The following is a 56977-nucleotide window of genomic DNA, read 5'->3' as shown; positions in this document are numbered from 1 at the left end:
GTGGCCAACGACGTGCCGATGCAGGCGTGGCTGCTGGTGCTGATCATTTTTGTCTGGACCCCGCCGCACTTCTGGGCGCTGGCCATGTACCGCCGCGACGACTACGCGCGCTCGGGCCTGCCGATGCTGCCCGTCACGCACGGCCTGAAGTTCACGCAGTTCCACGTGTGGCTGTATTCGATCGCGCTGGCTGCCACCACCCTGATGCCGTATGCCGTGCGCATGAGCGGACTGATCTATCTGGTGTCGGCCGTGGTGCTCAATGCCGGCTTCCTGTATTACTCGTGGCAGATGTACCGCAAGTACACGGACCTGATCGCGAGGAAAGCGTTTACCTATTCCATCATCTACCTGTCGCTGCTGTTCGTGGCGCTGCTGGTCGACCACTATATTCCGCTTGGCTCATGAAAAAACTCTTTTGCCTGTTGTTGACGACCTTGTTGACGACCTTGCTGCTGGCCGGCTGCGGCCAGCCCGAAGCGCCGAAACCCGCCTTTATCAATACCGATGTGACGGGCCTTGGCTATGCGCGCGAGTTTGCGCTGACCGACCACACGGGCACGCCGCGCACGCTGGCCGACTACAAGGGCAAGCTGGTGCTGATCTTTTTCGGCTACACGCAATGCCCGGATGTGTGCCCGACCACCATGGCCGACATGGCGCAGGTAATGAAAGAGATGGGCCCGCAGGCCGACCAGGTGCAAGTGCTGTTCGTCACGGTCGACCCGGAACGCGACAAGCAGGCGCTGCTGGCCGAATACGTGCCGGCCTTCGACAAGCGCTTTGTCGGCCTGTACGGCGACCTGGCCGCGACCGCCAGGGTGGCCAAGGAGTTCAAGGTGTACTACGCCAAGGTCGAGGGCGAAACGGACGATAGCTATACGGTCGACCATACGGCCGGCACCTATGTGTTCGACCGCCAGGGCAAGATCCGCCTGTTCGTGCGCCACGGCGAGAAGCCGGCCGCCATCGCGCACGACCTTAAACTTCTGCTATCCTGAGCCCGTGCCCGGCGCCGCCGGGCTTCGCTTTCAGGGATGGCAGTACATGGAAAAACGTTTCGAGCCGTATGCGCGCCTGGCAGCCGTCATCTTCCTGCTGATCGGCTGTTTTTTCGTGCTGCGTCCCTTCCTGCCGGCAATGCTGTTCGCCGTCTGCGTCAGCATCTCCAGCTGGCCGCTGTACCTGCTCATGCTCAACCGCCTCAAGGGCCGGCGCAACCTGGCGGCCGCCATCATGACCGTCTCGCTGGTACTGGTGATCGTGCTGCCGCTGGTGCTGGTCACCTACAACCTGGCCGACAATGTCGCGCGCATCTATGAACAGTTGCGCCTCGCGCTCGACGAAGGCGCGCTGCATCCGCCGGCCTGGCTGGCCAGCATTCCGCTGATCGGCGAAACCCTGGACGGCTATGTGCGCCGCATTATGGAAGACCGCGAGGAATTGCTCAATTTGGGCAAGAACATGCTGGAGCCGGCCCGCCATTTCCTGACCTCCGGCGGCATCGTGCTGGGCAGCGGCGTGGCGCAGACCAGCCTGGCCGTATTCGTCAGTTTCTTTTTGTACCGCGACGGCCAGCTGCTGCGCGACGCCTTGCTGCTGGGTAGCGCGCGCATTATCGGGCCCAGTGCACCGGGCGTGGCGCTGACCATCAGCCGCACGATACGCGGCGTGATGTATGGCCTGCTGGGTACGGCGCTGGCGCAGGCATTGGTGGCGGTGTTGGGGTTCCTGATTGCCGGCGTGCCGGCGGTGGCCTTGCTGGGGATTGCCACGTTCGTGCTGTCGCTGGTGCCGGTCGGCCCGCCGCTGGTGTGGGGCGGCGCTGCCATCTGGCTGTTCAATGGCGGCGAGACGGGCTGGGGCATCTTCATGCTGGTATGGGGCGGTCTGTTGATCAGTGGCGTCGACAATGTCGTCAAGCCGCTCCTGATCAGCCGCGGCAGCAGCCTGCCATTCCTGCTGGTGCTGCTGGGCGTGCTCGGCGGCGTGCTGGCGTTCGGCTTTGTCGGCATCTTTATCGGCCCGACCCTGCTGGCGGTACTGTACAGCCTGCTGCAAACCTGGACCCTGGGCGTGACGACCGTGCCGCAGGGTAAGGATTCCTTGTCCGATAAAAAGCCCTAGTCGCGCAGGTCGGCGTCCAGGTCGCGTTCCTGTTTCGGGATCACCTTGATCAGCACGATGCGCGGGCCGTTCATCTTCTTGACGACGATATCGAAGTCGACAAAGGTGATGCGCTGGCCCTGCTTCGGGATATCGCCCAGCTTGACCATGATCAGGCCGCCGACCGATTCCACATCGTCCAGGCCCAGCTCCTCGTTTTCGATATCGATGCCAAGGATACGTTCGAGCGAGAAGATGGGCAGGCTGGCCTTGCCGATCAGGGTGCCGTCGCTCTGCTTGAGCCAGTCGTTCTCATTGCGGCGGAATTCGTCGCGGATCTCGCCCACCATGGCGCCCAGCAAATTGTCGAGCGTGATGAAGCCGACCGGGCGCTTGCCCTTTTCGCCGATCAGCGCAAAGTGCGGCGCGCCGTCGCGAAAGCGGCGGAACAGTTCCAGTGCCGGGGTGCGCGCGGAAATGATGTCCACGGGGCGCAGGAAGGGCTTGAGCGAGCTGATGGTCTTGCCGGCCTGCTGCGCGAAAAACAGGTCTTTCAGGTGCACCACGCCCAGCACGTCGTCCTCGTTGGTATCGAAGTAGGGGTAGCGGCTGAAGCGGTTGCGCAGCACGGTTTCCAGGTTCTGTTCCAGCGTTTCCGAGGCGTACAGCGCCACCACCTCATTGAGCGGGCGCATCAGGTCCGATACCGTCATCTGTTCGAAATCGAGCGACTGGGCCAGGATATTGCGTTCGTCGCGCGTAAATTTTTCGCCGGGCTGGCTGGTGCGCAGGATCAGTTTCAGCTCTTCCGACGAATAGTGCGCGTCGTGGCCGCCCTTGCCGGCCAGGCCCGCCAGGCGCAGCACCCAGTTGGCGCTGGCGTTGAGCAGGTAGATGGCCGGATACATGGCCCAGTAAAAGCCGTACAGCGGAATCGCGCTCCACAGGCCAACCGCTTCCGGGTTGCGGATCGCCATCGACTTGGGCGCCAGTTCGCCCACCACAATATGCAGGAAAGAAATTACGCTGAAGGCCAGCACGAACGAGATGCCGTGGATCAGTTCCTGCGAACTGACGCCGATGGCGCCGAACAGCGGTTCGAGCAGGCCGGCAAAGGCCGGCTCGCCGACCCAGCCCAGGCCCAGCGAAGCGAGCGTGATGCCCAGCTGGCAGGCGGACAGGTAGGCGTCGAGCTGGCCATGCACCTTGGCCAAAATGCGGCCCCGCAGTCCCTGTGTCTTGGCGATGGCCCGGATGCGCGTGCGGCGCAAGGTGACGATGCCAAATTCGGCGGCAACAAAAAATCCATTGAGCGCGACCAGGAAAAAGGCGAGCAGGACGAGTAAAACATTGTGCATGGAGGCGCAGAAAGATGGGCTGTTAAAACGTCATCTTAAACGACGAAGGGCACAGGATGCTAATTTCCGGCAAATCGGCGCGCAGTGTTACACAATCGTTTTACACAATACTGTTGCGTCCGGCATCAACCAGCGGCGCCGCGCCCTGCCGGGCCAGCGTCTGCAGCAGGTCCTCGAAGTCATGCGCACGGCCATGGGCCAGCTCCGCTGCGGTCAGGCCGATGATCTGCAGGAAGGCAAATTTGCCCGATGCCAGCTGGTATTCGTCCGGGAAATGGGCGCTCGGCGTCATGATGATGGCGCTCAGCGCAGACTTCTCGCCATCGATGGGGCCGCCCACCGACATGCGGTCCCAGGCGTCGAGCGGCTCCTGATCGCCGAAGTGGCCTGCGGCCAACAATATTTGATAGGCAGCGAAGCGGCGCACCATGGCCAATGCCCACGGTGATTGCTGCGGGCATTCGAGCAGCAGTTCGCGGCCCAGCCCCGACCAGTCATCGTGTTCCGAGGCGTCCGCGTCCCACGGATTGGACAGGCCCGACGACACATACAGCCAGTGGGGACGCTCTGCCGTGGGCGGGCACTCGAACACGCCGATATGCAGCCAGCGCGGATCGACTTCGGTGCAGTTGAACAGCTCTTCAAACAAAGGCATGCCGAGCGGATAGATGCCCGGACCCAGGTCGCCGAACAGCGTTTTGTAGAGCGTGGTTTCGCGCTGTTCCCACGCTGTCGCCAGCAGGCTGGGCGCCGCGCCGTTGTTCACATTGTTGGTCATGTCGGTGCACTCAAGTAGTAAGGTACTTAAGTATAAAACATGCAATGTTGCAACGACGCACGCTACGTCAGCAGGGTCAGGCCTTGATGCCGGCGCGCGGCGCCTGTCCCGAGGTGCGTTCGGCGCGCATGCTCCATACCATCAGCGCCGACACCACGGCCGGGATCGCCACCACGAGAAAGATCGTGCTGTTCGGCCAGTTCAGGCGGATCAGCTCGCCACCGAGCACCGGGCCGATAATCGAGCCGATGCGGCCCACGCCCAGGCTCCAGCCGATGCCGGTCGAGCGCAGCGTGGTCGGATAGTAGCTGGCCGCCAGTGCATTGACGGCCGGCTGGCCGCCGACGATGCAGAATCCGGCGATAAAGATGGTGATGAACAGGAACGCCAGCGACACGTCCGGACGGCCGATCAGGGCAATCGCCACGGCGGCGACCAGGAAACACGGCAGCAAAATGCGGCGGAAGCTGGAGCGGTCGATCAGCTGGCCCATCACCAAGGTGCCGATGGTGCCGCCCACTTGCAGCGCGGTGCCGGCCAGCACGGCGTTGGCGGTCGACAGGCCCGCTTCTTTCGCAATCGTTGGCAGCCAGTTTGACAAAAAGTACAGATTCAGCAAATTCATGAAGTTGATGACCCACAGCAAGATCGTCATCCTGGCGCGGCCTTCGCGAAACAGCGCCAGCACGGGCGCGCCGCGCGATTCCTTCTCGTGCACCACATACTGGGTGTCGGGCGTAATCGTCACGCTCGGGTCGATGCGCTTGAGCCATTGCGCCACCTTGTGCAGGTTCTTTTTCTTCAGCACCAGGAACTGCATCGATTCGGGCAGCAGGAAGAACATCAGCACGCCAATCGCCAGCGGCACCACGCCGCCCACATAGAACACCGACTGCCAGCCGAACGCGGGAATCAAGGCGGCCGACAGCAGCCCGCCCAGCACCGCGCCCAGTGTGAAGCCGCACGAGACCAGCATCATCAGCGTCACTTTCTTGCGCAGCGGGCTGTATTCGCCGGCCAGCGCCATCGCGTTCGGCATCACCGCACCCAGGCCGAGACCGGTAATAAAGCGGATCAGCTGCAGCTGTTCGATGCTGGTGGCCAGTGGCGTGACCAGCATGCACAGCGAAAAGAAGATGGTCGAACCGATCAGCACGGGGCGGCGGCCGAATTTGTCGGCCGTGATGCTGAAGACCAGCGAACCGACCAGCATCCCCAGCAAGCCAGCGCCAAACACGGGACCCAGGTTGGCCTTGCTGACATGCCAATCGGCAATGATCGCCGGCGCCACATAGCCCATCGCCTGCACGTCGAAGCCGTCCATGATGACGCACAGTCCGCACAGGATCAGCATGCCGATCTGGAACGAGCCTATTTTGTTGTTGTTGATCAGATCGGGAATATCGATCGTTCTGCCTGCCGTGGACATGCTGTCTCCTGTATTTTTATGGTGGTCACGCGCCTGTCGTGCCGGCGTGCGCGTGCTTGTCTCAGGCTTGATTACAATCGCTTTCGATTAATTATTCAAACGTTATTTTCGAATGGATTTATCGGATTGTCTGATAAATGTGAGTGGGCGCTGCGGGGCTTTTGCACGGCAGCCAGAATGACGCCCAGCGCCGGATGCATGATCTTGCGTTCGTTCGAGATCACATAGAACTGCTCGCGCAACGATGACGCTTCGCCGACCAGCACGGCGCCGAACTGTGCCGCAATTTCATCGGCCAGCGATGCGGGCGCGAAAAACAGGCCCAGGCCTTTGCGCCCGAACGCGTTGAGCATGGCGTTGTCCTCGAATTCGCCCACCACATCGGGCCGCACGCCCTGCTGCACCATCCATTCGTCAATGCGGCCGCGCAGGGCGTTATTGCGCGTCGGCAGCAGGAACGGCGCGCCGCTCAGGCGCCTGGGAAAATCGTCACGGTATTGTCCGGCCAGCGCCGGCACGCCGAACAGTTTCATCGCGCTCTCGCCCCACAGGTGGCTGGCCACGCGCAGGCTGGCGCCGGCCGGCACGGCCCGGTCCGTCAGCACCAGGTCCAGCTTGTGCAGCGCCAGGTCGGCCAGCAGTGACTCGAACTCGTCTTCCAGGCACACCAGCTTGACGGGCTGGCCCAGGCTGCGCGTGGCGTCGAGCATGCGGTACGCCATCAGTTTCGGCAGGGAGTCCGAGATGCCGACCGTCAGGCGCATTTTTTCCGCCTCGGTGTCGCCCAGCGCATCCTGCATCCGTTCGCCCAGCAGAAAGATCTGGTCCGCATAGCCGAGTGCCAGCCGGCCCGCTTCGGTCGGCACCAGGCGCCGGCCCTGCGGCTGCAGCAGCGACTTGCCCAGTTCCTTTTCCAGCAGCGCCAGCTGGGTGCTGATGGTCTGCACGGCCAGGCCCAGCCGTTCAGCAGCGCGCGTCACGCCGCCTTCCTTGGCCACCACCCAGAAGAAGTACAGATGGCGGTAATTGAAGCCCGTGGTTTTCATGGTTAGTCCAATCTTCTGTTTTTACGAAGTAATGCTTCCATTATCTTCCATTTTTAAATCAATCGTGCGCGCCTATACTGCCTCTCATTGTTTGCAATTTAATAGGAGAATTGATGAAGCATTTCAGAGTGTCATTCATCGTGACATTTATCTGCCTGGCCATCTCGGCCTGGTGGGGTTACACGCATGGCGGGGTGTCCACCATGCTGTCGGCACTCGGGATAGCCATCATTCTGGGCATTATGGAGGTATCGCTGTCGTTCGATAACGCGGTCGTCAACGCGTCGGTGCTGAAGACCTGGGACAAATTCTGGCAGGGCCTGTTCCTCGGCGTCGGCATTATCATCGCCGTGTTCGGCATGCGCCTGCTGTTCCCGCTGGTGATCGTGGCGCAAGCGGCCGACCTCGGTTTGCTGGAAGTGTGGAACCTGGCGCTCAGCGATCCGGAACAGTATTCGATGCACCTGACGAATCACCATGCGGAAGTGGCGGCCTTCGGCGGCATCTTCCTGCTGCTGGTGTTCCTGAACTTCCTGCTGGACCATGAGAAAGAAACCCACTGGCTGGGCCGCTTCGAAGAAAAGCTGGGCGCGCTGGGCAAGGTTTCCTCGATTTCCGTGATGATCGCGCTGGGCACCCTGATGGCCAGCCTGGGCATGATCGAAGACGCACAGAAACTGGTGGTATTGACGGCAGGCCTGTGGGGCATCCTGACCTACGTCGGCGTCGACGTGATCAGCGGCCTGCTCGAAGGCGATAACGGTAATGGCAATATGGGTGACATCGTCAAGCGCGGCGGTATTGGCGGCTTCCTGTACCTGGAAGTGCTCGATGCTTCGTTCAGCTTTGACGGCGTGATCGGCGCGTTCGCCATCACCAAGGATGTGGTCATCATCATGCTGGGCCTGGCCATCGGCGCGATGTTCGTGCGTTCGATGACGGTGTTCCTGGTCCGCAAGGGTACGCTGGATGAGTTCGTTTATCTGGAGCACGGCGCGCACTATGCGATCGGTATCCTGGCCGTGATCATGTTGGTCAGCATGAAGTTCCATGTGCCGGAGATCTTCACGGGCCTGATCGGCGTGGCCTTTATCCTCGCCTCGCTGTGGTCGTCGATCCGCTACAAGCGCCGGATGGCGCTCGAAGAAGGCAAGACCGAAGCGCTGGAATCAATCAAGGCATAAGTAGTCCAAGGAATGCGCGGCAAACGACTGCACCGGTTTGCTGTGATGGGTAGCAAGCGTCGCCGCCGGCCTGGGGAGTCAGGCCGGTGGAGGGCGCCAGGTGTTCAAGTACTACATTCGCTGTATCTTTATTTCACATAGGAGAAATACATCATGGCAATCAGTCTGCAAAAAGGCGGCAACGTCAACCTGAGCAAGGAAGCTCCCGGCATCACCAAGATGACCATCGGCCTGGGCTGGGATGCCCGCGCCACCGATGGCGCCGCATTCGACATCGACGGTTCGGTCTTCCTGCTGAAGGCGGATGGCAAGGTGCGCGCCGACGTCGACATGATTTTCTACAACAACCTGAAATCGAGCGACGGTTCCGTCACCCACTCGGGCGACAACACCACCGGCGCCGGCGATGGCGACGATGAAACCGTCACCGTCGACCTGTCGACCGTGCCGCCTGAAGTCGACAAGATCGCCGTCTGCGTGACGATCCACGACGCCGAAGCGCGCAAGCAGAATTTCGGCATGGTGTCGAAAGCGTATGTGCGCTGCATCAACGCCAACGGCAACACCGAAATCGCCCGCTTCGACCTGTCCGAAGACGGCTCGGCCGAAACAGCGATGGTGTTCGGCGAAATCTACCGCAACGGCGCGGATTGGAAATTCAAGGCCATCGGCCAGGGCTACAAGGGCGGCCTGGGTCCACTCGCCGCATCGTTCGGCGTCGGCGTCTAAGTAAAAACCGCATCACCATTGCCAGGAAAGGAACAGTTTGTATGCCAGTTTTTAGTGTTACCGGGGATATCGACCCGTTTCTGCATGTATCGCTGGCCAAGGGCGAGAAGATCTATTGCGAATCCGACGCGATGGTGATGATGGAAACCAATCTTGAGCTGAAAGGCAAGATGACCGGCGGCATTGGCGCTGCGCTGATGCGCACCTTTGCCAACGGCGAGTCGTTCTTTCAGCAGCATGTCGAAGCCTTGCGCGGCGACGGCGATTGCCTGCTGTCGCCCACCTTGCCGGGCGCCATGCGCGTGCTGGAAGTCGGTAGCCAGCAGTACATGATCAGCGACGGCGCGTTTGTCGCCGCCAGTTCCGGCGTGGAACTGAAGGTGCGCACGCAAAGCATCGGCAATGCGCTGTTCGCCCAGAGCGGTGGTTTCTTTATCACCGAGACGGCGGGCAGCGGCCAGCTGGCGGTGTCCGGTTTTGGCGCGATGTCGGAACTGGAGGTGACGCCCGGCAAGGACGTGGTAATCGATAACGCCCACGTCGTGTGCTGGGACAACCGTCTTAAATACGAGATTTCCATTACCACCGGCAGCAGCGGCGGCTTTTTGGGCAACCTGATCAACAGCCAGACCAGCGGCGAAGGCATGGTGCTGAAGTTTTCCGGCACCGGCAAGATACTGATCTGCTCGCGCAACCGCGCCGCCTTCCTGGCCTGGACCCAGAGCAAGCCGGCGTAACGATAACGTCAACAAGCAATCAACCAAACAGGAGCACTGCGTATGTCTGTCAATTTGAGCAAGGGCCAGAAGATTTCTCTGGACAAGGAAGCAGGCACCAGCCTGACCCGTATCACCATGGGTTTGGGCTGGGATTCGGTCAAGACCAAGGGTTTCCTCGGTTTCGGTTCGAAAACCGAAGCGGTCGATCTCGATGCCTCGTGCGTGCTGTTTGACGACAGCAACAAGGTGTCCGATATCGTCTGGTTCCGCCAGCTGAAAAGCAAGGACGGCAGCATCGTTCACACGGGCGACAACCGTACCGGCGCCGGCGATGGCGACGACGAGCAGATCAATGTCGACCTGGCCAACGTACCGGCCGGCGTGAAAAGCCTGGTGTTTACCGTCAACAGCTTTACGGGTCAGAACTTTTCTCAGGTGGAAAACGCCTATTGCCGCATCTTGAATGCCAGCAATAACCAGGAAATCGCCCGCTTCAACTTGTCCGTACAAGGCGCCCACACGGCGCAGATCATGGCCAAGCTGTACCGCCATAACGGCGAATGGAAAATGCACGCGATCGGCGAAAACGGCAATGGCCGCACTTTTGACGACCTGATGCCGCAGATCACCGTGCATTTATAAGGAGCAGTACGCAGCGGGCAGGGGACGGACCGGATACCGGCCCTTGTCTGCTGCTTTTGATTGAAGGAGAGTATGTCGTGATGCGATTGCTGATAGCCTTGCTGCTTCCGTGTCTCACGTTTTTCATGCTGAAGCGCCCGCTTGCAGGCGGCGCCACCCTGATCATGCAGTGCACTGTGATCGGCTGGGTGCCGGCGGCCCTGTGGGCCCTGTACACGGTAAACCAGCACAAGACGGAGCAGGAACTGGAAGGCGCATTAAGCCGCAGCTACTTACGCAGGCGCAGCCGGGTGATCTGAATCCGGAGCGCTGGAAATCCTTGCGCGAATGGCCCCACGAGCAATCGTGCGGGCCATTTTCTTTAGAGTATGACCAACTGCCAGGCCAGCACCACGGCGTTATAGATTCCATGCACCAGCATCGGCACCAGCAGCGAGCCGCCGCGTTCATGCGCCCAGCCGGCGCACAGGCCCAGCACGAACACGGGCAGCATTGAAGCCGGCGGATGGACGATGGCAAAGATCGCGGCGCTGATGACGATCGCCGGCCAGGCCGGCAGCGAGCGGCGCAGGCCGCCCTGTATCAGGCCGCGGAAAATGAATTCCTCGAACAGGGGCGCGGCCAGTACCGCCAGCGCGCCCAGCCACAGCCAGCTCCACTGGCCGGCGAGCAGCGGCGAGGCGGGTGGCGCGACGCCATAGACATGCAGCAGCATGGTGTAGCCGATGCCGAACACAGCCGCCAGCGCCGCGCCGGCCAGCGCCAGGCGCCAGGCCGGGCTGTCGTTGCGTATGCGCGGCACGCCGGCCGTCTTGCTGCGCCAGTAGACCAGGCGCGTCGTGGCGTACGTCAGCGCGCCGGCGATGCCGAAGGCCAGGGCGCTGTCCTGCAGGTCCGCCGGACCTTTTTCCTTCAGTATCATCAGGGCCAGCACCTGCAGCACGAAAAACAGCATGGCGGCCATCAGGCCGTCGGCGGCCGAGACACGCGCCGGTGGCGAGGCGGCCGGGTCCAGCAGATACGGCACTTCGTCGCGCGCTTTTTGCCACAGCGCCACGGCCAGTGCGCCGGTCAGCACCACGAACACCAGCTGTTGCACCAGGCTGCCCGCTGCCAGCGCGGCGATATACAAGCCCGTCAGCAACATGTACAGGTACATATAAGTGGACCGCATCTTTGCCGCCGCTTCGGTGGCCAGCGGGTCGCTGGCAAACACGCCGAGCGCGACGGCAATCACGGCATAAAGGGGAATGCCGGCCAGCGCCAGCAGCATCAGGCCGGCCATGTCCCAGCGCCAGGCCGGCATCCATGCCAGCGCCATGCCGAACATGATCAGCGGATAGATCATCGCCAGCACGGCCCACAGCTGCGCTTTTTCGCGCAGCGCCTGTTCCACGCCGACGGGAAAGGTGTACAGCAGCCACAGCGCGCCGCCTTCCTTGTGCAGGTTCTGGAACGCCGACATCAGCAGGGTGTAGGTGCCGAGGAAAAAGCCGGTCGAGGCCAGCAGGACAGGGTTGCCCAGCAGGCCCTGCAAGTCCTGCAGGCGGCCCGTGAAGACGACCTGGCCGCCCAGTATCAACAGCGGCAGCAGCATGGTTTGTACCAGGAAATTGCGGTCGCGTTTGAGCAGGGTCAGTTCGCGCCGCTGGATTACGCTGCCGACCTGCCAGCGGCCAGCTTGGGCAGAAACTTTTCCGCTTGCCTTGCGCACGCTGGCGCGCTGGCCCGAACCGACCACGCCGTGGCGCAACTGGCGCCGCAACACCGCCATGCCCAGCATCAGCAACAATGCCGCTTGCCCCAGCAGGGCGGCGGCCGCCAGCAGGGCGCTGCCGGCGGCCTGCGCATTGAGCATGGCCACCGCCAGGCCTGGCGGGGTCCAGCCACTCCAGGCGGGCATGGCGGCGGCCCACGCAAAGGCAAAGCCCTGTGTGCCCATGCCAAACGACATGCCGGCATACATGGGCAGCAGGCAGAGGATGGAAATCATCGCCTGCAAATTGCCCAGTTTTGACGGCGCCAGCGACAGGCGCAACCCCGTATCGACCAGGGTGCGCAGCATCGCGGCCAGCATCAGCAGCACCAGGCTGGCCGCCAGTGCCGGCAGGGGCGACCACCAGCCGTAACCCGAATACCAGGCGATCATGGCGGTGGTGGGTAGCAGCGCCAGCAGGCCGGCCGGATTGGCCACGCTGCGCTCGAGCACGCGCGCCCACAGCACGGTACTCGTCGAGGCGGGCAGGGTGACCAGCCACTCCAGGTCCCAGTCCGGGCGCGCCAGCTCGCCCGTGCCCAGCGGCACCAGCACACTGACCAGCCACAGCAAGGTCAGCTGGAATGACAGGCCGGCCAGCAGCGCCGCGCTGAACGGCCCGGCCATCAGCTGCGTGCTGACGGCATCCATGCCGCCGTGGAGGCCGCAAGCGGCCACGGCGTCGAGCTGGCAATGCAGATTGAGCACGCTGTTGCGGGCGATGGAGCCGAAGGAAAACAGCATCGGCGCCAGCAGCAATACGCCGGTGATCCAGCGGCCACGGCGCTTGCCGGGCGAGGCCGCGCGGCTTTTGCCGGTCTGGTGGCGCCTGAACAGCAAGCTTGAGCAGCTCAGGTTGAGCAGGCGCTGCAGGCGCAGGCGGATCAGCAGCCAGATGGCCCGGAAGGCCGAGGGCGGGACCGTCATGCCGCAGTATCCGGCGTGTCCGCCTCATCGGTGAGCTGCAAAAAGATGTCTTCCAGGCTGGCTTCGCTGGCCAGTTGCTGGCGGATCTCGCCGAGGCTGCCGGTGGCGGCCAGCGCGCCGCGGTGGATGATGGCGACGCGGCTGCACAGCTTTTCGGCCATGTCCAGCAAATGGGTGGAGACAAAGATGGTGGTGCCGGCGGCGGCGATGCGCAGCAAGCGCTCCTGCACGTCGCGCGAGGCGCGCGGATCGAGTCCGTTGATCGGCTCGTCCAGGATCAGCACGGCCGGCTCGTGGATCAGCGCGCAGGCCAGGCCCAGCTTTTTCTTCATGCCCAGCGAATAGTTGACGGCAAAGTCGTCGCTTGCTTCGTCGAGGCCGAATTCGGTCAGCAGCCGCGCCGCGCGCTTGGCCGCTTCCGCGCGCGGATAGCCATGCATTTCGGCCACGAATTGCAGTATTTCGCGTCCGCGCAGGTAGTCGTAGAAAATCGGATTGTCGGGCAGGTAGCCCACCTTGCGCTTGACGGCTGCGCCATCGCGGTGGCAGTCGAGACCGTCGATCAGCACACGTCCGCCGGTCGGCACCAGGATACCCATCAGCATGCGGATGGTGGTGGTCTTGCCGGCGCCGTTCGGGCCCAGGAAGCCGAACACCTCGCCACGGCCTGCGTGCAGGGTGAGCGGGTGGACAGCGTCGAAGCTGCCGTAGCGTTTGGAGAGAGCCTGGAACTCGATCATCATGCGCCTTGTAAAGAAAGTCGCACGATCATAGCGCGCTGTTCAGCTGGCGCCAAACGCCGCCATCAAACGTTGTTGATTCGCCGGCGTGATGGACAGGGCGCGGCTGTCGAGTTCGCGTTCGGCCCAGCTCCGGCGCAGTGCCAGCTGCAGCACTGCCGCGCCCAGGGCGCCACCCAGATGAAAGCGACGTTCGCTCCAGTCCAGGCAGGCACAGGCAAAGCGGCGGCGCTGGCTGGCCAGCAGCGCCACGTCGATGCCGAGCGCTGCCATGCCGATCACGCCCGCCTCGGTCAGCCGATAGTTGCCGCCTTCATCGAGCAGCCACTGCTGCGCCAGCAGCTGGTCATGCAGCGCGACGGCCACCGTGCCGGCCATATGGTCGTAGCAGGTGCGCGCATGGCGCAGCCGGTCCGGCGTGGAAGGCGTAAACAGGGGACGGGAAAATCCTGCTACCACCAGCAACGCTTCAAGCGCCTGCGCCGCCTCGGCGCTGGCCAGCCGGTAATAGCGGTGCTTGCCCTGCGCCACCACCGTCAGCAAGCCATCCTTGCACAGGCGCGTCAGATGCGCGCTGGCGGTTGAGGCGCCGACCTCGGCCAGCACCGACAGCTCCGTGGCCGTGCGCGCATGGCCGTCAAGCAGGCTGCACAGCATGCGTGCGCGGGCTGGCTCGGCAATCGCGCCGGCCAATTGCGCCAGGCCGGCATCGGCCGAGGCGAGAGCGGGAGTGACATCCATGATTCGTTCTCTGGCGAAGTGTTGTGGCGACAGGGCCAGCATACTCGCGTCCATTCATCACCGCAATGGAGTTGCCATGTTCGCGCACGACCCTCATCTTCCTCATGACCCGCTGGCTGCCGTCACGCACGCCGCGCCCCATGACTACTACCGCCGCCTGGCGGACGGTCCGCCGCTGCGTTTCGACGCGGGCCTGGACTGCTGGGTAGCGGCCGGCGCCGGCGTCAAAGCCGTGCTGGACCATCCTGATTGCCACGTACGGCCCTTCGGCCAGCCAGTGCCCCTGCATCTGCTGGGCACGCCATGCGGCGCAATATTTGCCGAGCTGGTGCGCATGAATGACGGCGCCCGCCATGCCGCGCCGAAGCAGGTACTGATGCAATTGCTGGCCGGTATCGACCTGGCCCGGCTGCACGACGAGACGGCGCGCCTGGCCCGCGATCATTTGCCGGGCAGTGCCGCAGAGCTGAATCAACTGATGTTCGATGTGCCGCTGTATGCCGTGGCACAGATGCTGGGATTTGCCGCGGCAGATAGGCCGCAGATCGCACGCTGGACCCGCGATTTTGTGGCCGCCATGCCGGTGCAGGCTGACCAGGCTGTTGTTGCGCGAGCGCAGGCAGCGGCAATGGGTTTGCAAGATACCTTCAGTGCGCTGCACCCTGGCGCTCGTCCAGCCCTGCGCGACAACCTGATCGGCCTGCTGGTGCAAACCTGCGAAGCGACCGCCGGCTTGCTGGGCAATGAGGTGCTGGCGCTGCGCAAAGACAATTCCGAACCCGTGCTGGCGATCCACAATACGCGCCGCTACGCCGCCTGCGACCTTGAGCTGGACGGCATGGCGATCAGGCAGGGACAGATGATCCTGGTGCTGCTGGCCAGTGCAGGCCTGGGCTTCGGCCATGGCGCGCATCGGTGTCCTGGGCAGGCCGTGGCGCAAACGATTGTTGCGGCGATCCTGTCGGCATGGTCGGGCGCAATCGGGCGGCTGGCGCTGGACTGGCATTACCGCCTGTCGCCGAACGCCCGCATTCCGTTGTTTGCGGAAGGCGCCGCAGCGTGATCGCCGTAATCTTTGAAGTCTGGCCCAGCAAAGAGGGCCGCGCGCACTATCTGGAACTGGCCGCGCAGCTGCGCCCGCTGCTCGATGAAGTCGACGGTTTCATTTCCATCGAACGCTTCGGCAGTCTCAGCGATCCGGGCAAATTGCTGTCGCTGTCGTTTTTCCGCGATGAGGCGGCGTTGGCGCAGTGGCGGCAACTGGAAGCGCATCGTGCGGCGCAGTGCGCCGGGCGGCAGGGTGTATTTGACGATTACCGCCTGCGCATTGCCGGCGTGCTGCGCGACTATGGCATGGCTGACAGGGAGCAGGCGCCTGCGGACAGCCGCTGCCGTCACGATCTTAATGCTTGAGCGCGCCCTGCGTGATCTTGACCTTCACGCGGTAGGTCGGCATGGCCGCATCGACGGCAGGCGGGGTGGCCGGGTCGACGTCAAGCAAGGTGAAAGTCAGGTGATTGATGGTGATCGAGCTGGCGCCATTGGGCATCGAGTCGGACAGCACCAGGTCGGTGGCACCCGCGCTGTGCAGCAGGGTAAAGCTGTAGCTGACGTAACCCTTCCAGACGCACACGGCGCCGGTGCGGCAGCGGCTGTCATTGACGCGTTCTAAGCGCAAGGTGTCGGTCGCGGTGATGGCGACCTGCTGGCCGGGAGAGAGCACGTGGGTTACGCTGCGCGGGGTATTGACGGCTTCGCTGGTGCTGGTGGCGGCGCCGCAGCCGGCCAGCAGCGCCAGACATAGCCATACCGGCAGCAGCAATTGATAGAGTCGGTGAGTCGGATAATGCATGTGCTTCCTTTCAGATAGCGTCCTCGATGGTGGCTTTCATGGATGAGATTGAACGATCATAACAAGATGATATTTTTGTGGCGCGCGCCTGGCGCGGCCTTGATAACGGGCAATGACGGCCTGTCGCGGTGGCGATCGCGTAGAATGGCTGTTTTGAAAATCAGGAAACAACCATGAAAAAGACCGACCTGGCGAAAAGCGATGCCAAGAAGTTGATGGGAAAGATGAATGTTCCCGGCGCCGGCGCCTTCGGCAAGGAAGCGGTGGTCGTTGACCGCCGCGAACAGCGCAAGCGCGACCAGGCCTTGGGCCTGGTGCCGTTTGCCGTCAAACTCAACAGCGACCTGGTGCTGCAGCTGCAAACCCTGGCCAGGGAGCGCGGCGCGGACCTGAATGAGGTCGTGGCCGAAGTGCTGGTCAAAGGACTTGCCGCATAAAACTGAAAGGCGCCTCGCGGCGCCTTTTTTGTTGCGTACTGACTGCCGTTATACGTACGCAGCCAGCGCGCCTTTCATTTTTTTCAGCGCCGCCACTTCAATCTGGCGGATGCGCTCGGCCGATACGCCGAACTCTTCAGCCAGCGCATGCAGGGTCGCGCCGGAACCGTCGTCGTTGGCCAGCCAGCGTGCCTCGACGATGCGGCGCGAACGTGGGTCAAGCTTGCCCAGCGCCGTTTCCAGCCCTTCCGACTGCAGGCGCGTCACTTGTTCCGCTTCCAGCACCTTGGTCGGCTCGCTTTGCTCCGACGACAGGTAGGCGATCGGCGAAAACTTGTCGTCTTCATCGTCGGTTGGCGACTCCAGCGCAATGTCGCGACCGCTCAGGCGCGTCTCCATCTCGATCACTTCTTCGCGTTTCACGTCCAGCAGCTTGGCCAGCGCATCGATCTGCTTTGGCGTCATCGCGTCCAGGCCGGTCTTGTGGCTGCGCAGATTGAAGAACAGCTTGCGCTGCGCCTTCGTCGTTGCCACTTTCACCAGGCGCCAGTTTTTCAGGATGTACTCGTGCATCTCGGCTTTCACCCAGTGCATGGCGTACGACACCAGGCGCACGCCCTGGTCCGGATCGAAACGCTTGACGGCTTTCATCAGGCCGATATTGCCTTCCTGAATCAGGTCGGCATGCGGCAGGCCGTAGCCCAGGTAGCCACGGGCGATCGATACCACCAGGCGCAAGTGCGACAGCACCAGCTCCTGCGCGGCAGCCAGGTCATTTTTTTCGCGCAAGCGCGTCGCCAGCGACATTTCTTCAGCATGGGTCAACATGGGCAGACGGTTCACGGCCGAAATATAGGCGTCGATATTGCCCAGATTGCCGGTGAACCCAAGGTTCAGCGCATTATTTTTGGTGGGAACCAATGCGGACATCGTAGTCATGTTTACTCCTCGTAGTCTTGCTTGTTCCAGATGGCCCTGCCACGCGGCAGGGACCTGATGTGCTTGTTTTTACGGTATTCGGTCTTGCAGTTTGCAGAACGTGGCGCCATCTTCATCTGGCAGCCATAGCGCTGTTGCTAACGGTATGACATATATTAGCACTCTCTGATGGAGAGTGCCAATCGGCTCATCCAATCACTCTGATAGCCAAAATACTATGACGATTGCAGCTTCCATGCGCGTCTTCGAATACGGTATTGCTTGGGAAAGTCTAGTGTGCGCCGATAGCTGCGACAACGAAAGCGCCACACAGTTGCCTGCGTCAACTATGGCAGAACTGAACATTATTTTGTTGATCAATGTGCGTAGTGTACGGCGGCTAACTGAAGCGCGCCTTAAGAATACTTGTCATGCAGTAAGGGATTGCTGCGGCGGCGAGAAGAGGGCGGCACCGGCAGTGCCGCCCCAGAGGGACTGCTTCAGTTAACGCGCGCCAGGTGGCGCTGTACGCAGAGGAAGGCGCCGATCAGGCCCAGCCCGGCGCTGACGGCCAGCAGTCCTGCCATCGGTAGCGGCGCCAGCGGCACCAGCTGGAATTCCGATGCATACAGGCGGGCAAACTCGGCAATCGCGGTATTTAGCGGCTGCAAGGCCAGCGCCACGGCGCCCAATGCCAGCGCGCCCGCACACAGTCCCAGCAGGGCGCCCGTGTAATAGAACGGCCGGTGGATGAAGGTGTCGGTGGCGCCGATCAGTTTCGAGATGCTGATCTCGTCGCGCTGCGTCATGACCTGCAGGCGGATGGTGTTGAACACCACCGCGATCACCGCCACGCCCAGGGTAATGGCCAGCAGCAGCAGTACTAGGCGCAGCACGCCCAACAGGGCCGCCAGCCGCTTGACCCAGGCCGAATCGACCTGGGCCGACTCCACGCCGGGCAACTGGCGCAACTGTTCCGCCACCGCATCGACATCCTGCGCTTCGGTGGCGCTGTTAAAGGCGTTCAGTTTCAACACATAGCTGTCGGGCAGCGGATTGTCGCCCAGGGTATTGAGCACATCGGCCAGGCCACTCTTGCTTTTCAGCGATTCGAGCGCGTCTTCGCGCGGGATAAAGACAATCTTGGCTTTGGCATCATGCACGATCTTGCGCATCTCGCCGGCCAGGCTTGTCGCCTGCTCGCGCGGCGTATTGATTTTCATGAACACGCTGATTTCCGGATCAACCGACATCTGTTCCGACATCGGACGCACATTGTCGAGCATGGTCAGGCCGGCAAACGGCAGCGACAGGGCAATCGCCACCACCACCACGTTGAGCAGGAAACCGCTGGGCGACTTGCGCAAATGAATCAGCGCCGAGCCGAGCGCAAAGCGGTGTTGGCGGAACCAGCCTCTCATGCTTCGTCTCCTTGCGCATCCACATCGTGCTGGCCGGGCTTGGGCGCGAAATCGGGATCGGGCGGCGCGAACACGGGCGCTTCGGTCGCCTTGTCGATGGCCACCAGCTGGCCGTTTTTCAGGTGGATCACGCGGGCAGCGGCGTCCAGCATCTGTTCGTCATGGCTGGAAATGAGGCAGGTTACGCCAACCGAATGGAATGCCTTCAGGGCATCGAGCACCTTGTTGGCGCTGGCGCGGTCCAGGTTGGCCGTCGGCTCGTCGGCCAGGATGATCTGCGGACGGTTGACGATGGCGCGCGCGATCGACACGCGCTGCTGCTCGCCGCCGGACAGCGACAGCGGACGCGCCATGGCGCGGTCCAGCAATCCCACTTTGTCGAGCGCGGCGCGGGCGCGCTGCTCGGCCGCCACCTTGTGCGCGCCCACCACCAGCAGGGGCAGCATCACGTTGGCAAGGATGGAGCGGTCATTCAGCAGTTTCTGCTGCTGGAAGATCAGGCCCATGTTGCGGCGCAAGAAGGGCACGCCGGCCGGCTTCAATTTGGCCATGTCCTGGCCGTTGACGATCAGCTTGCCCGAGGTCGGGCGCTCCATGGCGGCGATCATTTTCATCAGGGTGGACTTGCCGGCGCCCGACGGGCCCGCCAGGAACACCAGCTCGCCCTTGGCGATGCTCAATGAAATGTCGCTGAGCGCCACTGCATCGGAAGAATATTGCTTGGAGACGTGCTGAAATTCGATCATGTAGGCTTATCCGAGCAACGCTTCGACAAATTCGGCAGCCACGAAGGGCTGCAAGTCTTCAATTTTTTCACCGATGCCGATAAAGTACACGGGCACCGGACGCACGCGGGCGATCGCCGCCAGCACGCCGCCCTTGGCTGTACCGTCGAGCTTGGTGATTACCAGGCCGCTCAGCTGCAGCGCGTCGTCAAACGCCTTGACCTGCATCAGCGCATTCTGGCCCGTATTGCCATCGATCACCAGCAAGGTTTCATGGGGCGCGCCTTCCATGCCCTTGCCGATCACGCGCTTGATTTTCTTCAGCTCTTCCATCAAGTGCAGCTGGGTCGGCAGGCGTCCGGCCGTGTCGACCATCACCACATCGATGCCGCGCGCCTTGGCCGACTGCACCGAGTCGTAGGCCACGGCAGCCGGGTCGCCCGATTCCTGCGAGATCACGGTCACGTTGTTGCGCTCGCCCCAGACCATCAGCTGCTCGCGCGCCGCGGCGCGGAAGGTGTCGCCGGCAGCCAGCAGCACCGACTGCTTGTTCGACTGCATGTGCTTGGCGAGTTTGCCGATGGTAGTGGTCTTGCCGGCGCCGTTGACGCCCGAGATCATCATCACCAGCGGCTTGTGGCGGCCCAGTTCGAACCGTTTTTCCAGCGGCGTCAACAGGTCGGTCAGCAGCACTTTCAGGGCGGCCTTGACGGCGGCGGCGTCGAGCAGCTTGTCTTCCTTGACCTTTTTCTTCAGGGCCGTGAGCAAGTAATCGGTGGCGTCGATGCCGGCGTCGGACATCAGCAGCGCCGCTTCCAGCTCTTCATACAAGGCGTCATCGATCTTGGCACCCACGAACAGCACCGACAGGGTGCTCGAGGTTTTCGACAGGCCCGCTTTCAGGCGCGTCATCCACGATTTCTTTTCGGGCTCGGTGGCGATGATCGCCGGCACCGTCTCGGCCGGCGCGCCGGTCAGGGCGCCAGGCTGTGGCAGGAAGGGCGGAGTGGCGGCAGCAGGAGCAGCAGGCTCGACAATGGTAGGCGCAATTTCCGGGGCAGCGTCAGTGACGGCGGGTTTTTTCTTGAAGAAACTAAACATGGGTATGTGATGGCGGGTGCTTGCGCTTGGCCCGGCGGCGCCGGACGCTTTGGATCGGTCTATTCTACCAGAGCATGCCCACCGCTTCACGTCTTACTGTCCAATTGGCAACATTACCCCGCCGCCCCAATTGGCGCCTATATATAAGGCAGCTGACACAGGCGTCTGCCGGTTTTCGGCGTCGCCTGCGGAAAACTAGCCGACAAAATCATCCGAAATTTTTTCAAAAGAAAAAGCAAATATTGCCGAATCGAATAACAATCACGTTGACCTGCGTCAAATTGTCTCATTTTTGCAACAGAAATACTGCGCTATTGAATAATTAACATTGTAAGAAATTGTTTCAATTGTCTTGCGCCTTGCAAGCAAAAGTCGCTGCCGGGATGGCGCACCAGATCGATCTCAAGGTCGCCGAACTCATCAGGAATGTTTCCAGGATGAGTATTTAAATTACCGCAAAGTCAGTAATTGCCTTGTCTGTTTGCTTCTTTTTAAGCAGGCCAGGACGACCACATGATGTCATGCTACGCCCCGCAATCATGCGTGCATGCACCAGTTTGGGGCACTGTTTTGCCCGGTTTTGGGCCCTGCTCAGCAAGATTTGCCGGGGAGGTGTATGCTTCGTCCCGTTCATCCATTATCACCTTACAAATTGTGTGCTTTGTCGCGTAAATATGTAACGGTAAATGATGGCTGGAGCATGTTGATGTTTTAATCATGCGTCTGCTACTGTTGCGCTAATACAACGGGTTCTTGAAGGGCATACGTTATGATGAAATGGTCAATCAGGCCAATGCATTGATTGGCAAGGGGCAGTGGCTCTGTCGCATAGTACGGTCGGCGATGGTTGGGATGCCTGAAAACGCCCCTGGCCTGGTACCGGAAGTAACATGTTGGAACTTGATGGAATGCGCAACGGTCGTTATAGTGCCGCTTCCGGTGCCGCTTGAGCACCAGAACTGGCGCACGAAATACGGTCCTTATGCAGCCTTCAAGCTTGTCGGTGCAATAGCGTGCCGATACCAATATGACTGTTCCCCTGACCGGAACAGCAGTGGCAGGTGGAGACCTTGCCCTCACTCATAAAAAGCGCTCTGCTAGAGCGCAGCTCGAGATGCATAGGCTGTATTACTTTTTGCTTCAAAAAATTAAAGGAAACATGCAATGAAAAAAACTCTGATCACCCTGGCAGTCCTGGCAGCAGCCACCGGCGTAGCCCAAGCTCAATCGAGCGTTGTTATCTACGGTACCGTTGACGCTGGTTTCGTCAGCGAGCGCGGCGGTGTTAACGGCAACGTGAACAAACTGGACAGCGGCATCGGTTCGGCTTCGCGTCTGGGTTTCAAAGGCACCGAAGATCTGGGCAGCGGCCTGTCGGCGCTGTTCGTTCTGGAATCGGGTTTCAGCGTTGACAACGGTCAGCAAGACGTGTCGGGCACCCTGTTCAATCGTCAAGCTTACGTTGGTCTGAGCAGCAAAACCACCGGCACGCTGACCCTGGGTCGTCAATACACGCCTTGGTACAACACCCTGTCGAAAGTTGCTGATCCATTCCAGGTTGGTTACGCTGGTTCCGCAAAGAACTTGTTCCCATCGAACACCCGTACCAGCAACACCGTTCTGTACACCTCGCCAAGCTACAACGGCCTGGATGCTGACGTTGCTTACACCTTCGGCGAAAATGCTGAGTCGAACAAAATCGGCCGCAAAATCGGCGCATCGGTTGGCTACTCGAACGGTCCTCTGAACGCACGTATCGCGTACAACAACACCGCCAACGACACCGCTACCATCGAAACCGGCAGCGGCCGCAACTACCTGGCTGCAGCCAACTACGATTTCGCAGTTGCCAAAGCTTACGTCGCTTACGGCGTCAACAAAGGCCTGAACAGCGCGATCCGTAACAACGGTACCGTCAACGCGTTCAACTACACCTCGGCTGGCTTCAGCGCCGACAGCGCTACCGCCCTGATCGGCGTGACCGTACCAGTTGGTCCAGCTGGCACCGTGATGGCTTCGGTCATCCACGTGAACGACAAAGATGCTACCAACGCCGACGCGAACCAGTTCGCTCTGGGCTACTCGTACGCTCTGTCGAAACGTACCAGCACCTACGCTTCGTACGCCAAGATCTCGAACAAAAACAACGCAGGCTACACCGTTGGTAACAACAGCAATGTTGGTACGGGCGATAAAGCTTTCAACGTTGGCGTTCGTCACTCGTTCTAAGCCGGGCTACGCGCAAGCGTAGTTCATCACAGCGACCCGCTTGCGGGTGGCTGATGTAAAAAACGCGCTGTCAGGCTTTGGTCTGGCGGCGCGTTTTTGCGTGGGCGGCATCAGTTACAATATTGCTGTTAATAAAGTTGGGGGAAGCCATGTACCAAACAAAATCGCCGCGCATCCACGCCTTGCTGTTGGGCCTGCTGATGGCAGCGGCCGCAGGGTCGGCCGCTGCCGCCAAGGACAGGAAGCCTGCCGGCCTGGAGCGCTATGGCGTGGCCGTCTATTCGGACCTGTGCCTGCAGAAGGATAGCGGCGAGATCGGCGGCCAGCGCGTGACCCTGCACCGTTTTGCCGAAGCCGATACCGTCATCTATGAATTCACGGCCGGTTCGCTCAGCTGGCCCATCGTCGCCAATGACGTGAACCTCGACACCGCCACCGGCGCGTTCGACTTCACCATTGCCGCCGCCGATGGCGAGGAGCGCACCATCACCGGCAAGTTTGCGCAGGATGGCAAGACGCTGACCCTGGATGGCGACTACTGCGGCGGCAATGTGCGCATGCCGATGAAGCTGTCACGCATCACCGACTTTGGCCGGCCGTTGAAGAACTGCACGCCTTGCCCGGCCGTAAAGCAGGCGCCGCAGGCGCCGGCAGAACCTGCAGAGCCTGCCTCACAGCCGGCCAGTGCGGCCATGCCGGTGACCTGAGTTATCATCGCTTCCGACATGAAAAAGCCCGGTACTTGACCGGGCTTTTGCCATTCCGGGCCTGGCTTAACTGGCCTTGCGGGCCTTTTGCGCATTGGCCCGGATGGTCTCCAGCGTCGCATTCGGCGTGATCAGGTTGCCGTCATAGCGCAGCTCGATCAGTGCCGGCAGCTTGTGCTGGGCCGCATGCGCCAGCGCGCGCTGCAGGGCAGGGGCAAATTCCTCGGTCTTGTCGACCACTTCGCCATGCGCGCCATATGCCTGTGCCAGCGCCGCAAAATCGGGATTGTGCAGGGTCGTGCCCGATACGCGGCCCGGATAGTCGCGTTCCTGGTGCATGCGGATGGTGCCGAACATCTGGTTGTTGAACACGATGATCACCACGCCCGCCTGGTATTGCACGGCGGTTGCCAGCTCCTGCCCATTCATCAGGTATTCGCCGTCGCCGGCAAAGGTAATCACGGTGCGCTCGGGGTGCACGAGCTTGGCGGCGATGCCGGACGGCACGCCATAGCCCATGGCCCCATTGGTGGGCGCCAGTTGGGTGCGCATGCCGCCATAGCGATAGAAGCGGTGCGCCCACGAGGCGTAGTTGCCTGCGCCGTTGGTGACGATGGTGTCGCGTGGCGCCTGCGCCATGATCTCCTGCGTCACTTGCCACAAATTCAAAGGTGCCTGGCCATCCTGGAACACCGGCGGCTGCTGCTGGTAGGCGGCCAGTTCCCGCTTCGCTTCGGCCACCGTATGCTGCCAGGCGGAGGCGTCGACCGGCGCCATCGCCGCCAGCATGGCGCATGCCTGCGGCATGCCGCTGTTGATCATCAGCTCGGCCTGGTAGACGCTGCCCAGTTCTTCGGCATCCGGATGGAAATGCACCAGGCGCTGGCGCGGCACGGGCGACTCGAACAGGGTATAGCCGCCGGTGGTCATTTCGCCAAGGCGCGGGCCGATCGCAATCACCAGGTCGGCCTCTTTCACGCGCGCGGCCAGTTTCGGGTTGATGCCGATGCCGACGTCGCCGATATAGCTGGGGTGGGCATTGTCGAGCAGGTCCTGGAAGCGGAAGGCGCACGCGACCGGCAACTGGTTGGCTTCGGCAAAGCGCTGCAGGTCGCCACAGGCCTGCGGCGTCCAGGTGCCGCCGCCGAGCAGCAGCAGCGGACGCTGCGCCCCGGCCAGCATGGCGCGCAGCTGGCCGATCTGGCCGGCGGACGGCGACGCTTGTACCGGTTGATACGGGCGCGTATCGGCTACTGCCGCGAGCGAGATCAGCATGTCTTCGGGCAAGGCCAGCACCACCGGGCCGGGGCGGCCGCTGGTGGCGACCTGGAACGCGCGCGCCAGGTACTCGGGGATGCGCTCGGCGCGGTCGATCTGTGCCACCCACTTGGCCATCTGGCCGTACATGCGGCGGTAGTCGATTTCCTGGAACGCTTCGCGGTCGACGAAATCGTTGCCGACCTGGCCGATGAACAGGATCATCGGGGTCGAGTCCTGGCAGGCCGTGTGCACGCCGATCGAGGCATTGGTGGCGCCCGGGCCGCGCGTGACGAAGCAGATGCCGGGCTTGCCGGTCAGTTTGCCATAGGCTTCGGCCATGAAGGCGGCGCCGCCTTCCTGGCGGTTGATGATGAAGCGGATACCCGAGTCGTGCAGGGCGTCGAGCACGTCGAGATAGCTTTCGCCAGGCACGCCAAAGGCGGTGTCGACACCGTGGATCTGCAGGGCGTCGACCAGGATCTGGCCGCCGGTACGGGAGGATTGCGTCATGTTCGGCTCTTTATATGCGAGTGGGTGAAAAAGCGGGCAAGCGTGCAGCTTGCGCCATTTTAGGGGAGCCCATTTGGTCCGGCTTTTGAAATGGCGACACCGAATTACACAATTGGCCGAAGTCGGGCGTGGCTTTTTGCAGAATCATGCCGCGGCGCGGTACAATGCCGGGTGAAGCAGGCCAGACAGTCGCTGGCCGGTGCAGCAATGCACTGGCGGGAGGAAGGTCCGGACTCCATAGAGCGGGGTGACGGTTAACGGCCGTCCGCTGAAAGCTGCAAAGTATAAGGCGAGGAACAGGGCCACAGAGACGAGCGTATTAAGTTACGGTGAAACGCGGTAACCTCCACCTGGTGCAATTTCAAATAGGCACGCGATGATGCTGCTCGCGGAGCGTGCGGGTAGAAAGCTTGAGCGCCGGAGTAATCCGGCGCCTAGAGGAATGACTGTCATAGCGCCGACTCGCAAGACGAGGCGCCGTAACAAAATCCGGCCTATCGGCCTGCTTCACTTGAATTTCGCATTGGCCGGCATGTCGGCCAATGCCCAAAAAGCCCCCTTAGCGGGGCTTTTTTTATTGTCAAACGAGTATGGTTTGACATAAAGTTGTCTATACAATTTGAAATGAGTACTTGGTTAAAATTGCTCCCAATAAACTTAGTTCTGGTATCGCCAAGGCTCTTGCAATCAGGGTGATTGGCGTTGAAAACACTTGCTTGTGAGTGAAAAAGGAATAAGTTTTGCTTCAAAACAAGACTATGGCGCGTCCACCCGACTTTAGTCCGAGAGCAACGAAACTATTGTCCTGTGTCAACTAACTGCAAAAATCTCAATTTTTCCATTTCGTAATTTTCGATGTATACGGTAGGAAAACACATGTGTGCAGATGAGGTAGCACATTCACTATCTGTCATAAGTATCTAATTTTTCGATATATTTTTATTTGATACTTCTTCAACGAACTGCGCTAAGTCCTTAATTTCATTAATAAAATTCAAGTTTTGCCAATCGGAAACCGCTTGACCACCCTCTGTGCTTACTCTAAAGTGGTCAACTGTGTGAAAAAGTGTGTTTTTGTGGGAAATTTTCCCTCGACAAGGCGGTGCTACAGGTGCTGCAATCCAAGCTCAAAAAGGTCTTACGTGTTTCAAGGCGCGTCCGCTATCAGTCTCGATGCCAAGGGCAGGATGTCTATCCCTGCCAAGCACCGTGACGCGCTGGCCATCCAGTGCGAAGGCCGCATGACACTGACCCGCCATCCCGATGGCTGCCTGCTGTTTTTTCCCCGTTCGACGTGGGAAAGCCACCGCCAGCAGATCGCCGCCTGGCCCATGGCCGCGCGCGCCTGGCAGCGCATCTTTCTCGGCAACGCCGTTGACGTCGAGCTCGACTCGGCCGGCCGCGTGCTGATCTCGCCCGAATTGCGCAGCGCCGCCGGCCTGTCGCGTGAGGTGATGCTGATGGGCATGGGCAGTCACTTTGAAATATGGAACGCCGCCACCCTGGCCGAGCAGGAACAGCAGGCCATCGCTGGCGGCACTCCCGATGTACTCTCCAATTTTTCTTTTTAAGGCTCCGTAATGACACTACTCACGGTGCCGGAATTTCAGCATCGCACGGTGCTGCTTGATGAAGCGGTCGATGCGCTCGACCTGTCGGGCGACCGCGCGCACGGCATTTACGTCGATGGCACGTTTGGCCGTGGCGGCCACAGCCGCCTGATCCTGTCGCGCCTGGCCGCTGACGCGCGCCTGATCGGCTTCGACAAGGACCTGCAGGCGATCGCCACCGCCGAACAGATCGGCGACCCCCGTTTTGACATCGTCCATGACAGCTTCGCCACCATGACGGCCAGCCTGGCCGCGCGTGGCATCGAGCAGGTGGACGGCATCCTGCTCGACCTGGGCATCTCGTCGCCGCAGGTCGACGATGCGGCGCGCGGTTTCAGCTTCCGCAATGACGGACCGCTGGACATGCGCATGGATACCACGCGCGGCATCTCCGCAGCCGACTGGCTGGCGGTGGAAACCGAACAGAATTTAGAGAAAGTGATACGCGATTATGGGGAAGAACGGTTTGCTTTTCAGATTGCAAAGGCGATTGTTGCTGGCCGGGCAGTCCAGCCAATTTCAAGCACACGACAGCTTGCCGGCATCGTGGCAGGGGCCGTCAAGACCCGCGAGAAGGGTAAGGACCCCGCTACCCGCACCTTTCAGGCAATCCGCATTTTCATTAACAAGGAACTCGAGGACCTCGAGACTGGCCTGAACCAGGCGTATGCCTGCCTGGCGCCCGGCGCGCGCATGGCCGTGATCAGCTTTCATTCGCTGGAAGACCGCATGGTCAAGCGCTTCTTCGCCTCCAAGGCGAATGTGGAACAGCCTGACCGCCGCCTGCCGATCCGCGCGGTCGACCTGCCGCAGCCGGAAATGAAGCTGATCCTGAAAATGAAGCCGTCCGACGCCGAGATCGAAGCCAATCCGCGCTCGCGCTCGGCCGTGATGCGCGTGGCGCAGCGCCTGCCGCTGGCCGCTGCCCAGGGCGGCGCGCGATGACCGGCAAGCTCAGTATCGTGCTGTCGGCCCTGCTGGTTGCCTGCGGCCTGTCGCTGGTCAACGCGCAGTACCAGGCACGCCATCTGCTGATCGACCTGGAACGGGCGCAGGCCTTGTCGCGCCAGCTCGACATCGACTGGGCGCAGCTGCAGCTGGACCAGTCCACCCTGGGCAAGCATGAGCGCATCGAATCGATCGCGCGGCGCGACCTGAGCATGACGCCGCTGACGGCGGCGCGCACGCAATACCTGACGGAGGGCGGGCCATGAAGCTGGGCAGCAATGGCAGCGGCGGCCGCGTGGCGGCCTCGAAAGGCGTGCCGTTCTCGAAGAACCCGGTACTGGCCGTGCGCCTGCCCGTGTGGCGCTCGCGCGTGGTGCTGTTCTGTCTGTTTTTTGCCTTTGCCGGCCTGGGCGCGCGCGCCATGTGGCTGCAGGGCGTCTCGACCCAGTTTTTGCAGAAGCAAGGTGCGGCGCGCTATGAGCGCACGCTGGAACTGCCGGCCACGCGCGGCAAGATCACCGACCGCAACGGCCAGGTGCTCGCTTCGTCCGTGCCCGTGAAAGCGATCTGGGCGATTCCTGACGACGTGCTGCAGGCGCCGCCGGAAAAAATCACGGCGCTGGCCAACCTGCTGGACATGAACGTCACCGAACTGCGCAAGAAGCTCGATTCGGACCGCAGCTTCGTCTACCTGAAACGCCAGGTCGAAATGGACGTGGCCGACAAGATCAACAAGCTGGGCATCGACGGCATCGACGAGCGCAAGGAATACAAGCGCTTCTATCCGCAGGGCGAAGTGATGACCCACGTGGTCGGCTTTACCAACGTGGAAGACATCGGCCAGGAAAGCATGGAACTGGCGCAGCAGAAAACGCTGGTCGGCACCACCGGCAGCCGCCGCGTGATCAAGGACCGCCTGGGCCACATCGTCGAAGACATCGGCTTCATCCACGAGCCGCACGATGGCAAGGACCTGACCCTGTCGGTCGACAGCAAGATCCAGTACATCGCCTTCACGCAGTTGAAGGAAGCGGTGGAAAAATACAACGCCAAGGCCGGCGGCGCGGTGGTGCTCGACGTGCACACGGGCGAAGTGCTGGCCCTGGCCAACTACCCGAGCTACGATCCGAACGACCGCAGGAAACTCACCGGCCAGCAGCTGCGCAACCGCGTGATGACCGACACCTTCGAACCCGGTTCGACCCTGAAGCCGATCACCGTTTCGCTGGCGCTCGACACGGGCCGCGTCAAGCCGACCACCCTGATCGACACGGGCGCCGGCCGCTACACGATTGCCGACCGCACCATTACCGACACCAGCGCGCACGGCGTGATCAGCGTGGCGCAGGTGATCGAGATGTCGTCCAATATCGGCTCGTCAAAAATCGCGCTGGGCATGCCGGCCCAGGAAATGTGGGAGATGTTTACCAAGGTGGGCTTCGGCCAGCAGCCGAAATGGGGTTTTCCCGGTGCCGTGGCCGGCCGCGTGCGCCCGTACAAATCGTGGCGCCCGGTGGAGCAGGCCACCATGAGCTACGGTAACGGCATCTCGGTGTCGCTGATCCAGCTGGCGCGCGCCTACATGATGTTCGCGCGCGACGGCGACACCATCCCGCTGTCGTTCCAGAAGGTCAGCGAACTGCCGGTAGGCCAGCAGGTGATCAAGCCGAAGACGGCGGCCGACATGCGCGCCATGCTGGAGCTGGTGGTGTCCGGCCCGCACGGTTCGGCCAAGCGCGCCCAGGTCGCCGGCTACCGCGTGGGCGGCAAGACCGGTACCGCCTACAAGGTGGAGAACGGCCGCTATGCGATGCCGCGCAAATACATCGGCTCGTTCGTGGGCATGGTGCCGATGTCGGCGCCGCGCTTCATCATTGCCGTCATGATCGATGAACCGACCGGCCTGTATCACTACGGTGGCCAGGTCGCCGCTCCCGCTTTCGCGGCGATTGCCACCAACGCGCTGCGCGCGATGAACGTACCGCCCGATTCCTCCGTTACCGAAATCGTGGTCCCGGCCAATGCCGGCCCGGAGGCCATGTGAAGCTGCTCATGACCCTACAAGACATCAGTTCGTGGATCAAGGCTGCCGCCCCGGGCGCGCAGCTGACCTCCGATTCCCGCCGCGTACAGCGCGGCGACGTGTTTTTCGCCTATGCGGGCGCAACCCGCTTCATCGACGCGGCCATCAAGCTGGGCGCCGCTGCCATCGTGCATGACGAGGCCGACTTTGCGCCGGGCGTGGATGCCGCCGTGCCGCACCTGGCCGTGCCGGACCTGAAACGCCAGGCTGGCCCGATCGCGCACGCCTTTTACGGCATGCCCGATCAAGCCATGTTCAGCGCCGGCGTGACCGGCACCAACGGCAAGACCTCGTGCGCGCTGTGGCTGGCGCAGGCCCTGGCGCGCCTGGGCGAGACCTCGTCCGTGATCGGTACCCTGGGCGTGGGCCTGTGCAAGGCGCGCGGCGAGATCGATTTCGACGTCACCGGCTACACCACGCCCGACGCCGTGCTGCTGGCCAGGAAACTGGCCGTGCTGCGCGAGGCCGGCGCGCAAGCGGTGGCGATTGAAGTGTCGTCGATCGGCCTGGACCAGGACCGCGCGGCCGGCATGCATTTTGAGGTCGCCATGTTTACCAACCTGACGCGCGACCACCTCGACTACCATGGCGACATGGCGGCCTACGAGGCGGCCAAGGTGAAACTGTTCGACTGGCCAGGCCTGAAAACCGCCGTCATCAACCTCGACGATGCAATGGGCCTGCGCCTGGCCGCGCATGTGGCAGGCAAGCCTGCGGGGCAGTATCCGGTGATCGGCTATACCTTGCAGGACGCGGCCAGCGTGCCCGACCTGCCGGGCGTGCTGATGCTGCGCGCCAGCCAGTTCCGCAGCCGGAACGCCGGTACCGACTTCCAGCTCGACTGCGTGCTGGGCACCGCGCCGGTGAAAACCCGGCTGGTGGGCCACTTCAATATCAGCAATGCGCTGGCCGTGCTGGGCGCCTTGCTGGCGCATGGCACGCCGCTGCGCGCGGCGCTCGACGCGATCGAAGCGCTGCAGCCGGCGCCAGGCCGCATGCAGCAGGTGGGCGGCCAGGAAGCGCCGATGATCGTCATCGATTATGCGCATACGCCCGATGCGCTGGAAAAAACCCTGCTGGCCTTGCGCCAGGTGGCGCAGGAGCGCAGCGGCCAGCTGTGGTGCGTGTTCGGCTGCGGCGGCGACCGCGATCCGGGCAAGCGTCCGCAGATGGGCGCCATCGCGCAGCTGGCCGACCATGTGCTGGTCACCAGCGACAATCCACGCAGCGAAGATCCGCACGCCATCATCGGGCAGATCATGGCCGGCATGCGCGCGGACGGTCCGCAGCCGCAGGCGATCGAGGACCGCGCTGCCGCCATCCTGTCGGCCATCAAGCATGCCGCCAAGCCGGACGTGATCCTGCTGGCCGGCAAGGGCCATGAACCGTACCAGGAAATCAAGGGCAAGAAACTGCCGTTTTCCGACGCCGACCACGCGCAGCTGGCGCTGTCGGCGCGTTTGACCATGATGAGGACCAATTGATGGAGCAGACCGTGCACGCGACACTCGCACAAGTGCTGCCACTATTTGCCGGCGCACGCCTGGCAGGCCGCGTCGACACCGCCTTTGCGGGCGTGTCGACCGACAGCCGCCAGGCCGGCCTCGGCTCGCTGTTCGTCGCCCTGCGCGGCGAGCGTTTCGACGCCCACGATTTCCTCGACGAGGTGGCGCGCCAGGGCGTGGCGGCGGTCGTCGTCGAAGCCCTGCCGGAAGGCTGGGACACCGATAAAGTGGCGGCCATCGTGGTGCCCGACACCCTGGCGGCGCTGGGCCGCATCGCCAACTTCTGGCGCCGCCAGTTCGACCTGCCCGTGATCGGCGTGACCGGCAGCAATGGCAAGACCACCGTCAAGGAAATGCTGGCCTCCATCCTGGCTGCTGCCTACGGCGAGCAGGACCGCCTGGCCACGCGCGGCAACCTGAATAATGAAATCGGCGTGCCGCTGACCCTGTTCCGCCTGGCCGCCCACCATGACGCGGCCGTGATCGAGATGGGCATGAACCATCCGGGCGAAATCGCGCGCCTGGCGCAAATTGCCGAACCGACCCTGGCGATGGTCAACAACGCCCAGCGCGAACACCAGGAATTCATGCATACCGTGGAAGCGGTGGCGCGCGAGAACGGCGCCGTGCTGGCCGCCTTGCCGCCTGACGGCGTGGCGGTGTTCCCGCATGGCGACGAATTCACGCCGCTGTGGCAGGAACTGGCCGGTGCGCGCCGCGTGCTGCGCTTCGGCCTGTCGAAAGAGGCGGAAGTGAGCTGTACCCACCGCGCTGCCGAGGGCTTTGGCAGCGACATGTTCGTCATCGTGCGCGATGAACAGAGTCAACTGCAGCAGTTTTTTGTCGGCCTGCAGGCGGCTGGCGAACATAACGTCAAAAACGCGCTGGCCGCCGTGGCCTGCGCGTTCGGCGCCGGCGTCAGCCTGGACGCCATCAAGCGCGGCCTGGAAGCGTTCGCGCCGGTGGCCGGGCGCCTGCAGCAAAAGCGTGCCGTCAATGGCGCTACCGTGATCGACGATACCTACAATGCCAATCCCGACTCGGCGCGCGCCGCCATCGACGTGCTGGCGCAGGCTGGCGCGCCGCGCATCCTGGTGCTGGGCGAGATGGGCGAAGTCGGTACGCAAGGACAGCAGTTCCACGAAGAGATCGGCGCCTACGCCGCCGCCAAGGGCATCGAACACGTGCTGGCGACGGGCGGCCTGGCGCGCCATATGGTTGCCTCCGCGCAGGCTGCGCAGGGTACGGAATCAGGCACGGTCGTGGAGTATTTCGAACAGTTCGACGGTTTGCTGGCGGCGCTCGATGCGCACCTGGCTGGCCGCCCGGATGCAACAGTATTGATCAAGGGCTCCCGCTTCATGAAGATGGAACGGGCCGTGCAGCATTTGATTGGTTCAAACAATAACAACAAGGAAGCTCACTAATCATGCTGCTCTGGCTCGCTCATTATTTCCAGGACGACATTGGCCCATTGCGGGTCTTTAACTTCATCACCTTTCGCGCCGTCTTTGCCACGCTGACCGCGATCCTGATCGGCCTGTGCGCCGGTCCCGCCGTCATTCGCATGCTCACCCGCATGAAGGTCGGCCAGGCCGTGCGCACCGACGGTCCGCAGACGCACCTGAAAAAACACGGCACGCCGACCATGGGCGGCGTGCTGATCCTGATCGCCATCGGCATTTCCACCTTGCTGTGGGCCGACCTGTCGAACCGTTTCATCTGGCCCGTGCTGATCGTCACGCTGGGCTTTGGCGCCATCGGCTGGGCTGACGACTACCGCAAGGTGGTGCACCAGGATCCGGAAGGCATGCGCTCGCGCGAAAAATACTTCTGGCAGTCGCTGATCGGCCTGGCCGCGGCGTTCTACCTGGCCTTTTCGGTATCAATCTCGGAACCGAACGCCGGCCAGGTATGGAACCTGATCTACGCCTGGGTGCAGTCCGGCTTTGCGATGGACCTGCCGCCGAAGGCCGACCTGATCGTGCCGTTCTTCAAGACCATCAGCTATCCGCTCGGCGTGTGGGGCTTTATCGCGCTGACCTACTGCGTCATCGTCGGCACCAGCAATGCCGTCAATTTCACCGACGGTCTCGATGGCCTGGCCATCATGCCGACCGTGATGGTCGGCACGGCGCTGGGCCTGTTCGCCTACGTGACCGGCAACGTCACCTATGCAAAATACCTGTTCATCCCGCATATCCCGGGCGCCGGCGAACTGGTGATCTTCTGCGGCGCGCTGGCCGGTTCCGGCCTGGCTTTCCTCTGGTATAACACCCACCCCGCCAAAGTGTTCATGGGCGACGTCGGCGCGCTGGCCCTGGGCGGCGCGCTGGGCACCATCGCCGTCATCGTGCGCCAGGAAATCGTGCTGTTCATTATGGGCGGCATCTTCGTGGTCGAAACCCTGTCGGTAATCATCCAGGTGGCGTGGTTCAAGTACACCAAGAAACGCTATGGCGTGGGCCGCCGCGTGTTCCTGATGGCGCCCCTGCATCACCATTTTGAACAAAAAGGCTGGAAAGAGACGCAGGTTGTCGTGCGTTTCTGGATCATCACCATGATGCTGGTGCTGCTCGGCCTGACCACCCTGAAGCTGCGCTGATGATGTACGCCAATCAAACCGCACTGGTACTGGGACTCGGCGAGTCCGGCCTGGCCATGGCCCTGTGGCTTGCACGCAGCGGTGCCTCCGTGCGCGTGGCCGACACGCGCGAAGCGCCGGAGCGCCTGGCTGCCTTGCAGGCTGGCGTGCCGTCCGCGCAATTCATCGCCGGCCCGTTTGGTGCCGAACTGCTCGATGGCGTCGATTTTGTCGCCGTCAGCCCTGGCCTGGCGCCGAACCGCGAGCTGGTACGGATTGCACCGGCCGCAGCCGAAAAACATGTCCCCGTCTGGGGCGAAATCGAATTGTTTGCCCAGGCGCTGGCCGCGCTGAAAGCGGAACGCGGCTATGCGCCGAAAGTGATCGCGATCACGGGCACCAATGGCAAGACCACGGTCACCAGCCTGGTGGGCCTGCTGTGCGAACGGGCAGGCCTGGCCACGCGCGTGGCCGGCAATATCAGCCCGGCGGCGCTCGACGTGCTGCGCGACGTGCTCGATGCCGAGCCGGCACCGGTGGTAGCGGAAGAGGGCGCGGAAGCTGTGACACCTGCCGCCAGCACCCTGCCGCAAGCCTGGATACTGGAGCTGTCGAGCTTCCAGCTGCACACCACCTTCAGCCTGCAGGCCGATGCGGCCACCGTATTGAACCTGTCGCAGGATCACCTGGACTGGCATGGCGACATGGCCGCCTATGCTGCCGACAAGGCGCGCATCTTCGGCGAACACACGGTGCGCGTGCTGAACCGCGACGACGCGCAAGTGATGCGCATGCACAATGCGCTGGTCGACACCGTCACGTTCGGCACCGGCGAGCCGCAGGAGGTCGACAGCTTCGGCCTGGTCAACGAGCGCGGCATCTTCTGGCTGGCGCAGGCCGTGCCGAGCGAAGAAGTGATCGAGAAAAAGCGCAAGAAGAACGATCCGGCGCCGGAACCCGTGCCGACCATGCCAAAAAAACTGATGCCGGCCGACGCGCTGAAAATCCGCGGCCAGCACAACGCCTCGAACGCGCTGGCGGCGCTGGCCCTGTGCCGCGCCATCGGCCTGCCGTTCGCGCCGCTGCTGCATGGCCTGCGCGAATACCAGGGCGAGCCGCACCGCGTGGAATTGATCACGGCGGTCAATGAGGTCGAATACTACGACGACAGCAAGGGCACGAATGTGGGCGCCACCGTGGCCGCACTGAATGGGCTGGGCAAGGCCTTTGGCGGCGCGCAGCAGCGCCTGGTGCTGATCGCCGGCGGCGATGGCAAGGGCCAGGATTTTTCGCCACTGGCCGAACCGGTGTCGCGCCACGTGCGCGCGGTGGTGCTGATCGGGCGCGATGCGCCGGCCTTGCGCGCGGCGCTGGAACCATCGGGCGTGGAGCTGGTCGATTGCGCCACCTTGCCGGAAGCGGTCAAACGCGCCAGCAGCCTGGCACTGGCAGGCGACGCGGTACTGCTGTCGCCGGCCTGCGCCAGCCTGGACATGTTCAGGAACTATGCGCATCGCGCACAGGTGTTTGTCGACGCCGTGCGCGACATCGCCCTGGAAAACGGACAGGATCTCTGATGGCCTTCCAGCTGCCATTCGGTTTCGGTTCCGGCTCGGCTGCCAAGCCGCTGGACGGCCGCGCGCGGCAGTCGAAGATGATGGATTACGACCAGCCCCTGATCTGGGTGGTGCTGCTGCTGATGCTGCTGGGCATGGTGATGGTGTATTCGGCCTCGATCTCGCTGTCGGATGCGCGCAAGTTTGCCGCCTACACCAACAATTATTTTGTCGTGCGCCAGGCGCTGTTCATCGACGTGTCGATCATCGCCAGCGCGCTGGTGTTCCGCATCCGCGTCGCCACCTGGCAGAAGATGGCGCCGTGGCTGTTCATCGGCACGCTGGTGCTGCTGGTGATGGTGCTTGTTCCCGGCTTGGGCGTGTCGGTCAACGGTGGTCGCCGCTGGCTCAATTTGCCGGGCTTGCGTCCGCAGCCGTCCGAGCTGATGAAGGTGGTGATGGTGCTGTACGCGGCCGACTATACGGTGCGCAAGCAGGAATACATGCACAAGCTGACCAAGGGCTTCATGCCGATGGCGCTGGCCGTCAGCTTTGTCGGCCTGCTGCTGCTGATGGAGCCGGATCTGGGCGCGTTTGGCGTGATCGTCTGCATCGCCATGGGCATTCTGTTCCTGGGCGGCGTCAACGCCATCTGGTTTGGCGGCATCGGCGCCATGCTGACGGCGATTTTCGTCACCATCATCGCGCTGTCGAAGTTCCGCCGCGAGCGTTTCTTCGCCTATCTCGACCCGTGGCAGGAAGACAATGCGCTGAACAAGGCCTACCAGCTGACGCACTCGCTGATCGCCTTCGGACGTGGCGAGCTGTTTGGCGTGGGCCTGGGCGGCAGCGTGGAAAAACTGCACTACCTGCCCGAGGCGCATACCGACTTTCTGCTGGCCGTGATCGGCGAGGAGCTGGGCCTGGTGGGCGTGCTGATCGTGATCGGCATGTTCTACTGGATTATCAAGCGCGCCTTCGACATCGGCCGCCAGGCGATCGCCATCGACCAGACCTTTGCCGGCCTGACGGCAAAAGGCATCGCGATCTGGATCGGCGTGCAGACCTTCATCAACATGGGCGTGAACCTGGGCCTGCTGCCGACCAAGGGGCTGACCTTGCCCTTGATGAGCTATGGCGGCACGGGCGTGCTGATCAACTGTATCGGCCTGGCGATCCTGCTGCGCATCGATTATGAAAACCGGATCCTGATGCGCGGGGGCCGGCTATGAGCAATGTGAACAATTTGAAGACGAAAAAACTGATGATCATGGCAGCCGGTACCGGCGGCCATATTTTCCCTGGCCTGGCGATCGCGCAGACCATGGCCGCGCGCGGCTGGGAAGTGAGCTGGCTGGGCACCACGCACGGCATGGAGCAGGAGCTGGTACCGAAAAGCGGCATCGCCATGGACGCCATCGAGTTTTCCGGCATGCGCGGCAAGGGCCTGGGCCATACGGTCAAGGGCGGCTTCAAGATGATCGCCAGCCTGTTCGCCATCCGCGGCTTTATCTCGCGCCGCAAGCCGGACGTGGTGATGGGCATGGGCGGCTATGTGACGGTGCCGGGCGGCCTGGTGGCGCGATTGTCCGGCGTGCCGCTGGTGCTGGTCAATGCCGATGCGGCATTACTGTTGTCGAACAAGACACTGGTTCCGCTGGCACAACGGGTATGCTTCGGCTTCCCTGCGGAATTCGGCGCCGCCGCTGACAAGGCTGTCGTGACCGGCAACCCGGTGCGCGCGGAAATCCTGGCGATGGCGCCGCCGGCGGCGCGCTTTGAAGACCGCAGCGGCCCTTTGCGCATCCTGGTGGTGGGCGGCAGCCTGGGCGCGAAAGCGCTGAACGACAATCTGCCGGCCGCCTTGGCCCTGATGCCCGAGGGCCAGCGTCCGCTGGTGACGCACCAGTCGGGCAAGAAGAATATCGACGCCTTGCGCGCGTCGTATGCGCAGGCCGGCGTGACGGCGAACGTGGTCGACTTTATTGACGACATGGCCGGCGCCTATGCGGCGGCCGATCTGGTGATCTGCCGCGCGGGCGCCATTACGCTGTCGGAACTGACGGCGGCCGGCGTGGCGAGCGTACTGGTACCGCTGGTGGCGTCGACCACCAGCCACCAGCGCAACAACGCGCAGTGGATGGCGCAGCAGGGCGCGGCGATTCACTTGCCGCAGACGGAAATGAATCCGGCGTCGCTCGCTGCGATGCTGGCGTCGTTGACGCGCGACAGCTGCCAGCAGATGGCGCAGGCGGCGCTGGCGGCAGGCAAGCGCGACGCCAATGAGGCGATCGCACACGTATTGGAACAATTGGCATGAGGTTAGTTCTGTGAAGCATAAAGTAAACAATATCCACTTTGTCGGCATCGGCGGCAGCGGCATGAGCGGCATCGCCGAAGTGCTGGTCAACCTCGGCTACAAGGTGTCGGGCTCGGACCTGGGCAGCAATGCGGCGACGCAGCGCCTGGCGAGCCTGGGTGCGACCGTCATGCTGGGCCACGCGGCGGACAATATCGGCGACGCCGACGCTGTCGTGACCTCGGGCGCGGTACCGCAGGACAATCCCGAAGTGGCCGCCGCGCGCGCGCGCAAGATCCCTTTGGTGCCGCGCGCCGTGATGCTCGGTGAGTTGATGCGCCTGAAGCGCGGCATCGCGATCGCCGGCACGCACGGCAAGACCACCACCACCAGCCTGGTCGCGTCCGTGCTGGCGCAGGGCGGCCTCGACCCCACGTTCGTCATCGGTGGCCGGCTGACCAGCGCCGGCGCCAACGCCAAACTCGGTTCGGGCGACTACCTGGTGGCCGAAGCGGACGAATCGGATGCATCGTTCCTGAACCTGACGCCGATGATCGAGGTGATCACGAATATCGACGCCGATCACATGGACACCTACGAACACGATTTCGAAAAACTGAAACAGGCTTTCGTGCAGTTCACGCACCGCCTGCCGTTCTATGGCCGCGCCATGCTGTGCATCGACGATCCGCACGTGCGCGCCATCATCCCGTTCGTCACCAAGCCGGTCACCACCTACGGCTTTGCCGAGGATGCGCAGGTGCGCGCCATCAATGCGCGCGCCGTGGGCCTGGAAATGCACTTTACGGTGCTGCAGGACGGCTACCCGGACCTGGACGTGGTGCTGAACCAGCCCGGCATGCACAATGTGCAGAACGCCTGTTCGGCGGTCGCCATCGCGCGCGAGATCGGCATTGCCGACAGCGCCACCCAGCAGGGCCTGGCGGAATTTTCCGGCGTCGGCCGGCGCTTCACGCGCTATGGCGACGTGGCGCTGCCGAACGGCGGCAGCTTTGCGCTGGTCGACGATTTCGGCCACCACCCGGTGGAAACCGAAGTCACGCTGGCCGCCGCGCGCGCCGCCTATCCGGGCCGCCGCCTGGTGCTGGCGTTCCAGCCGCACCGCTACAGCCGCACGCGCGACCTGTTTGAAGACTTCGTCAAGGTGCTCGGTGCACCCGACGTGCTGCTGTTGTCGGAAGTGTATGCGGCCGGCGAAGCGCCGATCGTGGCCGCCGACGGCCGCTCGCTGGCGCATGCATTGCGCGCGCGCGGCAAGATCGAACCGATTTTCGTCGAGTCCATGCAGGACATGGCCGACACCATCATGAGCGTGGCGCGCGACGGCGACGTCGTGCTGACCATGGGCGCGGGTTCCATCAGCGGCATCCCGCAACAACTGACGACGTTTCCATCCAACACTGTAAAGGCCTGACGTGAACCAAGCTTCAGCTATCGACGTTAAACAATTGGGCAAGGTCGGCGTCCTGTTCGGCGGCCGTTCGGCCGAGCGCGAAGTGTCGCTGATGTCCGGCGCCGGCGTGCTGGCCGCGTTGCAGAGCCACGGCGTCGATGCGCATGGCTTCGACACGGGCGAGCGCAGCCTGGCCGAACTGGCCGCTGAACATTTTGACCGCGTGTTCATCGCGCTGCACGGGCGCTTCGGCGAAGACGGCAGCCTGCAGGGCGCGCTGGAACAGCTGGGCATCCCTTACACCGGCAGCGGCGTGATGGCCTGCTCGGTCGGCATGGACAAGGTCTATACCAAGATGATCTGGCTGATGCACGGCCTGCCGACGCCGAAGTACATGGTGCTGAACGACAGCTCCGACCTGGCGCAAGTGGCACAGGAACTGGGCCTGCCGCTGATCGTCAAGCCGCCGCATGAAGGCTCGAGCATCGGCATTACCACCGTCCACGAAGCGCCGGCTTTCCAGGCTGCCTACGACATCGCCGCCAGTCTCGACGATTCGGTGCTGGCCGAGCAGTTCATCACGGGCCGCGAGTTCACGGTGGCGATCCTGGGCCAGGGCGCCACGGCGCGCGCGCTGCCGCCGATTGAAATCGTCGCACCGCAAGGCAACTACGATTACCAGAACAAGTATTTCACGGACGTGACCCGGTATTTCTGCCCGCCCGACCTCGATGCGGCGATCCTGGCCGACATGGAGCGCATCGCGCTGGCTGCCTACCGCGCCCTGGGGTGCGAAGGCTGGGGCCGGGTCGATGTGCTGATGCGCAATGCCGACAGCGCGCTGTTCCTGCTGGAAGTGAATACCTCGCCCGGCATGACCGGCCATTCGCTGGTGCCGATGGCGGCAGGCGCGGTGGGGATCAGCTATGAAGACCTGTGCCTGGAAATCGTGGCGTCGGCGCGCCTGAAAATCAACAAGGGACAGCGCTGACATGTGGCACGACGCTAAAAGCCTCAATACGACCGCCAACGGCCTGATGGCTGCGGTGCTGGTCGTGTGCGTGGCCGCCGGCGTGTGGTGGGTGTCGCAGCGTCCGATGTTTGACCTCAGCACCATCAAGGTGGAAAGCGTCGATGCCAAGGGACTGCGGCACGTGAATTACCTGACCCTGCGCGCCGGCACGCAAGGCCGCATCAAGGGCAATTTTTTCACGACCAACCTGGAAAGCGTGCGCAGCGTGTTCGAGTCGGTACCCTGGGTGCGCCGCGCCAGCGTGCGCCGCGAGTGGCCGAACCAGCTGATCGTGGCGCTGGAAGAACATGAAGCGCTGGGGACCTGGGGCGAGGATGGCCGCCTGCTGTCGGTCAAGGGCGATGTATTTACCGCCAACGTGGCCGAAGCCGAAGACGACCATGAATTGCCCGCGTTTTCCGGTCCGGACGGCAGCGAGAAGGAAGTGCTGGCGACGTATGTGAACCTGGAAAAATGGTTCGCGCCGTTGAAAATGGCGCCCGAGTCGCTGTCGCTGTCGAGCCGCTATGCGTGGACCGTCAGGCTCGATAATGGCATGAGCGTGGCGCTGGGACGCGAACAGAATCACACGATTTTAAAGGCGCGGGTAGACCGGCTGGTGGGCATATATCCGCAGCTGGCCAGCCGCCTGGAAAATATCGACACGATCGACATGCGCTACCAGAATGGCCTGGCCCTGAGTTCGGCCGGGCTGGTGATCCCGGCCGAAGGCAAGGATGGCAAGCCGGCGATCATCAAGAAGAAGATCAGCAAGCCAGTTGTAAAACCGACGTAACCGTCGTAACCGAATAACTTTAACCATAGCCCAAAAAACTAGGCGACAGAAATGACAAAAGACGCGAAAAACCTGATCGTCGGCCTCGACATCGGCACCTCGAAAGTGGTGGCGGTGGTAGCCGAAGTGATGTCCGATGGACGCCACGAAGTGATCGGGCTGGGCCAGCACGAATCGAAAGGCCTGAAAAAAGGCGTGGTCGTCAATATCGAGGCGACGGTGGAGTCGATACAGCGCGCGCTCGAAGAAGCCGAGCTGATGGCCGACTGCAAGATCCGCAATGTATATGCCGGCATCGCGGGCAGCCATATCCGCAGCTTCAATTCGAGCGGCATGGTGGCCATCAAGGACAAGGAGGTGACGGCCACCGACGTGGCGCGCGTCATCGAGACGGCAAAAGCGGTTAACATTCCGACCGACCAGCAATTGCTGCATACGGTGCCGCAGGAGTTCATCGTCGACAGCCAGGAAGATGTACGCGAGCCGATCGGCATGAGCGGCATCCGCCTGGAGGTCAAGGTGCATATCGTGACAGGCGCCGTGTCGGCCGTGCAGAACATCGTCAAGTGCGTGCGCCGCTGCGGCCTGGAAGTGTCGGACCTGATTTTGCAGCCGATGGCTTCGGCCGACGCGGTGCTGACGCCCGACGAAAAAGAGCTGGGCGTGGTCCTGATCGACATCGGCGGCGGCACCACCGACGTGGCGGTGTTTTCCGATGGCGCGATCCGCCATACGGCAGTCATTCCGATCGCCGGCGACCAGATCACCAACGACATCGCAATGGCGCTGCGCACCCCGACCGCGGAAGCGGAAGAGATCAAGATCCGCTACGGCGTGGCCAAGCAGGTATTGGCCGATCCGGGCGAATCGCTGGAAGTGCCGGGCCTGGGCGACCGTGGTCCGCGCAACCTGTCGCGCCAGGCGCTGGCGGCCGTGATCGAGCCGCGCGTGGAAGAGCTGTTTGCGATGGTGCACCAGGTGGTGCGCGAATCGGGCTACGAAGGCGTGCTGTCGTCGGGCATCGTGCTGACGGGCGGCACGGCCATCATGCCCGGGATGGTGGAGATGGCGGAAGACATATTTTTGAAACCGGCGCGCCTCGGCACGCCGGAGTATCGCGGTCAGCTGGCCGACGTGGTGCGCAGTCCGCGCTACGCGACCGTGCTGGGACTACTGCTGGAAGCGAAAAAGCAATACTTGCGCGGTCATATCGTGACGCGCCAGGACGGCTCCGTGAAGGCAGTCTGGCAGCGCATGAAGGAATGGTTCTTGGGGAATTTTTAAGGGCATGCAGCTCGCCCGGCAGTACACAGGTTTTTTGGCAGCAGCGCAGGTACACATAACTTAATTTAAATTTAACCGCAGTTTTCAATCTCCAGCTCTCCTACCGATATGAGGCCTGGCGCTTGGAAACCGCATTCTGATAGGAGCACATCATGGAGTTCGATATGGTCGATAACACAGCTTTAGGTACCGTCATCAAGGTAGTCGGCGTCGGCGGTGCGGGTGGCAATGCGGTTCAACACATGATCAACAAAGGCATGTCGGGCGTGGAATTCATTGCCGCCAACACCGACGCTCAAGCCCTGTCGACGTCCAAGGCGCACAACATCATCCAGATCGGCGACACCGGCCTGGGCGCCGGGATGAAGCCGGCCGTGGGCCGCCAGCTGGCCGAAGAATCGCGCGCGCGCATCGCCGACTCGCTGCGCGGCGCGCACATGGTGTTCATCGCCGCCGGCATGGGCGGCGGTACCGGCACCGGCGCCGCTCCTATCGTGGCCGAAGTGGCCAAGGAACTGGGCGCGCTGACGGTGGCCGTGGTCTCCAAGCCATTCTCGTACGAAGGCCAGAAGTGCATGGACATCGCCGACGAAGGACTGGAGCAGCTGTCCCTGCACGTCGATTCGCTGATCATCATCCTCAATGAAAAACTGGAAGAGATCTACGAAGACGAAAGCATGCTGGAATGGATGCAGCACGCCGATGATGTGCTCAACAACGCGGTGGCCGGCATTGCCGAGATCATCAACGTGCCGGGCCATATCAACGTCGACTTCAACGACGTGAAGACCATCATGGGCGAGCAGGGCAAGGCCATGATGGGGACCGCCACGGCGTCCGGCGTGGACCGTGCGCGCATCGCGGCCGAACAGGCAGTGGCCTCGCCACTGCTGGACGGCATTGATCTGTCCGGCGCGCGCGGCGTGCTGGTCAACGTCACGGCCAGCCGTGGCTTGAAAGGCAAGGAGATCAAGGAAGTCATGGCGGCGGTACGCGCCTTTGCCGCACCGGATGCGTCGATCGCGCAAGGTATCGCGTACGACGACGACATGGGCGACGATATCCGCGTCACCGTGGTGGCGACGGGCCTGGGCCGCGCCAAGAAAAACATCCAGCTGGTGCCGCAGCAAGTGCTGCGCACCGGTACCCACAACGGTCCGCTGACCCCATCGGCTTCGATGGGCGCCGCGCAAACCGTGGCCACCACCGTGGGCGTGGCCACGCCAGCCGGCTTTGACAGCGGCAAGGCGCCGGCAGTATGGCGCCGCGAGTCGGCATCGGAGCAGGTGCGCGCGATGGAAAAGAACGGCATGGAGACGTATGACATTCCTGCCTTCCTGCGCAAACAGGCAGATTAATCGCTGCTGATGCAGCCAATCGGACGGCGGCCTGAGGGCCGCCGTTTTTTTTCTGCCAGCCGTTGCCCTCGTGTGGCTTTTCTGCACAAATACGGCAAGTCAGGCATACTGTCGCGCAGTGCCGGCAGCAGCCGGCTTCCCCCATTACCGTATAAAACAAGGAGTCACCATGACGATCAAGATCGGCGATACCCTGCCGGAAGGCACCCTGGCTGAATTCATCGAAACCGAAACCGAAGGCTGCGCGCTGGGCCCGAACACGTTCAACGTGCAGGACCTGGCCAAGGGCAAGAAGATCGCCATCTTCGGCCTGCCAGGCGCGTTCACGCCAACCTGCTCGGCACAGCACGTGCCAGGCTATGTGCAGAACGCCGAAGCGCTGAAAGCGGCCGGCGTCGATGAAATCTGGTGCATCTCCGTCAACGACGCGTTCGTGATGGGCGCCTGGGGCCGTGAACAGAAAGCCACCGGCATCGTGCGCATGATGGGCGACGGCAACGCCGCCTACAGCAAGGCCCTGGGCCTGGACGCCGATTTCTCCAAGCACGGCATGGGCACGCGCTCGCAGCGCTACTCGCTGCTGGCAGACAATGGCGTGGTGACGCAGCTGAACATCGAGCAGGGCGGCAAGTTTGAAGTGTCGAATGCGGAAACGCTGCTGGGCCAGTTGAAGTAAGGCTGGATTGATCGGGGGCAGACCCTGCGGGTCTTATATCTTGAAAATTGTGTAAATTACGATCTACGGACACGTCAGCCTGCAGGGTCTGTGGGAGCAAATCCCGAGGGTCAGCCTACGGCGGCGTGTCCGATTCTATTAGCCCGAACAGTTGTCAGGGGGAGAACCCCGGATCAGTAAGACAGGGAGAAGAATCGTGATGACACCAGCAGAAGTTTTCATTGGCATTGACGTGAGCAAGAAAACGCTTGATGTCAGCGGGTATCCTGAGAAGTATCAAGCGCAATTTAGCAATGATGAAGCTGGTCGCATTGAGCTTCTTGAAGCGATGCGGGAAATACAGCCAGCCTTGGTCGTGATGGAGGCTACTGGCGGGCTGGAATTTGAAGCCGCTGCGTTGCTGGTTACTGCAGCTGTTCCGGTGGCGGTGATCAATCCGCGTCATGCCAGGGATTTCGCGAAGGGACTTGGTTTGCTGGCCAAGACAGATCAGGTCGATGCCTGGGCGCTGGCTCGTTTCGCAGCGGCCGTCAGACCGGAACAGCGGGAGTTAAAGAACGAAGCGTTAAGGGGGTTGGAAGAGGTTCTGACGCGACGGCGCCAGTTGGTTGACATGGTGACGGCCGAACGTAATCGTCAAGGTCAGGCATCGGCCAGCATGAGTGATGAAATTGAAGAGCACATTACTTGGCTGAAACGGCGTATCAAGATTGCTGATCTGGACTTGGGCAAAGCAGTTAAGGCAAGTCCTGCCTGGAGAGCAAAGGCAGACATACTGGCATCGGTTCCCGGTATAGGACATGTCGCCACAATGACATTGCTCGCCGAATTGCCTGAACTGGGGAACTTGGATCGCCGAGCACTTTGTGCGCTCGTTGGCGTCTGCCCCTTCAACCGCGACAGCGGTACGCTGCGCGGAAAACGCTCGATCTGGGGCGGCCGGGCATCTGTTCGTGCTGTGCTGTATATGGCAGCGCTGGTAGCCACGCGGCATAACCCCGTCATCAAGCAGTTCTATCAAAAGCTGCTAGATGCGGGGAAAGTAAAAAAGGTGGCGTTGGTCGCTTGCATGCGTAAATTGCTTGTGATCCTCAATTCCATGGTCCACAACAACACACAATGGTCAGCAACTAAATTAAATGGTTAAGACAGTTGCTGACCCCGGCACTTGATGTGGGGGGCAGCCAAATTCTATTACCAACCCAAAGCAACAGCTGGGGTCGGACCCACAGGGTCCGACCCCATTTTTATTGCATCGTCGGTTTGGTCGCCTCGAACAGCGCCGCATCGATATCGAACGAGTAATCGCCCTGCAGCGCAAAATACTGGCGCGCTTCCTCCGGGGCTGCATCGAACAGGTTGCGGATGGCGGCGATGCGCTCATCCGGGGTGCGCATGCGCGCCACCCATTCGTCAAACTGCATGGTCAGCTTCCACACGCTGCGCAGGCTGTGCGTGAAACCTGCATTGTCGAACTTGGCGCCCCATTCGCAGGCGCGGTAGTTGCGCACGTGCGAGCCGTCGCGCAGCAGTTCCACCGCCTGCAAGGTGGTGTCGTACAGCGCGGTCTTCGGCGCCACGATATCGACCACCAGTAACTTGCCGTTCGGACGCAGCACGCGCCAGGCTTCGGCCAGCGCGCCGGCCACGTCGCTCCAGTGGTGCGCCGAAAAGCGCGTGACGACCATGTCGAAACTGGCGTCGGCAAACGGCAGCCTGGCCACGTCGCCTTGCTGCGTGCCGATATTGTGCAGGCCGCGCTGCATGCGCGCATGGTCGACCACGTCGAGCATGGGCTGCGCCAGGTCGTACGCCACCACCGAGGCGGCGACTGGTGCGACGGCAAAGCTGGCGTGGCCGGCGCCGCAGCCCAGGTCCAGCACCACGGGGCGTCCCAGGCGGCGCGCCGCTTCCTGCATCAGCACCAGGTCGGCGCCTTGCGCGTGGATGGCGCTGCTCAGATATGCGTTGGCGGTCTTGCCGAACTGCTCGGTAATGACATCGTGCTGTTGCATGGTTTGCTCCCGTAAATGTTGGTGTACTGGCAGAATAGACGCAGCTTTATCCTGTAACAAGACAAGAACTTATACTGGTATATTTACTACCATGCGCTACCAGCATGAAAGGACGCCATGTCGCACAAGCTTGCCGAATTCATTCGCGCCCGGCGCGAAGCCGTCACCCCCGCCATGGCCGGTTTGCCCGGTGGCGGACGGCGCCGCACGCCGGGCCTGCGCCGCGAAGAGCTGGCGCAGCTGGTCGATGTCAGTCCCACCTGGCTGACCTGGCTGGAGCAGGGCAGGCCCGTATCGGCCTCGGGCAAGATGCTGGCGCGCCTGGCGCAGGTGCTGCAGCTGAGCGCGGCCGAGCGCGCGTATCTGTTCGAAGTGGCCGACAAGGCCGATCCCGAGCATGGCATGGCGCACGGGGCAGGCGCGGGCGCCGGCGAGCTGGCCGCCATCGTGGCCGCCATCGATGCGCCAGCGTATATGCTGGACCAGCAGTGGAATGCGGTGGCCTGGAACGCGCAGGCGACCGATCTGTTTGTCGGCTGGCTCGATGCGTCTTCCGATAGCGCCAGTCCGAACCAGCTGCGCTTCATGTTCCAGTCGCCTCAGGCACGTGACCTGATCGCCGGCTGGCCCGAACGCGCGCAGCGGCTGGTGGGCGAGTTTCGCGCCGATATCGGCCGCCGCGCCGACCAGGCGCCGCTGGCCGGCCTGATCGCGGAGCTGCTCGATGCCAGCGACGCTTTCCGGCAGGGGTGGGATGCGCAGCAGGTGCTGGGGCGCGATGGCGGGCTGCGCCGCTTCCAGCATCCGGTGCAGGGCGCGCTGGCGTTCAACCAGGTGACCTTGCACCTGGCGCGCCAGCATGAGGTAAAACTGGTGATGCTGTTGCCGCTGCAGTCAGCATAGCCGCCACCCTTGCTATAATCCCGGCGACCGCGTGGCGCCTTGACCTGGCCATCCTGTCCTGGCTCCGGCCGTCGCCATGATGACGGTCTATCTCCGCCAGGAGTTGCTTTGACCTCCCACAATCCCAATCTGCGCAGCATCTACGCGATGCTGGCCGCCGCCGGCATGTTTTCGCTGATGGATACAGCGATGAAGCTGCTGTCCGAAACCTATCCCGCGATGCAGGTGACCGCCCTGCGCGCGCTGTCGTCGCTGCCGCTGGTGTGCCTGTACCTGCTGTACCGGGGCGCGTTCAAAAACGTGCTGAAGGTGCGCTGGCCGCTGCATGTGTTTCGCGGCGTGCTGGGCATCCTGATGATCACGCTGTTTGCCTATGGCCTCAAGCGCCTGTCGCTGGCCGAGGCATACTCGCTGTTCTTTATCGCACCGCTGCTGATCACGGCGCTGTCCGTATTTATCCTGAAAGAAAAGGTCGACCTGGCGCGCTGGTGCGCCATCGCGGTGGGCCTGGGTGGCGTGCTGGTGGTGCTGCGCCCCGAAGGCGGCGACTTTCTGTCGCTGGCCGGGCTGGCCGTGCTGGCCGCGGCCGCCTGCTATGCGGTGTCGGCGATTACCGGCCGCATCCTCAGCCGCACCGACGCCAGCGAGAGCATGGTGTTCTGGCTGATGATCATGATGGCGGCCGGCGGCGTGGCGCTGTGCTGGCACGAATGGGTGGCGATCCGCCGCGAGGACTGGCTGCTGCTGGCCGGCCTGTCGGTCAGCGGTTTCCTGGGCCAGCTGGCGATCACGGAAGCGTTTCGCAGCGGCAAGGCGTCCAGCGTGGCGCCGTTCGAGTATTCGGCCCTGGCCTGGGGCATGAGCCTGGACTGGCTGCTGTGGCGTACCCTGCCGGATGAATACACGCTGGTCGGGGCGGCCATCATTATCGCCAGCGGCATCTATCTGGTGCGCAAGGAAGCGGCCCATATGGAAAGTGAACACCCGTAACAAATTTTTTCCGGCCAGCATTCCCTGCCGCAACTGGCTATAATCGTGGCATGTTAAAACAACGCACCATCAAACAATCGGTCCGCACCATCGGTGTCGGCTTGCACTCCGGCACCAAGGTCGAACTGACACTGAGCCCGGCCGCCATCGACACGGGCATCGTGTTTCGCCGCATCGACCTGTCGCCCGTGGTGGAGTTTCCCGCCAGCGCGATGGCGGTGGGCGACACGCGCATGGCGTCCGTGCTGATCAAGGACGGCGCGCGCGTGTCGACCGTGGAGCACCTGATGTCGGCCGCAGCGGGACTGGGCATCGACAATATGTATATCGACGTGAATGCGGAAGAAATTCCCATCATGGACGGTTCCGCGTCGTCGTTTGTATTCTTGTTGCAACAGGCGGGCGTGGAAGAACAGGCGTCGGCCAAGAAATTCATCAAGGTGATCAAGCCGGTGGAAGTGCGCCACGGCAAGGGTGACGCCGAAAAGTGGGCGCGCCTGTCGCCATACGACGGTTTCAAATTGGACTTCTTTATCGAATTCAATCATCCGGCCGTCGATGGCACCATGCAGCGCGCCTCGGTCGATTTCGGCGACGTGTCGTATATCCACGACGTGGCGCGCGCGCGCACGTTCGGCTTCATGCAGGACGTGGAAAGCCTGCGCGGCATGGGCCTGGCCCGTGGCGGCTCGCTGGAAAACGCCATCGTGATGGACGAATACCGCATCCTGAATGCCGATGGCCTGCGCTACGAAGACGAATTCGTGCGCCACAAGATCCTCGACGCCATCGGCGACCTGTACCTGGTCGGCCATCCGCTGCTGGCCTATTACACGGCGCACAAGTCCGGTCACGCGCTGAACAACCAGTTGCTGCTGGCGCTGCTGGAACAGCCGGAGTCGTATGAAATCGTCTCGTTTGCCACCAATGAAGCGGCGCCGCAATCCTACCTGCGCCAGATGGAACGCGAGTGGTCGCTGACGTAGGTCGGATTAGGTCCCTCGGGCCGTAATCCGACAACATTGTTGGCGTCTGCGGTGTTGTCGGATTGCGCGCTTGCGCGCTAATCCGACCTACGTACCATGCGTTAATTGGCGGTATTTTGCTCATTCCTTGGCGTCGCGGTGATGCCGCACCAGCCTGCGCAGCGCCGCGATCAGCTGATCGTTCTGTTTCGACGCCGGCAGCGCCGTGCTCAGTTCTTCCAGGGCCGTCATGGCCTTTTCCGGCAGCACCAGCGCGCGCGTATGGACGATGGGGGCGATGCTCTTGGTCACCTGGATCTTGAGCTTGATGCCGGCGATCTGCCAGCCTTTCTTTTCCAGTTCTCCTTGCAATTTCGGCAACTGCTGCTTGAGCTTGGCGGCCAGTGCCGCGTTCGGGATGGCCAGCACCAGCTGGCCCGCTTCGAATTGCAGGATGTCGCAATGCTCGAACATCACGGGCAGGGCCCTGGCGCAATCTTGTTGCAGGGCGGCCAGGCGCTTGACGGTCGGCATCAATGACGCCATCGTCGCGTTGCCGCGCAAGAAGTCGGTGGCGCCCGTGACGGCCGGGCCTGAGCGGGCAAAGCCGTAGCCGCGGCGCGGCGCCGGCGAGTAAGTGGGATTTCGCATGGCCGAAACATAGCACACTCGCCCGCGCATGGCGAGGGCGGCCGCCGCCGTCGCCCGCTGCCTCTTCGGGGCGCAAAATGTCCGTCATTTCCCCGCATTGTTTGTCTTAAAGCTATTGTTATATAGTGCATGATCCCAACCTTGGGGGGAACGCATGATAAAATCATCGTCTTTTGCCATAGTCGAACTCCGTGCGGTCACGCGATTGTCATCTCGCTGTCAGCTACCGAGCTTTTTTTAACGGCGTTTTTTCAAGAATTCAAGCATGTCATTACTGACCCAGATTTTCGGTAGCCGCAACCAGCGGCTGCTCAAGCAATACCAAAAAACGGTACGCGAGATCAACGCGCTCGAGCCGGTCATCGAAAAGCTGTCGGATGCCGAGTTGCAAGCAAAGACGCCGGCCTTCAAGGAACGCATCGCCGGTGGCGAATCGCTCGACGCCTTGTTGCCGGAAGCCTTCGCCGTCTGCCGCGAGGCGTCCAAGCGCGTCCTGCGCATGCGCCATTTCGATGTCCAGATGATCGGCGGCATGGTCCTGCACTATGGCAAGATCGCCGAAATGGGCACGGGCGAGGGCAAGACGCTGATGGCAACCCTGCCAGCCTACCTGAACGCCCTGTCGGGCAAGGGCGTGCATATCGTCACGGTCAATGACTACCTGGCACAGCGCGACGCCGAGACCATGGGCCGCCTGTACGGCTGGCTGGGCCTGTCGACGGGCGTGAACATGTCGCAGATGGAGCACAGCGCCAAGCAGCAGGCCTACAACTCCGACATCACCTACGGCACCAACAACGAATTCGGTTTCGACTTCCTGCGCGACAATATGGTGTACGAAGCGCGCGACCGCGTGCAGCGCGCGCTGAACTTCGGCATCGTCGATGAAGTCGACTCGATCCTGATCGATGAGGCGCGTACGCCGCTGATCATTTCCGGCCAGGCCGAGAGCCATACCGACCTGTATCACAAGATCAATGAAGTGCCAGGCCTGCTGACGTTGCAGATCGGCGAAGAAACGCCGGACGGCAAGGGCAAAGTGGACGTCCCTGGCGACTACACCAAGGACGAAAAGGCGCACCAGGTGCTGCTGACCGAAGCGGGCCACGAAAAGGCCGAGCGCATCATGACCGAACTCGGTCTGCTGCCGGAAGGCGCCTCGCTGTACGATTCGGCCAATATCTCGCTGGTGCACCACATGTATGCCGCGCTGCGCGCGCATGCGCTGTACTTCAAGGATCAGCACTATGTGGTGCAGAACAATGAAGTGGTGATCGTCGATGAATTCACGGGCCGCCTGATGACGGGCCGCCGCTGGTCCGATGGCCTGCACCAGGCTGTCGAAGCGAAAGAAGGCGTGAAGATCCAGAACGAGAACCAGACCCTGGCCTCGATCACTTTCCAGAACTACTTCCGCATGTACGCCAAGCTGGCCGGCATGACCGGTACGGCCGACACCGAAGCGTACGAATTCCAGGAAATCTATGGCCTGGAAACGGTGGTGATTCCGCAAAACCGTCCGCTGCAGCGCAAGGACCGCCAGGACCAGGTCTACAAATCGTCGGCCGAAAAATACAATGCCATGCTGATCGATATCCGCGATTGCTACGAGCGCGGCCAGCCGGTACTGGTGGGCACCACCTCGATCGAGAACTCGGAACTGTTGTCCGGCATCCTCGACAAGGCCAAGCTGCCGCACAATGTGCTGAACGCCAAGCAGCATGCCCGCGAAGCGGAAATCATTGCCCAGGCGGGCCGTCCGAAAGCCATCACGATCGCCACCAACATGGCCGGTCGCGGTACCGACATCGTGCTGGGCGGTAACGTCGAAAACCAGATCAAGTTCATCGAAGCCAACGCCGAATTGAGCGATGCCGACAAGGCTGCCCAATCGCAGAAGCTGCGCGATGAATGGCAGTCGCTGCACGACCATGTGGTCAATGCGGGCGGCCTGCACATCATCGGTACCGAACGCCACGAATCGCGCCGCGTCGACAATCAGTTGCGTGGCCGTGCCGGCCGCCAGGGTGATCCGGGTTCGTCGCGCTTCTACCTGTCGCTCGACGACGCGCTGCTGCGCATCTTCGCCGGCGACCGCGTGCGCGCCGTGATGGACCGCCTGAAAATGCCGGAAGGCGAACCGATCGAAGCGGGCATCGTCTCGCGCTCGATCGAATCGGCCCAGCGCAAGGTGGAAGCGCGCAACTTCGACATCCGCAAGCAATTGCTGGAATACGATGATGTCGCCAACGACCAGCGCAAAGTGATTTACCAGCAGCGTAACGAGCTGCTGGAAACGACCGATATCTCGGAAATGATCGCCTCGCTGCGCCATGGCGTGTTCACCGACCTGGTGCATGCTTACGTGCCGCAGGAATCGGTGGAAGAGCAGTGGGACATCAAGGGCCTGGAAGCCACGCTGGCCAGCGACTGGCAGCTCGACATGCCGCTGCAGCAACTGCTGGCCGCGGATGCGACCCTGACGGACGAAGAGATCGTCGAAAAAGTGCTGGTGGCGGCCGATGCCGTGTACCAGTCGAAGATCGATATCGTCGGCAAGGAATCGTTTGGCGGCTTCGAGCGCAATGTCATGCTGCAAAGCGTGGACAGCCACTGGCGTGAACACCTGGCGGCGCTGGACCATCTGCGCCAGGGTATCCACCTGCGCGGCTACGCCCAGAAAAACCCGAAACAGGAATACAAGCGCGAAGCGTTCGAACTGTTCGGCCAGATGCTCGACATGATCAAGAACGACGTCACCAAGCATGTGATGACGGTACGCATCCAGTCGCGCGAAGAAGTCGATGCGGCCGAAGCGGCGATGCAGCAGTCGCATGTGGAAAACGTGCACTACCAGCACGCCGAGTTCGATCCGAACGCCGCGCCGGAAGAACTGCTGGCGCCAACGGCTGGCGACAGCAACGACCAGTATGTCGACGACATGAGCGTGAGCATGGGAGTCAAGGTCGGCCGCAACGATCCATGCCCTTGCGGCAGCGGCAAGAAGTACAAGGCTTGCCACGGCAAGCTGGCTTAAAGGCAGTTTGACAGCCTGAACAAAAAACGGAGACCGCGGTCTCCGTTTTTTTTATGCCGCGCGGCCAGCATTCAGGGGAATGCCCAGTACTGGGGCGCGCGCGCCGGAACGCCGCGCAGTCCGCCCCGCTTGCCGGCCCGCTGCCCCGTCTTGATCATGGTGGCGATATCGGTCAATAGCACGCGGTTGCTGGCAAAATAATCGTGGCCCATGAAGTTCATCACGACGGTCGAGGCATCGACCAGTTCCATGCCGGGAATGGCGACCACGGGGCCGCGAATGTCGCCGATGCGGTCCCATTCGGCAAAGCCGTAGGAAGCGCGCATCGCCTTGTCATTGGCCGACGCGTACAGGGTGGTGGGCAGTTTCAGGCTGGCAAAGCGCGGCGCGATCTGTTCGCGAAACACCTCGGCGTTGATATCGGGCGCCGCCAGCACCACCTGTTTGAACAGCGGACGCAATTGAGGCCGTGTTTCAAGCAGCCCTGCCAGCGCCAGCGTCAGCGGACGGTTGCCCATGCTGTGCGCAATGATATAGATGTCGGTGGCCAGGGAATGCTCCGCGAAGTCGGCCAGGAAAGCTTGCAGATGCGCTTGCGTCCACTGGGCGGAATTCTGGTCGAATTCATAGCCTGCCAGCGTGCCTTTCGAGGGCCAGCTGTAGAACACGGGAATGGCGCCGATATCGAGATCGACCGCCATCTGGGCGGTGCGCCGCGCCGCATCGTCGAACGTATTGCTGTAGCCGTGGATATAGATGAACGCGGCGCGCCGGTCCGGATCGGCGGCGGCGAGATTCCTGATGGCGGCGAAAAAATCGGCCCGCGACCAGCGCTGCATGCCTTCAATCAGTACATATTGCTGCGTGTCGTCGCTGCTGATGAAATCGTACCAGGGCGCCAGTGGCAGTTCGCCGGGTGCGCGTTTTTCGGGAATGCTGACCAGTACGCTGCCATAGTTCAGATGCGGCGCAGCGCGGTTGGGCTGCCAGCCGTAGCTGTTTTCGCGGGGGCGAAATTCGCGGTCGGTGGCATAGTAGACGGTCACGCCCAGTGCGCCATCAATCTTGCCTGCGAGGGCGCCGGCGGCGCCTCCTGCTGCGGTCCTGCCGCCCACCAGGTTGCCCAGCAGGCCGCCCACGATGGCCCCTCCCGCGTTGGAGGACGGCCGTGGCGTGACCGCTGCATCGGGCATCGGTGCTGGTGCTGGTGCTGGACCTGGCGGCGCGAGCGCCGCGTTTTCCACCGGGGCATGGCGATCGGGCACGGTGCAGGCACCCAGGCAGCACAGCGCGATCAAGCCCGCAATGATCGTGGCGCTGTCACGCCAGGACCATAAACGGAGGCGTTTCAAATATTGCTGCATGGCACACTCCCTGAGCAGGCTGCACGGTGTTCAGAACGCGCGGATGGGTATGCTGCTACCTTAATCGTGCCCACTGCTTTTGTTTTGATCAAACACAAGCGGGCCATGCACCTGGCTTGATCCGTTCCGGTATGGATGAGGCTGCCACTGATCACGCGCCGCATGGTCAACGCCGTCGCGAAGGCGCTACAATAGCGCTTCCTTTTCCCCTCGCAGAAGAACTCATATGGCCGTCAATTCTCCCAAGCCCGTCGCCGCCGACCTGAAAGCCGTCGCCGGTATTGAAATCGGTGTTGCCGAAGCCGGCATCAAGAAACCGAACCGCAAGGATTTGCTGGTATTGAAGCTGGCGCCGACCGCCACGGTGGCCGGCGTGTTCACGCTGAACCGCTTCTGCGCGGCGCCGGTGCAGATCTCGAAAGCCAACCTGGCGGCCGTCACCGCCGGCGCCGAACCGATTCGCGCGCTGCTGGTCAATACCGGCAACGCCAATGCGGGCACGGGCGAATCGGGCCTGGCCGATGCACAGGCCAGCTGCGCCGCGCTGGCCGAACTGCTGGGCTGCACGCCGCAGCAGATCCTGCCGTTTTCGACCGGCGTGATCCTCGAACCGCTGCCGGTGCAGCGCCTGGTGGCCGGCCTGCCGCAGGCCGTGGCCGCGCTGACCTCGGACAACTGGTTCTCGGCCGCCGAAGCCATCATGACCACCGATACCCAGCCGAAAGCCGGCTCGCGCACCGTCACCATCGGCGGCCATGCGGTGACCCTGACGGGCATCAGCAAGGGCGCGGGCATGATCAAGCCGAACATGGCCACCATGCTGGGCTTCCTGGCATTCGACGCCACCGTGGCGCAGCCGGTGCTCGACCAGCTGGTGAAACAGGCGGCCGACAAGTCGTTCAACTGCATCACCATCGACGGCGACACCTCGACCAACGACTCCTTCATGCTGGTCGCCACCGGCGCGGGCAGCCTGGTGATCGACTCGGTCGACTCGCCCGACTACGCGGCACTGGCGGCAGCCGTCACCGAACTGTCGACGTTCCTGGCGCAGGCGATCGTGCGCGACGGCGAAGGCGCGACCAAGTTCATGACGGTGACCGTGGAAGACGGCCGCAGCGTGGAAGAATGCCGCAAGATCGCCTATTCGATCGCCCATTCGCCGCTGGTGAAAACCGCGTTCTTCGCGTCGGACCCGAACCTGGGCCGCATCCTGGCCGCCATCGGCTACGCCGGCGTGGACGACCTGGACGTGGGCCAGCTGAATCTGTACCTGGACGATGTGTGGGTGGCCAAGAATGGCGGCCGCAATCCCGACTACCAGGAGCAGGATGGCCAGCGCGTGATGCAGCAAAGCGAAATCACGATCCGCGTGAAACTGGCGCGCGGCGACGCCACCGCCACCCTGTGGACCTGCGACCTGTCGCATGACTACGTGTCGATCAACGCCGACTATCGTTCATGACCAGCCTCGAACAATTCCTGATCCGCGCGGAAAGCCTGCTGGCCCGCGTGGAAGCGATCCTGCCGCCGGCCGTGCCTGCAACGGACTGGAACAGCTTTGCGTTTCGCTGGCGCCGGCGGCAGGGCCCCGCCAGCCATCTGCAGGCGGTGGCGCACGTGTCGAACATCGCGCTGGACGACCTGCACAATATCGGCACGCAAAAGGCGCAGATCGAGCAGAACACGCGCCAGTTCGTCGCTGGCCGTCCGGCCAACAATGTGCTGCTGACAGGCGCGCGCGGCACCGGCAAGTCCTCGCTGATCAAGGCCTGCCTGAACCAGTTTGCCAGCCAGGGCCTGCGCCTGATCGAAGTCGACAAGGCTGATCTCTCCGACCTGCCCGACATCGTCGACCTGGTGGCGGCGCGCGCCGAGCGCTTCATCATCTTCTGCGACGACCTGTCGTTCGAAGAAGGCGAGAGCGGCTACAAGGCATTGAAAGTCGCGCTCGACGGCAGCATCGCCGCGCAATCGGACAATGTGCTGATCTATGCGACCTCGAACCGGCGCCATCTGATGCCGGAGCGCATGTCGGACAACAGCAGCTACAAGACCGACGACGATGGCGACCTGCATCCGGGCGAAACGGTGGAAGAAAAGATTTCGCTGTCCGAGCGCTTCGGTTTGTGGCTGTCGTTTTATCCGTTCAAGCAGGACGATTATCTCGACATCACGGCGCACTGGCTGGCCTCGTTCGGCTGCACGCCCGAGCAGATCGCGCAGGCGCGCGGCGACGCCTTGCGCTGGGCACTGCAGCGCGGTTCGCGGTCGGGCCGCGTCGCCTGGCAGTTCGCGCGCGACTATGCCGGGAAACTTCCTGCGGGAAAGCTGCCGCAATGAGCGACGTGAAAGTCAAACCGGTCGATGTGGCCGTCGGCATCCTGATGAAACCGAACGGCGACGTGCTGCTGGGCCAGCGCCCGGCCGGCAAGCCGTATGACGGGTATTGGGAGTTTCCGGGTGGCAAAGTCGAGCCGGGCGAAGCGATTCTCGATGCCCTGAAGCGCGAGTTTGTCGAGGAACTGGGCTTGCATATCGACAGCGCCGAAGCCTGGTGCGGCGTGGAATATGTCTATCCTCACGCCCATGTGCGCCTGCACTTCTATATC

53 protein-coding genes and 1 other RNA gene (1 of these 54 running past the window's edge) are annotated in these 56977 nt (G+C 62.4%); 38 read left to right on the top strand and 16 right to left on the bottom strand.

Annotation, left to right across the window (positions count from 1 at the left end; genetic code table 11):
- The 3 genes in view from cyoE to RTQ46_RS08120 are tightly spaced (at most 46 nt apart) and all read left to right on the top strand, a layout consistent with a single transcriptional unit that may run on beyond the window.
- On the top strand, positions 1-408 hold the end of the coding sequence (cyoE, locus tag RTQ46_RS08130) for a heme o synthase (RefSeq protein WP_312435774.1). The gene continues 492 nt to the left of window position 1, outside the view; 408 of the gene's 900 nt are visible here — the last part of the coding sequence; its start codon lies beyond the left edge, outside the window; its stop codon occupies positions 406-408.
- Positions 405-1001 carry an SCO family protein gene (locus RTQ46_RS08125; RefSeq protein ID WP_312435772.1) on the top strand — a complete coding sequence of 199 codons (597 nt, stop codon included), beginning with the start codon at positions 405-407 and terminating at the stop codon, positions 999-1001. The genes cyoE and RTQ46_RS08125 overlap by 4 nt, the downstream gene beginning before the upstream one ends.
- Positions 1002-1047: 46 nt before the next feature.
- Positions 1048-2127, top strand: a complete 1080-nt coding sequence (locus RTQ46_RS08120) for an AI-2E family transporter (protein WP_312435771.1) — start codon at positions 1048-1050, stop codon at positions 2125-2127.
- Here RTQ46_RS08120 and RTQ46_RS08115 read toward each other — a convergent pair.
- From RTQ46_RS08115 to nhaR, 4 genes are all read right to left on the bottom strand, one after another.
- Positions 2124-3464, bottom strand: coding sequence for a hemolysin family protein (locus RTQ46_RS08115; RefSeq protein WP_312435770.1), 1341 nt, complete (start codon positions 3462-3464; stop codon positions 2124-2126). The two genes, RTQ46_RS08120 and RTQ46_RS08115, sit on opposite strands and share 4 nt — an antisense overlap.
- 100 nt (positions 3465-3564) lie before the next feature.
- Positions 3565-4242 carry a suppressor of fused domain protein gene (locus tag RTQ46_RS08110; RefSeq protein WP_312435768.1) on the bottom strand — a complete coding sequence of 226 codons (678 nt, stop codon included), beginning with the start codon at positions 4240-4242 and terminating at the stop codon, positions 3565-3567.
- 76 nt (positions 4243-4318) lie between these two features.
- Positions 4319-5671, bottom strand: a complete 1353-nt coding sequence (locus tag RTQ46_RS08105; protein WP_312435767.1) for an MFS transporter — start codon at positions 5669-5671, stop codon at positions 4319-4321.
- Between the two features lie 95 nt (positions 5672-5766).
- On the bottom strand, positions 5767-6717 hold the full coding sequence (gene nhaR, locus RTQ46_RS08100) for a transcriptional activator NhaR (protein ID WP_312435765.1): 951 nt from the start codon (positions 6715-6717) through the stop codon (positions 5767-5769).
- A gap of 113 nt (positions 6718-6830) precedes the next feature.
- Between nhaR and RTQ46_RS08095 the strand changes: the two genes are divergently transcribed.
- The 5 genes from RTQ46_RS08095 to RTQ46_RS08075 all read left to right on the top strand — a co-directional run bounded on the left by RTQ46_RS08095 (position 6831) and on the right by RTQ46_RS08075 (position 10290).
- The gene (locus RTQ46_RS08095; RefSeq protein ID WP_312435764.1) at positions 6831-7901 is read left to right on the top strand and encodes a DUF475 domain-containing protein; all 1071 of its coding nucleotides are present in this window, start codon (positions 6831-6833) and stop codon (positions 7899-7901) included.
- A 153-nt stretch (positions 7902-8054) separates the two neighbouring features.
- Entirely contained in the window at positions 8055-8630 is a 576-nt protein-coding gene (locus tag RTQ46_RS08090; RefSeq protein ID WP_312435762.1) for a TerD family protein, read from the top strand.
- A gap of 41 nt (positions 8631-8671) precedes the next feature.
- Complete coding sequence (locus RTQ46_RS08085; protein ID WP_312435761.1) at positions 8672-9367, top strand: TIGR00266 family protein; 696 nt, start codon at positions 8672-8674, stop codon at positions 9365-9367.
- Between the two features lie 42 nt (positions 9368-9409).
- Positions 9410-9991 carry a TerD family protein gene (locus tag RTQ46_RS08080; protein ID WP_312435759.1) on the top strand — a complete coding sequence of 194 codons (582 nt, stop codon included), beginning with the start codon at positions 9410-9412 and terminating at the stop codon, positions 9989-9991.
- An 80-nt stretch (positions 9992-10071) separates the two neighbouring features.
- Entirely contained in the window at positions 10072-10290 is a 219-nt protein-coding gene (locus tag RTQ46_RS08075; protein WP_312435757.1) for a YqaE/Pmp3 family membrane protein, read from the top strand.
- A gap of 62 nt (positions 10291-10352) precedes the next feature.
- Here RTQ46_RS08075 and RTQ46_RS08070 read toward each other — a convergent pair whose 3' ends face one another.
- The 3 genes from RTQ46_RS08070 to RTQ46_RS08060 are packed head-to-tail and all read right to left on the bottom strand — an operon-like array spanning position 10353 to position 14155.
- Positions 10353-12674 carry a type II CAAX endopeptidase family protein gene (locus RTQ46_RS08070; RefSeq protein WP_312435756.1) on the bottom strand — a complete coding sequence of 774 codons (2322 nt, stop codon included), beginning with the start codon at positions 12672-12674 and terminating at the stop codon, positions 10353-10355.
- Complete coding sequence (locus RTQ46_RS08065; protein ID WP_312435754.1) at positions 12671-13417, bottom strand: ABC transporter ATP-binding protein; 747 nt, start codon at positions 13415-13417, stop codon at positions 12671-12673. The genes RTQ46_RS08070 and RTQ46_RS08065 overlap by 4 nt, the downstream gene beginning before the upstream one ends.
- 39 nt (positions 13418-13456) lie before the next feature.
- Positions 13457-14155 (bottom strand): helix-turn-helix transcriptional regulator, encoded by a 699-nt coding sequence (locus RTQ46_RS08060; protein WP_312435752.1) that lies wholly within the window; start codon positions 14153-14155, stop codon positions 13457-13459.
- Positions 14156-14231: 76 nt separating this feature from the next.
- Between RTQ46_RS08060 and RTQ46_RS08055 the strand changes: the two genes are divergently transcribed.
- Both RTQ46_RS08055 and RTQ46_RS08050 read left to right on the top strand, forming a co-directional pair.
- Positions 14232-15218 (top strand): cytochrome P450, encoded by a 987-nt coding sequence (locus tag RTQ46_RS08055; protein WP_312435750.1) that lies wholly within the window; start codon positions 14232-14234, stop codon positions 15216-15218.
- Positions 15215-15568, top strand: a complete 354-nt coding sequence (locus RTQ46_RS08050; protein ID WP_312435749.1) for an antibiotic biosynthesis monooxygenase — start codon at positions 15215-15217, stop codon at positions 15566-15568. Before RTQ46_RS08055 ends, RTQ46_RS08050 begins: the two co-directional genes overlap by 4 nt.
- Here RTQ46_RS08050 and RTQ46_RS08045 read toward each other — a convergent pair.
- Positions 15558-16007 carry a hypothetical protein gene (locus tag RTQ46_RS08045; protein WP_312435747.1) on the bottom strand — a complete coding sequence of 150 codons (450 nt, stop codon included), beginning with the start codon at positions 16005-16007 and terminating at the stop codon, positions 15558-15560. The two genes, RTQ46_RS08050 and RTQ46_RS08045, sit on opposite strands and share 11 nt — an antisense overlap.
- Positions 16008-16180: 173 nt before the next feature.
- Between RTQ46_RS08045 and RTQ46_RS08040 the strand changes: the two genes are divergently transcribed.
- Positions 16181-16444, top strand: a complete 264-nt coding sequence (locus tag RTQ46_RS08040) for a hypothetical protein (RefSeq protein ID WP_312435745.1) — start codon at positions 16181-16183, stop codon at positions 16442-16444.
- Positions 16445-16492: 48 nt separating this feature from the next.
- Here the strand turns inward: RTQ46_RS08040 and rpoH are convergent, their stop codons facing one another.
- The 4 genes from rpoH to ftsY form a co-directional block, all read right to left on the bottom strand.
- Positions 16493-17383: an RNA polymerase sigma factor RpoH gene (rpoH, locus tag RTQ46_RS08035; protein WP_312435743.1), complete on the bottom strand. Its 891-nt coding sequence runs from the start codon at positions 17381-17383 to the stop codon at positions 16493-16495.
- Positions 17384-17862: 479 nt separating this feature from the next.
- On the bottom strand, positions 17863-18783 hold the full coding sequence (gene ftsX, locus RTQ46_RS08030; protein WP_312435741.1) for a permease-like cell division protein FtsX: 921 nt from the start codon (positions 18781-18783) through the stop codon (positions 17863-17865).
- Positions 18780-19529 (bottom strand): ATP-binding cassette domain-containing protein, encoded by a 750-nt coding sequence (locus RTQ46_RS08025; protein ID WP_312435740.1) that lies wholly within the window; start codon positions 19527-19529, stop codon positions 18780-18782. Before RTQ46_RS08025 ends, ftsX begins: the two co-directional genes overlap by 4 nt.
- Positions 19530-19535: 6 nt before the next feature.
- The gene (gene ftsY, locus RTQ46_RS08020; RefSeq protein ID WP_312435739.1) at positions 19536-20609 is read right to left on the bottom strand and encodes a signal recognition particle-docking protein FtsY; all 1074 of its coding nucleotides are present in this window, start codon (positions 20607-20609) and stop codon (positions 19536-19538) included.
- Between the two features lie 1164 nt (positions 20610-21773).
- Here ftsY and RTQ46_RS08015 point away from each other — a divergent pair.
- Together RTQ46_RS08015 and RTQ46_RS08010 are read left to right on the top strand one after the other, a co-directional pair.
- Positions 21774-22838 (top strand): porin, encoded by a 1065-nt coding sequence (locus RTQ46_RS08015; protein WP_312435738.1) that lies wholly within the window; start codon positions 21774-21776, stop codon positions 22836-22838.
- A gap of 149 nt (positions 22839-22987) precedes the next feature.
- Complete coding sequence (locus tag RTQ46_RS08010; protein WP_312435736.1) at positions 22988-23545, top strand: hypothetical protein; 558 nt, start codon at positions 22988-22990, stop codon at positions 23543-23545.
- Positions 23546-23611: 66 nt separating this feature from the next.
- On the opposite strand, the gene RTQ46_RS08005 is transcribed toward RTQ46_RS08010, so the two are convergent.
- Positions 23612-25315: a thiamine pyrophosphate-binding protein gene (locus RTQ46_RS08005; protein WP_312435735.1), complete on the bottom strand. Its 1704-nt coding sequence runs from the start codon at positions 25313-25315 to the stop codon at positions 23612-23614.
- Between the two features lie 173 nt (positions 25316-25488).
- On the opposite strand from RTQ46_RS08005, the gene rnpB reads away from it, so the two are divergent.
- The 18 genes from rnpB to RTQ46_RS07915 all read left to right on the top strand — a co-directional run bounded on the left by rnpB (position 25489) and on the right by RTQ46_RS07915 (position 45587).
- Positions 25489-25828, top strand: an RNA gene (gene rnpB, locus RTQ46_RS08000) — RNase P RNA component class A.
- Between the two features lie 629 nt (positions 25829-26457).
- Positions 26458-26886 carry a division/cell wall cluster transcriptional repressor MraZ gene (mraZ, locus tag RTQ46_RS07995; RefSeq protein ID WP_312435734.1) on the top strand — a complete coding sequence of 143 codons (429 nt, stop codon included), beginning with the start codon at positions 26458-26460 and terminating at the stop codon, positions 26884-26886.
- 9 nt (positions 26887-26895) lie between these two features.
- Positions 26896-27870 (top strand): 16S rRNA (cytosine(1402)-N(4))-methyltransferase RsmH, encoded by a 975-nt coding sequence (gene rsmH, locus RTQ46_RS07990; RefSeq protein WP_312435733.1) that lies wholly within the window; start codon positions 26896-26898, stop codon positions 27868-27870.
- Positions 27867-28139: a cell division protein FtsL gene (gene ftsL / locus RTQ46_RS07985; protein ID WP_312435731.1), complete on the top strand. Its 273-nt coding sequence runs from the start codon at positions 27867-27869 to the stop codon at positions 28137-28139. Before rsmH ends, ftsL begins: the two co-directional genes overlap by 4 nt.
- Positions 28136-29917 carry a penicillin-binding protein 2 gene (locus tag RTQ46_RS07980; RefSeq protein ID WP_312435729.1) on the top strand — a complete coding sequence of 594 codons (1782 nt, stop codon included), beginning with the start codon at positions 28136-28138 and terminating at the stop codon, positions 29915-29917. Before ftsL ends, RTQ46_RS07980 begins: the two co-directional genes overlap by 4 nt.
- An 8-nt stretch (positions 29918-29925) precedes the next feature.
- Positions 29926-31440 carry a UDP-N-acetylmuramoyl-L-alanyl-D-glutamate--2,6-diaminopimelate ligase gene (locus RTQ46_RS07975; RefSeq protein WP_312435728.1) on the top strand — a complete coding sequence of 505 codons (1515 nt, stop codon included), beginning with the start codon at positions 29926-29928 and terminating at the stop codon, positions 31438-31440.
- 11 nt (positions 31441-31451) lie between these two features.
- Positions 31452-32888, top strand: a complete 1437-nt coding sequence (murF, locus tag RTQ46_RS07970; protein ID WP_312435726.1) for a UDP-N-acetylmuramoyl-tripeptide--D-alanyl-D-alanine ligase — start codon at positions 31452-31454, stop codon at positions 32886-32888.
- A gap of 2 nt (positions 32889-32890) precedes the next feature.
- On the top strand, positions 32891-34066 hold the full coding sequence (mraY, locus tag RTQ46_RS07965) for a phospho-N-acetylmuramoyl-pentapeptide-transferase (RefSeq protein ID WP_312435724.1): 1176 nt from the start codon (positions 32891-32893) through the stop codon (positions 34064-34066).
- The gene (murD, locus tag RTQ46_RS07960; RefSeq protein WP_312435723.1) at positions 34066-35622 is read left to right on the top strand and encodes a UDP-N-acetylmuramoyl-L-alanine--D-glutamate ligase; all 1557 of its coding nucleotides are present in this window, start codon (positions 34066-34068) and stop codon (positions 35620-35622) included. Before mraY ends, murD begins: the two co-directional genes overlap by 1 nt.
- Positions 35622-36833 carry a putative lipid II flippase FtsW gene (gene ftsW, locus RTQ46_RS07955; protein WP_312435722.1) on the top strand — a complete coding sequence of 404 codons (1212 nt, stop codon included), beginning with the start codon at positions 35622-35624 and terminating at the stop codon, positions 36831-36833. Before murD ends, ftsW begins: the two co-directional genes overlap by 1 nt.
- Complete coding sequence (gene murG / locus RTQ46_RS07950) at positions 36830-37921, top strand: undecaprenyldiphospho-muramoylpentapeptide beta-N-acetylglucosaminyltransferase (RefSeq protein ID WP_312435720.1); 1092 nt, start codon at positions 36830-36832, stop codon at positions 37919-37921. Before ftsW ends, murG begins: the two co-directional genes overlap by 4 nt.
- A gap of 10 nt (positions 37922-37931) precedes the next feature.
- Positions 37932-39335 carry a UDP-N-acetylmuramate--L-alanine ligase gene (gene murC, locus RTQ46_RS07945; RefSeq protein ID WP_312435719.1) on the top strand — a complete coding sequence of 468 codons (1404 nt, stop codon included), beginning with the start codon at positions 37932-37934 and terminating at the stop codon, positions 39333-39335.
- A gap of 1 nt (position 39336) precedes the next feature.
- A complete protein-coding gene (locus tag RTQ46_RS07940) occupies positions 39337-40305 on the top strand; it encodes a D-alanine--D-alanine ligase (protein WP_312435718.1) in 969 nt (322 codons plus the stop codon).
- A gap of 1 nt (position 40306) precedes the next feature.
- Entirely contained in the window at positions 40307-41122 is an 816-nt protein-coding gene (locus RTQ46_RS07935) for a cell division protein FtsQ/DivIB (protein WP_312435717.1), read from the top strand.
- Between the two features lie 51 nt (positions 41123-41173).
- Positions 41174-42406 (top strand): cell division protein FtsA, encoded by a 1233-nt coding sequence (gene ftsA / locus RTQ46_RS07930; protein WP_308923954.1) that lies wholly within the window; start codon positions 41174-41176, stop codon positions 42404-42406.
- Positions 42407-42558: 152 nt separating this feature from the next.
- The gene (gene ftsZ, locus RTQ46_RS07925; protein WP_312435716.1) at positions 42559-43764 is read left to right on the top strand and encodes a cell division protein FtsZ; all 1206 of its coding nucleotides are present in this window, start codon (positions 42559-42561) and stop codon (positions 43762-43764) included.
- 169 nt (positions 43765-43933) lie between these two features.
- Positions 43934-44440 carry a peroxiredoxin gene (locus RTQ46_RS07920; RefSeq protein WP_312435715.1) on the top strand — a complete coding sequence of 169 codons (507 nt, stop codon included), beginning with the start codon at positions 43934-43936 and terminating at the stop codon, positions 44438-44440.
- A 199-nt stretch (positions 44441-44639) separates the two neighbouring features.
- On the top strand, positions 44640-45587 hold the full coding sequence (locus tag RTQ46_RS07915; protein ID WP_312435713.1) for an IS110 family transposase: 948 nt from the start codon (positions 44640-44642) through the stop codon (positions 45585-45587).
- 100 nt (positions 45588-45687) lie between these two features.
- Here the strand turns inward: RTQ46_RS07915 and RTQ46_RS07910 are convergent, their stop codons facing one another.
- A complete protein-coding gene (locus RTQ46_RS07910) occupies positions 45688-46455 on the bottom strand; it encodes a class I SAM-dependent methyltransferase (protein WP_312435711.1) in 768 nt (255 codons plus the stop codon).
- 117 nt (positions 46456-46572) lie between these two features.
- On the opposite strand from RTQ46_RS07910, the gene RTQ46_RS07905 reads away from it, so the two are divergent.
- The 3 genes from RTQ46_RS07905 to lpxC all read left to right on the top strand — a co-directional run bounded on the left by RTQ46_RS07905 (position 46573) and on the right by lpxC (position 49334).
- Entirely contained in the window at positions 46573-47358 is a 786-nt protein-coding gene (locus RTQ46_RS07905) for a helix-turn-helix transcriptional regulator (RefSeq protein WP_312435710.1), read from the top strand.
- A gap of 147 nt (positions 47359-47505) precedes the next feature.
- Positions 47506-48348 carry a DMT family transporter gene (locus tag RTQ46_RS07900; RefSeq protein ID WP_312435837.1) on the top strand — a complete coding sequence of 281 codons (843 nt, stop codon included), beginning with the start codon at positions 47506-47508 and terminating at the stop codon, positions 48346-48348.
- Between the two features lie 50 nt (positions 48349-48398).
- The gene (gene lpxC / locus RTQ46_RS07895) at positions 48399-49334 is read left to right on the top strand and encodes a UDP-3-O-acyl-N-acetylglucosamine deacetylase (protein WP_312435709.1); all 936 of its coding nucleotides are present in this window, start codon (positions 48399-48401) and stop codon (positions 49332-49334) included.
- A 120-nt stretch (positions 49335-49454) separates the two neighbouring features.
- Here the strand turns inward: lpxC and RTQ46_RS07890 are convergent, their stop codons facing one another.
- Positions 49455-49964 (bottom strand): DciA family protein, encoded by a 510-nt coding sequence (locus RTQ46_RS07890; protein WP_312435707.1) that lies wholly within the window; start codon positions 49962-49964, stop codon positions 49455-49457.
- A 265-nt stretch (positions 49965-50229) separates the two neighbouring features.
- On the opposite strand from RTQ46_RS07890, the gene secA reads away from it, so the two are divergent.
- Positions 50230-53001, top strand: a complete 2772-nt coding sequence (gene secA, locus RTQ46_RS07885) for a preprotein translocase subunit SecA (protein ID WP_312435705.1) — start codon at positions 50230-50232, stop codon at positions 52999-53001.
- A gap of 71 nt (positions 53002-53072) precedes the next feature.
- Here secA and RTQ46_RS07880 read toward each other — a convergent pair whose 3' ends face one another.
- The gene (locus RTQ46_RS07880) at positions 53073-54365 is read right to left on the bottom strand and encodes an alpha/beta hydrolase (protein WP_312435704.1); all 1293 of its coding nucleotides are present in this window, start codon (positions 54363-54365) and stop codon (positions 53073-53075) included.
- Positions 54366-54591: 226 nt separating this feature from the next.
- Between RTQ46_RS07880 and argJ the strand changes: the two genes are divergently transcribed.
- The 3 genes from argJ to RTQ46_RS07865 all read left to right on the top strand — a co-directional run.
- A complete protein-coding gene (gene argJ, locus RTQ46_RS07875; protein ID WP_312435702.1) occupies positions 54592-55830 on the top strand; it encodes a bifunctional glutamate N-acetyltransferase/amino-acid acetyltransferase ArgJ in 1239 nt (412 codons plus the stop codon).
- A complete protein-coding gene (locus RTQ46_RS07870) occupies positions 55827-56708 on the top strand; it encodes an ATP-binding protein (RefSeq protein WP_312435701.1) in 882 nt (293 codons plus the stop codon). Before argJ ends, RTQ46_RS07870 begins: the two co-directional genes overlap by 4 nt.
- Positions 56705-56977, top strand: a 273-nt coding sequence (locus RTQ46_RS07865; RefSeq protein WP_312435699.1) for an NUDIX domain-containing protein, incomplete at its 3' end; no start/stop codon positions are given. The genes RTQ46_RS07870 and RTQ46_RS07865, both read left to right, overlap by 4 nt.

The sequence above is a fragment of the Janthinobacterium sp. genome, assembly GCF_031995485.1.
Lineage (GTDB): Bacteria > Pseudomonadota > Gammaproteobacteria > Burkholderiales > Burkholderiaceae_D > Janthinobacterium.
This window is presented reverse-complemented; position numbering and strand designations above follow the sequence as displayed.

Coding starts and splice junctions, on each gene's coding strand:
- RTQ46_RS08125 (WP_312435772.1), top strand. CDS start 405: ATGAAAAAACTCTTTTGCCTGTTGTTGACGACCTTGTTGACGACCTTG.
- RTQ46_RS08120 (WP_312435771.1), top strand. CDS start 1,048: ATGGAAAAACGTTTCGAGCCGTATGCGCGCCTGGCAGCCGTCATCTTC.
- RTQ46_RS08115 (WP_312435770.1), bottom strand. CDS start 3,464: ATGCACAATGTTTTACTCGTCCTGCTCGCCTTTTTCCTGGTCGCGCTC.
- RTQ46_RS08110 (WP_312435768.1), bottom strand. CDS start 4,242: ATGACCAACAATGTGAACAACGGCGCGGCGCCCAGCCTGCTGGCGACA.
- RTQ46_RS08105 (WP_312435767.1), bottom strand. CDS start 5,671: ATGTCCACGGCAGGCAGAACGATCGATATTCCCGATCTGATCAACAAC.
- nhaR (WP_312435765.1), bottom strand. CDS start 6,717: ATGAAAACCACGGGCTTCAATTACCGCCATCTGTACTTCTTCTGGGTG.
- RTQ46_RS08095 (WP_312435764.1), top strand. CDS start 6,831: ATGAAGCATTTCAGAGTGTCATTCATCGTGACATTTATCTGCCTGGCC.
- RTQ46_RS08090 (WP_312435762.1), top strand. CDS start 8,055: ATGGCAATCAGTCTGCAAAAAGGCGGCAACGTCAACCTGAGCAAGGAA.
- RTQ46_RS08085 (WP_312435761.1), top strand. CDS start 8,672: ATGCCAGTTTTTAGTGTTACCGGGGATATCGACCCGTTTCTGCATGTA.
- RTQ46_RS08080 (WP_312435759.1), top strand. CDS start 9,410: ATGTCTGTCAATTTGAGCAAGGGCCAGAAGATTTCTCTGGACAAGGAA.
- RTQ46_RS08075 (WP_312435757.1), top strand. CDS start 10,072: ATGCGATTGCTGATAGCCTTGCTGCTTCCGTGTCTCACGTTTTTCATG.
- RTQ46_RS08070 (WP_312435756.1), bottom strand. CDS start 12,674: ATGACGGTCCCGCCCTCGGCCTTCCGGGCCATCTGGCTGCTGATCCGC.
- RTQ46_RS08065 (WP_312435754.1), bottom strand. CDS start 13,417: ATGATGATCGAGTTCCAGGCTCTCTCCAAACGCTACGGCAGCTTCGAC.
- RTQ46_RS08060 (WP_312435752.1), bottom strand. CDS start 14,155: ATGGATGTCACTCCCGCTCTCGCCTCGGCCGATGCCGGCCTGGCGCAA.
- RTQ46_RS08055 (WP_312435750.1), top strand. CDS start 14,232: ATGTTCGCGCACGACCCTCATCTTCCTCATGACCCGCTGGCTGCCGTC.
- RTQ46_RS08045 (WP_312435747.1), bottom strand. CDS start 16,007: ATGCATTATCCGACTCACCGACTCTATCAATTGCTGCTGCCGGTATGG.
- RTQ46_RS08040 (WP_312435745.1), top strand. CDS start 16,181: ATGAAAAAGACCGACCTGGCGAAAAGCGATGCCAAGAAGTTGATGGGA.
- rpoH (WP_312435743.1), bottom strand. CDS start 17,383: ATGACTACGATGTCCGCATTGGTTCCCACCAAAAATAATGCGCTGAAC.
- ftsX (WP_312435741.1), bottom strand. CDS start 18,783: ATGAGAGGCTGGTTCCGCCAACACCGCTTTGCGCTCGGCTCGGCGCTG.
- RTQ46_RS08025 (WP_312435740.1), bottom strand. CDS start 19,529: ATGATCGAATTTCAGCACGTCTCCAAGCAATATTCTTCCGATGCAGTG.
- ftsY (WP_312435739.1), bottom strand. CDS start 20,609: ATGTTTAGTTTCTTCAAGAAAAAACCCGCCGTCACTGACGCTGCCCCG.
- RTQ46_RS08015 (WP_312435738.1), top strand. CDS start 21,774: ATGAAAAAAACTCTGATCACCCTGGCAGTCCTGGCAGCAGCCACCGGC.
- RTQ46_RS08010 (WP_312435736.1), top strand. CDS start 22,988: ATGTACCAAACAAAATCGCCGCGCATCCACGCCTTGCTGTTGGGCCTG.
- RTQ46_RS08005 (WP_312435735.1), bottom strand. CDS start 25,315: ATGACGCAATCCTCCCGTACCGGCGGCCAGATCCTGGTCGACGCCCTG.
- rsmH (WP_312435733.1), top strand. CDS start 26,896: ATGACACTACTCACGGTGCCGGAATTTCAGCATCGCACGGTGCTGCTT.
- ftsL (WP_312435731.1), top strand. CDS start 27,867: ATGACCGGCAAGCTCAGTATCGTGCTGTCGGCCCTGCTGGTTGCCTGC.
- RTQ46_RS07980 (WP_312435729.1), top strand. CDS start 28,136: ATGAAGCTGGGCAGCAATGGCAGCGGCGGCCGCGTGGCGGCCTCGAAA.
- RTQ46_RS07975 (WP_312435728.1), top strand. CDS start 29,926: ATGACCCTACAAGACATCAGTTCGTGGATCAAGGCTGCCGCCCCGGGC.
- mraY (WP_312435724.1), top strand. CDS start 32,891: ATGCTGCTCTGGCTCGCTCATTATTTCCAGGACGACATTGGCCCATTG.
- murD (WP_312435723.1), top strand. CDS start 34,066: ATGATGTACGCCAATCAAACCGCACTGGTACTGGGACTCGGCGAGTCC.
- ftsW (WP_312435722.1), top strand. CDS start 35,622: ATGGCCTTCCAGCTGCCATTCGGTTTCGGTTCCGGCTCGGCTGCCAAG.
- murG (WP_312435720.1), top strand. CDS start 36,830: ATGAGCAATGTGAACAATTTGAAGACGAAAAAACTGATGATCATGGCA.
- RTQ46_RS07935 (WP_312435717.1), top strand. CDS start 40,307: ATGTGGCACGACGCTAAAAGCCTCAATACGACCGCCAACGGCCTGATG.
- ftsA (WP_308923954.1), top strand. CDS start 41,174: ATGACAAAAGACGCGAAAAACCTGATCGTCGGCCTCGACATCGGCACC.
- ftsZ (WP_312435716.1), top strand. CDS start 42,559: ATGGAGTTCGATATGGTCGATAACACAGCTTTAGGTACCGTCATCAAG.
- RTQ46_RS07920 (WP_312435715.1), top strand. CDS start 43,934: ATGACGATCAAGATCGGCGATACCCTGCCGGAAGGCACCCTGGCTGAA.
- RTQ46_RS07915 (WP_312435713.1), top strand. CDS start 44,640: ATGACACCAGCAGAAGTTTTCATTGGCATTGACGTGAGCAAGAAAACG.
- RTQ46_RS07910 (WP_312435711.1), bottom strand. CDS start 46,455: ATGCAACAGCACGATGTCATTACCGAGCAGTTCGGCAAGACCGCCAAC.
- RTQ46_RS07905 (WP_312435710.1), top strand. CDS start 46,573: ATGTCGCACAAGCTTGCCGAATTCATTCGCGCCCGGCGCGAAGCCGTC.
- RTQ46_RS07900 (WP_312435837.1), top strand. CDS start 47,506: ATGCTGGCCGCCGCCGGCATGTTTTCGCTGATGGATACAGCGATGAAG.
- lpxC (WP_312435709.1), top strand. CDS start 48,399: ATGTTAAAACAACGCACCATCAAACAATCGGTCCGCACCATCGGTGTC.
- RTQ46_RS07890 (WP_312435707.1), bottom strand. CDS start 49,964: ATGCGAAATCCCACTTACTCGCCGGCGCCGCGCCGCGGCTACGGCTTT.
- secA (WP_312435705.1), top strand. CDS start 50,230: ATGTCATTACTGACCCAGATTTTCGGTAGCCGCAACCAGCGGCTGCTC.
- RTQ46_RS07880 (WP_312435704.1), bottom strand. CDS start 54,365: ATGCAGCAATATTTGAAACGCCTCCGTTTATGGTCCTGGCGTGACAGC.
- argJ (WP_312435702.1), top strand. CDS start 54,592: ATGGCCGTCAATTCTCCCAAGCCCGTCGCCGCCGACCTGAAAGCCGTC.
- RTQ46_RS07870 (WP_312435701.1), top strand. CDS start 55,827: ATGACCAGCCTCGAACAATTCCTGATCCGCGCGGAAAGCCTGCTGGCC.